This is a genomic window from Vibrio sp. KUL78 (assembly GCF_059725505.1).
Window position 1 is genome coordinate 632,735 of sequence record NZ_AP045838.1, and the last position, 57,671, is coordinate 690,405.

38 protein-coding genes, 1 tRNA gene and 10 pseudogenes (2 of these 49 running past the window's edge) are annotated in these 57,671 nt (G+C 42.9%); 21 read left to right on the top strand and 28 right to left on the bottom strand.

Annotated features, from left to right (window positions below; all coding sequences use genetic code 11):
* From AC6I8Y_RS19525 to AC6I8Y_RS19555, 7 genes are all read left to right on the top strand, one after another.
* Positions 1-645, top strand: partial view of a Bug family tripartite tricarboxylate transporter substrate binding protein gene (locus tag AC6I8Y_RS19525; protein WP_498023063.1) — the 3' portion only. The gene continues 447 nt to the left of window position 1, outside the view; the window shows 645 of its 1,092 coding nt (coding positions 448-1,092); the start codon falls outside the window, past its left edge; it ends in the stop codon at positions 643-645.
* Between the two features lie 131 nt (positions 646-776).
* Positions 777-2,762 (top strand): tripartite tricarboxylate transporter permease, encoded by a 1,986-nt coding sequence (locus AC6I8Y_RS19530; RefSeq protein WP_498022751.1) that lies wholly within the window; start codon positions 777-779, stop codon positions 2,760-2,762.
* A gap of 14 nt (positions 2,763-2,776) precedes the next feature.
* The gene (locus AC6I8Y_RS19535) at positions 2,777-3,628 is read left to right on the top strand and encodes a universal stress protein (RefSeq protein ID WP_498022752.1); all 852 of its coding nucleotides are present in this window, start codon (positions 2,777-2,779) and stop codon (positions 3,626-3,628) included.
* Between the two features lie 19 nt (positions 3,629-3,647).
* Positions 3,648-4,754, top strand: coding sequence for an alpha/beta hydrolase (locus tag AC6I8Y_RS19540; protein WP_394151272.1), 1,107 nt, complete (start codon positions 3,648-3,650; stop codon positions 4,752-4,754).
* Between the two features lie 378 nt (positions 4,755-5,132).
* A complete protein-coding gene (locus AC6I8Y_RS19545; RefSeq protein WP_498022754.1) occupies positions 5,133-5,594 on the top strand; it encodes a hypothetical protein in 462 nt (153 codons plus the stop codon).
* A complete protein-coding gene (locus AC6I8Y_RS19550; RefSeq protein ID WP_498022756.1) occupies positions 5,587-7,809 on the top strand; it encodes a hypothetical protein in 2,223 nt (740 codons plus the stop codon). Before AC6I8Y_RS19545 ends, AC6I8Y_RS19550 begins: the two co-directional genes overlap by 8 nt.
* Positions 7,802-10,777, top strand: a complete 2,976-nt coding sequence (locus AC6I8Y_RS19555; RefSeq protein ID WP_498022758.1) for a tyrosine-type recombinase/integrase — start codon at positions 7,802-7,804, stop codon at positions 10,775-10,777. The genes AC6I8Y_RS19550 and AC6I8Y_RS19555 overlap by 8 nt, the downstream gene beginning before the upstream one ends.
* Before the next feature lie 273 nt (positions 10,778-11,050).
* Here AC6I8Y_RS19555 and AC6I8Y_RS19560 read toward each other — a convergent pair whose 3' ends face one another.
* Both AC6I8Y_RS19560 and AC6I8Y_RS19565 read right to left on the bottom strand, forming a co-directional pair.
* On the bottom strand, positions 11,051-13,435 hold the full coding sequence (locus AC6I8Y_RS19560) for an arylsulfatase (protein WP_498022759.1): 2,385 nt from the start codon (positions 13,433-13,435) through the stop codon (positions 11,051-11,053).
* A gap of 9 nt (positions 13,436-13,444) precedes the next feature.
* Positions 13,445-14,716: an anaerobic sulfatase maturase gene (locus AC6I8Y_RS19565; protein ID WP_498022760.1), complete on the bottom strand. Its 1,272-nt coding sequence runs from the start codon at positions 14,714-14,716 to the stop codon at positions 13,445-13,447.
* Positions 14,717-14,799: 83 nt separating this feature from the next.
* Between AC6I8Y_RS19565 and AC6I8Y_RS19570 the strand changes: the two genes are divergently transcribed.
* From AC6I8Y_RS19570 to AC6I8Y_RS19585, 4 genes and pseudogenes are all read left to right on the top strand, one after another.
* A complete protein-coding gene (locus AC6I8Y_RS19570) occupies positions 14,800-15,690 on the top strand; it encodes a LysR family transcriptional regulator (RefSeq protein WP_498022762.1) in 891 nt (296 codons plus the stop codon).
* A gap of 249 nt (positions 15,691-15,939) precedes the next feature.
* Positions 15,940-16,203 (top strand): hypothetical protein, encoded by a 264-nt coding sequence (locus AC6I8Y_RS19575; RefSeq protein WP_498022764.1) that lies wholly within the window; start codon positions 15,940-15,942, stop codon positions 16,201-16,203.
* 572 nt (positions 16,204-16,775) lie between these two features.
* Positions 16,776-17,183 (top strand): annotated as a pseudogene (locus AC6I8Y_RS19580) (IS110 family transposase); the annotation flags it as partial.
* A 152-nt stretch (positions 17,184-17,335) separates the two neighbouring features.
* A pseudogene (locus AC6I8Y_RS19585) lies at positions 17,336-18,245 on the top strand (IS5 family transposase).
* A 785-nt stretch (positions 18,246-19,030) separates the two neighbouring features.
* Here AC6I8Y_RS19585 and AC6I8Y_RS19590 read toward each other — a convergent pair.
* The 8 genes and pseudogenes from AC6I8Y_RS19590 to AC6I8Y_RS19625 all read right to left on the bottom strand — a co-directional run bounded on the left by AC6I8Y_RS19590 (position 19,031) and on the right by AC6I8Y_RS19625 (position 28,761).
* Complete coding sequence (locus AC6I8Y_RS19590; protein ID WP_498022765.1) at positions 19,031-20,338, bottom strand: BatD family protein; 1,308 nt, start codon at positions 20,336-20,338, stop codon at positions 19,031-19,033.
* Complete coding sequence (locus tag AC6I8Y_RS19595) at positions 20,335-22,080, bottom strand: vWA domain-containing protein (RefSeq protein WP_498022767.1); 1,746 nt, start codon at positions 22,078-22,080, stop codon at positions 20,335-20,337. Before AC6I8Y_RS19595 ends, AC6I8Y_RS19590 begins: the two co-directional genes overlap by 4 nt.
* Entirely contained in the window at positions 22,073-23,164 is a 1,092-nt protein-coding gene (locus AC6I8Y_RS19600; protein WP_498022769.1) for a vWA domain-containing protein, read from the bottom strand. The genes AC6I8Y_RS19595 and AC6I8Y_RS19600 overlap by 8 nt, the downstream gene beginning before the upstream one ends.
* On the bottom strand, positions 23,157-23,708 hold the full coding sequence (locus tag AC6I8Y_RS19605) for a DUF4381 domain-containing protein (protein ID WP_498022771.1): 552 nt from the start codon (positions 23,706-23,708) through the stop codon (positions 23,157-23,159). The genes AC6I8Y_RS19600 and AC6I8Y_RS19605 overlap by 8 nt, the downstream gene beginning before the upstream one ends.
* Positions 23,709-24,671 carry a DUF58 domain-containing protein gene (locus AC6I8Y_RS19610; RefSeq protein WP_498022772.1) on the bottom strand — a complete coding sequence of 321 codons (963 nt, stop codon included), beginning with the start codon at positions 24,669-24,671 and terminating at the stop codon, positions 23,709-23,711.
* 12 nt (positions 24,672-24,683) lie between these two features.
* Positions 24,684-25,667 (bottom strand): AAA family ATPase, encoded by a 984-nt coding sequence (locus AC6I8Y_RS19615; RefSeq protein ID WP_498022774.1) that lies wholly within the window; start codon positions 25,665-25,667, stop codon positions 24,684-24,686.
* Between the two features lie 65 nt (positions 25,668-25,732).
* Positions 25,733-27,049: an anaerobic sulfatase maturase gene (locus AC6I8Y_RS19620; protein WP_498022776.1), complete on the bottom strand. Its 1,317-nt coding sequence runs from the start codon at positions 27,047-27,049 to the stop codon at positions 25,733-25,735.
* Positions 27,050-27,136: 87 nt separating this feature from the next.
* Positions 27,137-28,761, bottom strand: a pseudogene (locus AC6I8Y_RS19625) (arylsulfatase).
* 19 nt (positions 28,762-28,780) lie between these two features.
* Between AC6I8Y_RS19625 and AC6I8Y_RS19630 the strand changes: the two are divergent.
* From AC6I8Y_RS19630 to AC6I8Y_RS19645, 4 genes are all read left to right on the top strand, one after another.
* Complete coding sequence (locus tag AC6I8Y_RS19630) at positions 28,781-29,650, top strand: LysR family transcriptional regulator (RefSeq protein ID WP_498022778.1); 870 nt, start codon at positions 28,781-28,783, stop codon at positions 29,648-29,650.
* Positions 29,651-30,170: 520 nt separating this feature from the next.
* Complete coding sequence (locus AC6I8Y_RS19635) at positions 30,171-30,812, top strand: helix-turn-helix transcriptional regulator (RefSeq protein WP_498022780.1); 642 nt, start codon at positions 30,171-30,173, stop codon at positions 30,810-30,812.
* Positions 30,794-31,201: a hypothetical protein gene (locus tag AC6I8Y_RS19640; RefSeq protein WP_498022782.1), complete on the top strand. Its 408-nt coding sequence runs from the start codon at positions 30,794-30,796 to the stop codon at positions 31,199-31,201. Before AC6I8Y_RS19635 ends, AC6I8Y_RS19640 begins: the two co-directional genes overlap by 19 nt.
* Positions 31,202-31,623: 422 nt before the next feature.
* Positions 31,624-31,881 (top strand): hypothetical protein, encoded by a 258-nt coding sequence (locus AC6I8Y_RS19645; protein ID WP_498022784.1) that lies wholly within the window; start codon positions 31,624-31,626, stop codon positions 31,879-31,881.
* Between the two features lie 92 nt (positions 31,882-31,973).
* On the opposite strand, the pseudogene AC6I8Y_RS19650 reads toward AC6I8Y_RS19645, so the two are convergent.
* Both AC6I8Y_RS19650 and AC6I8Y_RS19655 read right to left on the bottom strand, forming a co-directional pair.
* Positions 31,974-33,314 (bottom strand): annotated as a pseudogene (locus tag AC6I8Y_RS19650) (IS4 family transposase).
* A gap of 154 nt (positions 33,315-33,468) precedes the next feature.
* A complete protein-coding gene (locus AC6I8Y_RS19655) occupies positions 33,469-34,434 on the bottom strand; it encodes an OmpA family protein (protein WP_498022785.1) in 966 nt (321 codons plus the stop codon).
* Positions 34,435-34,794: 360 nt separating this feature from the next.
* Between AC6I8Y_RS19655 and AC6I8Y_RS19660 the strand changes: the two genes are divergently transcribed.
* A complete protein-coding gene (locus AC6I8Y_RS19660) occupies positions 34,795-35,814 on the top strand; it encodes a helix-turn-helix domain-containing protein (RefSeq protein ID WP_498022786.1) in 1,020 nt (339 codons plus the stop codon).
* A gap of 175 nt (positions 35,815-35,989) precedes the next feature.
* Here the strand turns inward: AC6I8Y_RS19660 and AC6I8Y_RS19665 are convergent.
* Positions 35,990-36,507: pseudogene (locus AC6I8Y_RS19665) on the bottom strand (transposase); the annotation flags it as partial.
* 5 nt (positions 36,508-36,512) lie between these two features.
* On the opposite strand from AC6I8Y_RS19665, the pseudogene AC6I8Y_RS19670 reads away from it, so the two are divergent.
* Positions 36,513-37,233, top strand: a pseudogene (locus AC6I8Y_RS19670) (IS3 family transposase); the annotation flags it as partial.
* Between the two features lie 441 nt (positions 37,234-37,674).
* Here the strand turns inward: AC6I8Y_RS19670 and AC6I8Y_RS19675 are convergent.
* The 7 genes from AC6I8Y_RS19675 to AC6I8Y_RS19705 all read right to left on the bottom strand — a co-directional run bounded on the left by AC6I8Y_RS19675 (position 37,675) and on the right by AC6I8Y_RS19705 (position 47,084).
* Positions 37,675-40,251: an Ig-like domain-containing protein gene (locus tag AC6I8Y_RS19675; protein WP_498022787.1), complete on the bottom strand. Its 2,577-nt coding sequence runs from the start codon at positions 40,249-40,251 to the stop codon at positions 37,675-37,677.
* Positions 40,252-40,679: 428 nt separating this feature from the next.
* Positions 40,680-41,429, bottom strand: coding sequence for an outer membrane beta-barrel protein (locus tag AC6I8Y_RS19680; protein ID WP_498022788.1), 750 nt, complete (start codon positions 41,427-41,429; stop codon positions 40,680-40,682).
* Position 41,430: 1 nt separating this feature from the next.
* Entirely contained in the window at positions 41,431-42,474 is a 1,044-nt protein-coding gene (locus AC6I8Y_RS19685) for a hypothetical protein (RefSeq protein ID WP_498022790.1), read from the bottom strand.
* Positions 42,471-43,193 carry a hypothetical protein gene (locus AC6I8Y_RS19690; RefSeq protein WP_498022791.1) on the bottom strand — a complete coding sequence of 241 codons (723 nt, stop codon included), beginning with the start codon at positions 43,191-43,193 and terminating at the stop codon, positions 42,471-42,473. The genes AC6I8Y_RS19685 and AC6I8Y_RS19690 overlap by 4 nt, the downstream gene beginning before the upstream one ends.
* 9 nt (positions 43,194-43,202) lie before the next feature.
* Positions 43,203-45,980: a TcfC E-set like domain-containing protein gene (locus AC6I8Y_RS19695; protein ID WP_498022793.1), complete on the bottom strand. Its 2,778-nt coding sequence runs from the start codon at positions 45,978-45,980 to the stop codon at positions 43,203-43,205.
* The gene (locus AC6I8Y_RS19700) at positions 45,977-46,498 is read right to left on the bottom strand and encodes a hypothetical protein (RefSeq protein ID WP_498022794.1); all 522 of its coding nucleotides are present in this window, start codon (positions 46,496-46,498) and stop codon (positions 45,977-45,979) included. Before AC6I8Y_RS19700 ends, AC6I8Y_RS19695 begins: the two co-directional genes overlap by 4 nt.
* Positions 46,499-46,565: 67 nt before the next feature.
* Positions 46,566-47,084 (bottom strand): hypothetical protein, encoded by a 519-nt coding sequence (locus AC6I8Y_RS19705; RefSeq protein WP_498022796.1) that lies wholly within the window; start codon positions 47,082-47,084, stop codon positions 46,566-46,568.
* Positions 47,085-47,508: 424 nt separating this feature from the next.
* Here AC6I8Y_RS19705 and AC6I8Y_RS19710 point away from each other — a divergent pair, with 424 nt between their 5' ends.
* Together AC6I8Y_RS19710 and AC6I8Y_RS19715 are read left to right on the top strand one after the other, a co-directional pair.
* Positions 47,509-48,846: a hypothetical protein gene (locus tag AC6I8Y_RS19710; protein WP_498022798.1), complete on the top strand. Its 1,338-nt coding sequence runs from the start codon at positions 47,509-47,511 to the stop codon at positions 48,844-48,846.
* A 547-nt stretch (positions 48,847-49,393) separates the two neighbouring features.
* Positions 49,394-49,684 (top strand): annotated as a pseudogene (locus AC6I8Y_RS19715) (transposase); the annotation flags it as partial.
* A 59-nt stretch (positions 49,685-49,743) separates the two neighbouring features.
* Here AC6I8Y_RS19715 and AC6I8Y_RS19720 read toward each other — a convergent pair.
* The 3 genes and pseudogenes from AC6I8Y_RS19720 to AC6I8Y_RS19730 form a co-directional block, all read right to left on the bottom strand.
* Positions 49,744-50,180, bottom strand: a pseudogene (locus tag AC6I8Y_RS19720) (transposase); the annotation flags it as partial.
* Positions 50,181-50,445: 265 nt separating this feature from the next.
* Positions 50,446-50,895: a DUF2541 family protein gene (locus tag AC6I8Y_RS19725; RefSeq protein ID WP_498022800.1), complete on the bottom strand. Its 450-nt coding sequence runs from the start codon at positions 50,893-50,895 to the stop codon at positions 50,446-50,448.
* Between the two features lie 470 nt (positions 50,896-51,365).
* The gene (locus tag AC6I8Y_RS19730) at positions 51,366-51,557 is read right to left on the bottom strand and encodes a hypothetical protein (RefSeq protein WP_498022802.1); all 192 of its coding nucleotides are present in this window, start codon (positions 51,555-51,557) and stop codon (positions 51,366-51,368) included.
* 264 nt (positions 51,558-51,821) lie between these two features.
* Here AC6I8Y_RS19730 and AC6I8Y_RS19735 point away from each other — a divergent pair.
* Positions 51,822-52,743, top strand: a pseudogene (locus AC6I8Y_RS19735) (IS5 family transposase).
* 58 nt (positions 52,744-52,801) lie between these two features.
* Here AC6I8Y_RS19735 and AC6I8Y_RS19740 read toward each other — a convergent pair.
* The 3 genes and pseudogenes from AC6I8Y_RS19740 to AC6I8Y_RS19750 form a co-directional block, all read right to left on the bottom strand.
* Positions 52,802-53,475: pseudogene (locus AC6I8Y_RS19740) on the bottom strand (transposase); the annotation flags it as partial.
* A 1,705-nt stretch (positions 53,476-55,180) separates the two neighbouring features.
* Positions 55,181-56,356, bottom strand: a complete 1,176-nt coding sequence (locus AC6I8Y_RS19745) for an Arm DNA-binding domain-containing protein (protein WP_498022804.1) — start codon at positions 56,354-56,356, stop codon at positions 55,181-55,183.
* Between the two features lie 13 nt (positions 56,357-56,369).
* Positions 56,370-56,579 carry a hypothetical protein gene (locus tag AC6I8Y_RS19750; protein ID WP_391091824.1) on the bottom strand — a complete coding sequence of 70 codons (210 nt, stop codon included), beginning with the start codon at positions 56,577-56,579 and terminating at the stop codon, positions 56,370-56,372.
* A gap of 116 nt (positions 56,580-56,695) precedes the next feature.
* On the opposite strand from AC6I8Y_RS19750, the gene AC6I8Y_RS19755 reads away from it, so the two are divergent.
* Positions 56,696-56,908, top strand: coding sequence for a helix-turn-helix domain-containing protein (locus tag AC6I8Y_RS19755; protein WP_498022806.1), 213 nt, complete (start codon positions 56,696-56,698; stop codon positions 56,906-56,908).
* A gap of 225 nt (positions 56,909-57,133) precedes the next feature.
* Here the strand turns inward: AC6I8Y_RS19755 and AC6I8Y_RS19760 are convergent.
* Both AC6I8Y_RS19760 and AC6I8Y_RS19765 read right to left on the bottom strand, forming a co-directional pair.
* Positions 57,134-57,208: transfer RNA gene (locus AC6I8Y_RS19760), tRNA-Gly, on the bottom strand.
* 185 nt (positions 57,209-57,393) lie between these two features.
* On the bottom strand, positions 57,394-57,671 hold the end of the coding sequence (locus tag AC6I8Y_RS19765; RefSeq protein WP_498022808.1) for a p-hydroxyphenylacetate 3-hydroxylase oxygenase component. Its footprint extends 892 nt past the window's final position; the window shows 278 of its 1,170 coding nt (coding positions 893-1,170); its start codon lies beyond the right edge, outside the window — the gene reads right to left on this strand; it ends in the stop codon at positions 57,394-57,396.

A 57,671-nucleotide genomic window follows, 5' to 3' on the forward strand; every position in this document is an offset into this window, starting at 1 on the left:
GCCAAGCGTGATGAGATTAAGTTCAAATACGGAAGCCAAGGTGCAACCTCTCTCGATCTTGTGCCTATTCTAGCGATGGACCTTCTAGGCATGGATGTGCAGCCAACGTTTGGTATGAAAGGACGTGGCGCTGGTCGTTTAGCTTTTGAGCGTGGAGAGGTCAACATCGACTATCAAACCAGTTCTGCCTACATCAAAAAGGTCACACCGCTGGTTGAAGAAGGTAAGGCAATTCCACTATTTAGCTTCGGCGTCCTCAATGAAGAAGGCAAACTTGAACGCGATCCAAACTTCCCTGACCTTCCACACTTTAGCGAAGTATACGCAAAGCTCTACCCTGACCAAGACCCAAGTCAAGGTTACCAAGCATGGCGTTCATTCTTTGTCGCTGGCTTCGCGGCTCAGAAGATGATTTTTGTACCGAAAGACACACCAGATGAGCTTGTCCAAGCATGGCGTCAAGCCGCAACGGAGGCCATCAGCTCACCTAAGTTCTCTGAAGAGTCTGTACAAGTGCTTGGCGAATACCCACAGCTTACTGGCCTTCAAGCCGAAAAGGCACTTGAAGCCGCACTATCTCTAGAAGAGCGCAACCTCAAGTGGGTACGCAACTGGCTAACTGAAAACTATAACACCAAGTTTTAATCGCCATTTTGGAGCCTGCGGTTTCGGGCTCCCTTTTTCTTATCACAGGTTTGGTAAAAACGTGACGCCGTGAATTCGAGCGCACCTTTTACATCAGCCTAAACATCCATAATTATTAGAAGGCAATAGTGATGCTTGATGAACTCTTTGTCGCACTAGGCACCATACTCAGTGTTCAGCATATGGCATTTATGCTGGGCGGCGTTGTACTAGGTCTTGCCATTGGGATTTTCCCCGGCCTTGGTGGGATAGCCGGCTTATCACTGCTTCTCCCATTTCTTTATGGGATGGACCCCATTTCAGCTCTGGCAATGCTTATCGGCCTCGTTGCCGTCATCCCTACCTCAGATACCTTTACTTCCGTCCTGATGGGTATTCCTGGCTCTAGTGGCTCTCAGGCAACAGTACTCGACGGGTTTCCGATGGCCAAAAAAGGTCAAGCAGCTCGTGCCCTTTCCGCCGCATTTACCTCCTCTCTCTTTGGTGGCTTGTTCGGCGCGGTTATCTTAACCGGATTTGTACTAGTAGCTCGCCCTGTCATTCTCGCTTTTGGCTCAGCCGAACTGTTTATGCTGACACTGCTTGGCTTAACCATGGTCGGTGCTCTAGCCGGAAAGAGCCTAATTAAAGGTCTTACTGCCTGCGGACTCGGTGTCTTGCTCGGCAGCGTCGGCAGTGCACCGGCGACCGGTGAGTATCGAATGACGTTTGATAACTTCTATTTAATGGATGGCTTGCCTCTGGTCGTTGTTGGTTTGGGTATTTTTGCGTTGCCTGAAATCATCGATCTGCTGCGTCAAAACAAACCTATCGCGAGTGCTAGTCAGCTTGGTAGCGGCTGGTTAAGTGGCATCAAAGACTTCTTTAAGAACAAATGGTTAGCGATGCGCTGCAGTATTATTGGCTGTGTGGTTGGCGCACTTCCTGGCTTAGGCGGAAGTGTTGTTGACTGGATCGCTTACGGTCACGCTGTTCAAACCACCAAGAAAGACGCTGATTTTGGACACGGTGATGTCCGAGGCGTTATTGCTCCTGAGTCCTCAAACAACGCCAAAGAAGGCGGTGGTCTTGTGCCAACACTGCTATTTGGGATCCCAGGCTCTGGTGGTATGGCGGTATTCCTCGGCGGTATGGTATTAGTAGGCTTGGAGCCAGGCCCAGCGATGGTAAGTACCGATCTAGATGTCACCTACACCATTGTGTGGTCACTGGCGATTGCTAACCTATTTGGCGCGGCAGCGTGTATGTTTATCTCTCCTTGGGTAGCTAAACTCACCACGATTCGCTACACCCTTCTCGCTCCGTTTATGGTGATGGTGATCTGTTTTGCGGCTTACCAAGCAACTCGCGATCTAGGTGACCTAGTTTCACTCTTGGCGATCAGCGTTCTTGGTGTCCTCATGAAACGTTTCGACTGGCCACGCCCAGCATTTCTTATCGGCTTCGTATTGGCTAGCGGCATGGAAACCTATCTATACCAAGCCGTTCAGTTTGATGGTGTTGGCTTCCTGCTCCGTCCAGGTGTCATGATCATTGGTGCGATTACTCTGTTGTCTCTGTTCTTTATGATTCGTTCGAACGCTAAAAAGAAAGCGGCAGATGAGCCTAAGCCAATTGTGAGTGCGCAACCCCATGTCCGTCGTCCACAACAGCTGTTCGCCATCGCGGTTAACCTTGTTTTCGCTTACGCAATTTACGACGGTTATCAGCAAAGCTTCTTAGGCGGGATCTTTACTATCGTCATTGCGAGCTTTATGTGGCTACTCTCAGCCATCATCACCTATCGCTTGTTCACCGACTCTGAGTTCAATCCCATTTACTTCGACAACGAATACGAACAAGGGTATGCCTATGACACCGATACAACCAGCCTGTGGCACTACCTCTACTGGCTTGCCGCGCTAATTATCGGTTGCTACTTCGTAGGTTATGTCATCGCAATTACTGTGTTCTTCTGTGTGTTCTTAGTCAATAAAGCAGGCGTGTCTTTGGTACGTGCAGTGTCAATGACAGCTGCGGCATCCGGCTTCCTTCTTGGGTTAACGCACTTGATGGTGCTCGACTTACCAATCGGCCTTCTTCAAGAGAGTGTCGACTTACCGTGGCCTATTGGATAACAGGGAGAGAAACTATGTCGATAAGAACTATTTTAATGCCATTCGCCACTACTCAAAATGCTCAAGAGCGCCTCGCCGGCGCGCTTGAAGTGGCTAAGTATTTCGAAGCTCACTTAGAAGTCATGCACGCGCAAGTTGGCGCTGGGCAGTTACTGCCATCTGAGAATCGATTGATAAGCAGAAGCCTCTATCAAAAAATCGACCAAATGGTAAATGAGTACATTGAAGAGAGCATCTCTGAGTCTAAAGAAGTGTTTAACCGACTTTGTGACGATCACAGAGTCAAGGTTTCAGAGCCTATTCGAGGTGAGACGACTGCGCTTTGGCACGATATTTTTCGCTATCGTGCTGAAGTTGTCAGCGAGCATGGCAAAGTCTCCGACTTAATCGTTATTCCTAAACCCAGTAACGGCAACACAAGCGTTAGCTTTGAAGCGGCAATTAAACACAGCGCACGCCCAGTGCTGCTGATGCCACGCACACAATCTCATTTTAATCCACAAACCATCATGATTGCATGGAATGGCGATGCCGCAGCAGCGAGAGCCGTTCACGCAGCCTTGCCCATTCTCAAAAAGGCAAAAGAAGTGGTAATCGTGAGTAGTGAGCGCTCTTTAGTGGATAAGCCAGACCAATACGCCTTGACTAAATACCTAGAAGCTCACGATGTGCAAGTGTCAAACTCTGTACTCGATACGAATAAACGAGAAACACCCAAAGCCCTACTCGACTTTGCACAGACATTACCTGCTGATCTCATCATTGCAGGCGCATTCGCACACCGCAATTTAAGCAGATTAGTATTTGGTGGCGTTACCAAGAAGCTGCTTTTTAACCAGACTATCCCATTACTTGTGATGAGTTAACGAACCACTAGGAGCAATGATGACTAAAGGACTTATCAAACTGTTAGCGCTATTCTCGCTCACAGTCAGTGCAGCCAACCCGACAACAAACCAGTATCAAAGCGAGGTGTTTTTTGTTGGGGGTCAATACAAGAAGGTGAATAACTCGACCTTATTTACTGGGCAAATGTTCGTAGAAAAGTGGACACCAGAGAAAGTAACCCAGCCACTGCCTATCGTTCTAATCCACGGTGCTGGCCAATCTGCCGTCAACTGGATGACGACACCAGACGGTAGACAAGGTTGGGCACACTATTTCATTAACCAGGGGTATGTTGTCTACATGGTTGATCAACCAGCCCGATCCCGCTCGGCCTGGCACCCTGCCACAAATGGTGATTTGAGAATCTTCAGCGCAGAGGTTATCGAGAAAAAGTTTACCGCATCGGCGCAGTTTGAAGGGCAATGGCCTCAAGCAGGGTTACATACCCAATGGCCAGGCTCTGGACGACAGGGCGACCCGATTTTTGATCAGTATTATTCAAGCATTGTCGAGTCTTTGAAATCACATGTTGAAAGCAGCGAGCTTGTTAGTGCTGCAGGAGTGGCTTTGCTCGATAAGATAGGTCCCGCCATCCTACTTACACACTCACAGTCAGGCCCCTTTGGATGGCTTATTGCTGACAAGCGCCCTAACCTAGTTAAAGCCATCGTTACTATCGAGCCTAGTGGCCCACCAATCAAAAACAAAGCTGGAAAATCCAGCCTACCTTGGGGAGTTAGCGTTATCCCAGTAACCTATGAACCAGCGATAGCTATGCCCGAAGAATTAGTCGTCGCTCAACAACCAATAGCCGACAGCAACACTCTTGTTCGTTGTTGGGAACAGCAAGAACCTGCACGACAGCTTGTTAATCTCAAAGACATACCCGTCTTGTTTATGGTGAGTGAGTCTTCATATCATGCCGAATATGACCATTGTACTTCGAACTGGCTAACACAAGCTGGAGTGAACAATGACTTCCTTCGACTTGAACAACAGGGTATACACGGAAATGGTCATATGCTGATGTTAGAGAAGAACAATATGGAGATAGTGAACCTAATCAATAGCTGGTTATTGAAAAAGACCGTAGCGTTAAATTGATAAGAATATTACTAGAAGATTGGAGCATGAGAATTGGAGCGTGCAGCGGGAATCGAACCCGCATCATCAGCTTGGAAGTGTTACACCCACTCAAATTTTTACTTCTAGAAATCATCAATAATATTATTTATCAACAACTTATGGAAACAACCCCATAATTTTTAAACCCCATTTTTCAACATTTTTGATCGAGGTTTGGGATTTTGAGCCTCATATAATGTACATTTAATGTACAGTTTTTGACTTAAATGAGCGTTTGAAATGTCGCATGTTTTATCGAGTCGTTCAAAAAATAGATTAGAATTCTCTATTCATAGTGCTGCCCTACCGGCATTTTCTTTCTTTCACTCGCGACAATTCTGGGTCGACAAAACTGCTATGACACAGTCATCTTTGGATGAAATCAATGTCGGCCTCACACTTCAGGCTGTACGTGTATCAAGCAAGAAAATAGCCATAATTTCAGGGTTTGAATCATTCAGCTTTTCATTAACGACGCTAACCCTTGCCGACTGCGATGTGCTCATTCAAGACGATATGAGCGATGCGGATATCGAGAAGCACTCGTGGTTGGCCGTACTTCGCTCAGTCTTATCGTCGGTCGACAATAAATCAGCAGAAGGTTTTCGTAGAGCGTTGAATCAACATGCACCGAAAAGCATCATCAAATCTATGTTCGACAAGAATAAACTGAGTCAAACGAAACTCTCTGAGATAACTCATTCCTCAAGAAGCTCACTCGCCCAACAAAACGCAAAAACTCAAATCCAAGAAAGTACATCCGACGAAGAACCCTCGATTTTTGAGAAACTGTTGAAAGAGAGAGAACGACATGATTGAAGATGTAAAAGAGCGGTTTAAACAAAAGAACATCGAACGGTTTCTCAAACAACTATTCCCTTTCGACGACAACCAAAACGCCCTCATCGCAACCGAAGTTATCAGGTTATGTTCAATCATCAGAAATGAATATAAGGATGAGTTTCCGGAAATATCATTTCTTGTTTCAGAGGCAAAAAAAGTACAGCGTCCCCCAACTTCAGCTAATTTACACGACGTAGTCTATTCAATATCAAACAGCAAAAAGCTTGGCGTACACTATCTGCCCGCTTTCTTATCCACCAGTCTTTTGTTGACCTCTTATGACCACAGCAAGTTCGACCAATACAAAGCGTTGACATTTCTGTCAGTCGCACGGCTTTCCTTTATTGGAACACATCAACCTAAGATCGAAGCAATCTGTAATGATGTAAGGTTATTTGCCAACGGCAAAAGAGAAACGATGGCAGCTTACCTCCCAGATATTGAGCAGGTAGATTTTATACAGCTTGTAAAAGCTTTCAAAGTCCTTGTCGATGAAGAAAATGAAGACCGCCCCCCAAGACAAATTGTTGACAAGCTTAATCACTATCGCCGCCCCTATGAATCGACATTAAACTATGCAGACGGATACACCCGCAATGTTACTAGCAGCGAGTTCAAGAAAAGTGGAAGTTTGGAACAGAGTAAGCTCAAGACACTAGATGACGAAGGTGAAGAAGTACTATTCGAAATAAAGCAGTTTAATGAAGCACCGCGGTCAACAAGCAGCAGTTGGCAGAAAGAAGACCACTACAGCGAAAACAGTCGAACTACTAGCATAGTTAGTAGCTACCGCTACACTCAAAATAACTATGCTACCGGAGCTCTCCATGCCCGGGCTATCCAAGCTCGTATCGAAAAACGGGACATGTGCCTCGCTTGCGATATAGACAGTGCCACCACTTATGAAATAGGTTCACTGGTTCGCTATTGTATTGAGCAAATCAATACCAAGACAAACTCTCTTATGGCATCCAAACTACTTCTTGTTATGTTAATTAGTGGTAGTAACTACAACCAAGCGAGAGGGTTGAAAAGTAAACGTTCTTTAGACAGAAAGCTTGTTGGTTTTTGTAGAAAGTACAAACTGCCCTCTCAAAAGCAGCGCACAGAGCTCCTACCTCTTCTCACTAAAACCAAGGAGGACTTTTGGTTACCTCTGCCACAAATAATCAGCAATCAACTTACTAGCCTTAGATTCAAAGATGTAAAAGAGTCTGAATTAAAAGGGTTGATTAGCCACATCAACAAGCGACATAACACACACCTTACTCTCAGAAGGATATCGTCCTACTTTCGACAAAAGCTGTCTCATGAAAATATCGACTCGACCATTATTGCCTTAATTGCTGGTGAATCCATTAACACCATACCTGCAGTGTTTTACCTCCAACTCTCCAATGGATATCTACTTCAAACTTACCGTCGTTATCTGGATTTTCTCTCAAACCTAGCATCTGATCCGTCCGCGTTAACCCTCTTCGATGAACTTCCCAACCCATCATCACTAGGTTCGCCTCTGTATATAGAAAGAAGTGTCTTGTCTTCATTATTTTCCTACCTACAGTCAAAACTGAACTCTGAAGAACCCACGGGTGAATCCTTCCATAACGACATCACGATATACACTCAGCTTGTTCTTGCGATTGCATCAGGTTACCGACCCGTAACTGGTTGGTTTGGAAAAATCACGCACTTGTCGTTACGAACAGGAGACTATTGGATTTCGGACAAAGAATCAGGAATTGGTGACAACAGTCGCGTTATCAAGCTTCCAAAGATAGCTATCACAACCCTCAATAACTACTTGAGCTATTGCAAACGACGAGTGTTGCAGCTAGCTAACACTAACCCGAACCTTTCGTTCGAGTATCAACATTTACTCAAGGGAGAGAAGCATCTTTTTTTCTATCTAAGAGGCAATCAGTATGAGCCGTGTACACCATCGAACTACACTTTTTTCATTGACGCGATATTTCCAATTCAAGCCAATTGGGCTCGACATCATGTACGCTCTCTATTAACCGAAAAGGGAGTTGACGTCGCAGTTATTAACGCTTGGATGGGACACATGAATCAATCTAAACGCAGTTTTAATGAGTTTAGCACTCTAACCCGCCAGCATATGGAAACAGTATCAAACATCCTTCATGAGTATCTAGTAGATATTGGAGTGGAGACTTCACATGACTGAGATTGGCGTCGAGGCTCGCCGCAAAAAACGACTCAACCAGATAGAGCGAGTAAATAAAAAAGCGAACCAAGTGTTCGAGAAATATTTCCCAAACCCAACCATAGTGCCTAAACCAGAACGTTTTTATGAAAGATGGGAAAAGTTCATTGATGAAATCACTAATACGTTTGGGCAAATCAGTGACTACAGACGAGCATTTAATCTCGGTGTAAAAAACGTCCTTAGTTATCAAAAACTCTACAATTGGAAGATCAATCCTCCTAGTTACATTGTCACAAAGAAATCCTTAAAGCCCTTGCGCACACTAGATTGGATACAAAATGCTTGGAAAGGATATGAATTCTATCAACATTGGTACTACGGCGAGCTATTAAAGGCACCCGCTCAATCTAAGGAACAAGCTTTTAGAAACTTAGTCCTCTCGTTCATCTATCATAGCGGTCAAGCAAATCCTGATGTTGTATACGGCTTTCAGCGTTCGATTAGTGACTCAAATGTTAAAACGAATCATTGGAAGCAATCACCCTTTATTAGTGTAACAATCGACTCAGAAAGGTTTAACACCAATGTTGAGGTAGCAGGAAACAAAGTTACTCAATTTCATTGCTATCTTCACCCTATAACACTTGGTTTACTGCGTTTGTGGCGACGGTGGCGACGTCACACCTGGCGCGCTCCTAGGGATAGAGGTGAGTTAAGCGCTATGTTGATTAGAAATCAATGCACCCTGACTTTTAGCCAACTTTGCCAAACCTCGGTATACGTGGCTGAAAATCAGTCCGACTTGGCAATCAGTAACGCACTCACTGAATACCAGGTGGGCAGAACAAAATCCTACGGGATTCCGACAAGTAATCTTGCTCGGTTGATTCATCCTATTGTCCACCCATTAAAGAACGTGGACTTTACATCTGGTTTTTCGTCCTCAAATTCAGAGGTCTGTCCGACAGAAACGAAACCAAAATCACGACACCCAGAGCTCTTTGACAAAATAAAGACTTGTTTAAGTCCCAAGGATACACTCACACCGATCAGCAAAGTTACACTGAGGCAAAGGTTAGAAGCGTTAATATCGGAAACATCCAATGAAGGTGCATTACACCAATGCTTGCTTCTACAGTGGTATCGCCACAAGCTGGAAACTTGCAGTGTCAGCACCTTAAAAGCATATCATTCGAGTTTAACTCGCAAATGGCTTTACCTTTGCGAAAGATATCAACTGAATGAGCTAAATAGAGAAGAGCTAGAGCAAATTTACAAGCACACCATCGACAGCCATATAACAGCTAAATCTAAAAAATATTTTGCGGGTAGACTCAAAGACATACACGCTTTTGCAGTGGCAACCAATGTACTCCCTCCCATCTCTAGTGACTATTTACATACTGACCCGACACAAGCTCATACGCGTGCGGCGTTTGTTGATGAAGCACTGTTCACTGCTCTGCTAAATAGCATTGAGCACACTATAGGACTTAATGAAGCCGATAAACTGTGTCTACAATCGATGTGTATTATCTCTTACCGTTGCGGTCTAAGACTCAATGAGCTTGTGAAACTACGAATGAAGGATGTTGAACGCTCCAATATTGGCTGGCTATTCATCCGCGATAATCATCTTGGTCAAAACAAAACGGCAGCAAGTCTGAGGAAAGTCCCTCTCTATCCAATGCTGCTTGAACACGAAGCTGACATCATAAATCGCTATGACCGTATCAAACAGGAGCAACAACTTGGAGGGACACTTCCGTTCTTTTCTATTGGAGCTACCGCAAAATTTCCAGTGGATTCCTTTCGAGTTTCCATGTTTGTTGGTGAACTATTAAAGTCCCTAACCCAGTTGAATTATTTTGTGTTTCACCACCTACGCCATAGCTGTTTAAGCCGATTGCAACTTATCCTAGAAATGGATGATCTACGCTCGTCACCTCAACAGCTATCTTCGTACAATAAAAATCAGCTTAAAAAAATCAAAAGCATCATATTTGGACGATCGGCGATGAACGGCTACGATGCAATTGCAGCTATGGCAGGTCACGAATCACCGAGGATGACATTTGAACATTATTTCCATTTTTCTGACTGGATTGTTGCTCAAAAGCTTAAAGATATCGACTTTTCACTCTCGCAAGGCACGATGAATCTGGTAGGGATACTGCCCAAAAGGCTCCCTGTAGAGAAGAGACTCAATCAATATGTTCTTCCGTACTTGATGAAGAAACTCCCTATTCAAGAGCTGCCAGCAAACATAGCCAATGGGATTGTGCCCACGCTTCATATCGAAGACGACAAAGAAATTATTTCCATTCCAATTTGCAATAGCGCTCTAGAATTGTATCAGCAGGGCTTTAATCACGAAGATATTTGTTCCAGACTAAAAATCACCGAGGCTACGCTAAATAAGTGGCTCAACAATGCCAAAAGCATCAAGACACTTTCCACAGAATCTGCTGGACGGCAGTACTCTCGACATTTTTCTGATACTCGGACACAAAAACTTTTACCCTCACCACTTAAAACTTCAACCGAAATACAAACGCAGAATCAATATATTAGAGAATTGAGAAAACACTATCATCAGCACCAACAGGCCATCTCTGAAGCCATTGCTTATGCTCTTAACCATGCAAGTGTTTCTCGCTCGGGCATCTATTTCAACTCACCGGTTGAGTTGCGAAAATTTCTGGAAACAACCCAGCTATTTATTCCTAAAGCGCACTGGCGAGCGGCAACACAATATCTAGACAACAGTATTCATAAAACAGAATGGGTTGATGCCCTTAAAGGCATTAGAGCGTACAAGGAAAGGAAGTCGTCAGGCCGCAGTAAAAAAGCACAAGGCGCGGTTAGGTTGGAGTTAGTACACCCAAAAAATCGAATAAAAAGCGAACACAGAAGTAAACGGTCATCCCCGCTTCTGATTCATCTATTTCATATGATCGGCATTATGATGATGTCTCAAAGCTAGTCTACATGCGTTTCAGTGTTAACAATGAAACATGATGGAAAGATGAAAACCCTTGGTGATCATAGCGAAGATGATCACACGTTAGATATACTAATCCATTAACAGAACTTGGACAAAAGTGTTCCAGCGATTTTTCTAAATTAGAAAATTATTAATTAGTTTAAGTATCCTGTTGCTTAGTACTCGTATCTGAAACATCCATAAATCTTCTGAGTTTGCCATGACCCCAAAAATGCCAGCCAGGGCGGTTGGCATTGTTCATTTTGATAAGAATTACTTGATTATCGGTTGTGTTGGAGCCACTTCTAAATCAACTTTTTGGATTGTACCGCCAAACTTAAATGGTACTTTTTCAGCGTAATCCGGCATGACTGGTGCGCCAAGGTCCACGCCAATATCTAAAGTTTCTGTTGCAGAGAATCGAACTGGCACTGCCTGTTCAACTTTACCTGAACCGACTTTTTTATCATTGATGTATAAATCAACGCTGCCGCCATTGAAATCCAGCAAGTATTTAAACGGTTCTTGCTTATACACTGCCGACAGTTTTACGTCACCGGCAGGAATAGCAGAGTCGGACTCAATAGTATAATAGCCTTTGCCGAAGAAGTTGTAGCCATACACCAACCTGCCGTTATCCACGTAGAATGAAAGCCCAGCAGCGCTTCCTCCCATTGCCATTAGGACACCATCAGCTTTCTGACCTTTAGCAATATTTACATAAGCGTCAATTCGGTGGTCGCGCTGATACACAGGTGGCGCAGAACCTTCAGGTACACGAGTCACACTTGCTGTGTAGCTAAACTTGGTTTTACCACTGGTTAAAGACGGACGATCTGGCGTCGCTGCTCGCTCTGCAAATCGGTCATCCAGTGGATAGACTTCGTTGATTTCTGCTTGGTGGTCAAACTCTTCAATCATTTCCGCCAATTTATCTGGTATTTGCTCAGATAAGTCTTCCGCTTGAGAGAAATCCTTTTCGACGTTATACAGTTCCCACGTCGAGTTTTCAAAACCACGCGAACCACTTAACTGCCAAGGCACACCGTGGAATGCAGCCGCTACCCAGCCATCTTTATAAATTGCTCGGTGACCGCCTGTTTCAAAATATTGAACGGTACGATGTGACTTAGCGGTTGGATTATTAAACGAGTACATCATACTCGTACCCGCCATTTCCTTCTGCTCTACTCCGTTTACCATTTTCGGTGCTGGTAGGTTAGCCGCTTCAAGGATAGTTGGTGTAATATCGACCACATGGTGGAACTGGTTTTGAATCGTGCCCGTATTCTTAATTTTCGCTGGCCATGAAACAATCATACCATTACGAGTACCACCAAAGTGCGAAGGGACACGTTTCATCCATTGGAAAGGAGTCGAACCCGCCCAAGCCCAGCCTACCGGATAGTGGTTTTCGTGCAGCTTATTACCTAACTCATCCATATATTTCAGCTGAGACTCAACAGTATCTGGCACACCGTTTTGTGTCATCATGTTATTGGTGGTACCTGTAGGAGTACCTTCTGCGCTACCTCCGTTATCACCAGCAATATACATGATCACGGTGTTATCAGCATCTGGCATGCTTTCAATTTTATCGATTAAACGCCCTATTTCATAATCGGTATAAGCTAAGAATCCAGCGAACACTTCCATATGGCGGGCATACAATTTCTTCTGATCTGCGCTTAAGCTATCCCATGCTTCGATCTCTTTCGGACGAGGCGTCAGCTTAGTATTATCAGGAATGATCCCCATCTCTTTCTGACGAGCAAAGACTTCTTCCCGATATTGATCCCAGCCCGTATCGAATTTGCCTTTGAACTTATCAATCCACTCTTGAGGCGCATGTAAAGGTGCGTGAACCGCACCCGGGGCAAAGTATGTAAAATATGGCTTATCTGGATTAATCGATTTCTGTTGGTCGATCCACCCAATCGCTTTATCCACCAAATCGTTATTGAGATGATAGCCTTCTTCAGGTGTTTTCGCTGGCTCCACAGGTGTCGTGTCATTAAACAACTGTGGCTCCCACTGACTTGTCTCACCGCCCTGGAAACCATAGAAATGTTGGAAACCCAATCCAGTAGGCCACTGATGGAATGGTCCTGATGGCGATGTTTCCCAGTCAGGCGTGTTGTGCCACTTACCAAAAGCACTTGTGCTATAGCCATTCTGTGTCAGTACTTCAGCGATGCTTGCGACGGATTTTGGCCAGATAGAATTATAACCAGGGAAGCCCGTAGAAAGCTCAGAGATGGTACCAAAGCCGACCTGGTGGTGGTTACGCCCCGTCAATAATGCCGCACGCGTCGGTGAACTGATACCCGTAGTATGGAAGTTATTGTAAGTCACACCACGCGCTGCCAGCTTATCCATATTCGGGGTTGGGATTAAACCACCAAAGCGACCAGCCTGACCGAAACCTAAATCATCCAACAGGATAACTACAACGTTTGGCGCACCTTCTGGCGCTTTAATCGGTTGAGGGTAATCTGACTTCGACTGCTCATAGCTTTTACCAATTTTTCCACTAAATTCAGTAGCCTGTTGAATCGGTAAAACCGTTCTATCGACAGAATGGACAGGCGCAGCGTAACCTGCTGATGAAAGCAGTAAACTGGTTACCGCGACTATCGGCTTTATTTTCGTTTTCATTACAGTTCCTTAAGCACGTAAACGTTGTTGTAGAATCGTCTGGCTATTAACGACTTTGCTGTAGAATTTTTTTAACCCCGAACACAGATAATTGAGTCCCTCTTCGCCTGCTGCTGTTTTGGTGAACCGGTTTTTAGGGCATTCACCGTAGCAAAGCGAGAGGAAAAAGCACTGGCGGCAATCTGAAGGTAAATTTTCGGTTTTAGACTTGCCGAAAGCTTGTTGTTTGGCCGAAAAGACGAGGTCGCCCATATGCGTTTCAGCAATATTTCCGAGCTTGTATTCCGGATAAACAAAGTGATCACAAGAATACAAGTCGCCATTGTGCTCAACGGCAACCGCCTTTCCACAGAACTCAGCGGATACACACTTTTGGGCACCGAAGCCCAATATTTGCGAGATAACGTTTTCGAATTGATCCACGAAAACATGACCAAAATCGTTCTTCAACCATTCATCCCAGACGGCAGTCAAGAAGGTTCCCCATTGTGTAGCTCCTACTGACCAATGCGTCAGGTAAGTCTCGTCTTCATCCGGAAAAAGATTCTTGTTTCCAATCTGGATAAGATCTTGAGAACGCCACTTATTTGGGGCTGTCTGGGTAAAGTCTTTGGGTTCAGCACAAGGAATGAACTGAATGAACTGTGGTTGAACTTCGTCCCGAAGAAAGCGGTAAACCTCAAGCGGAAATGCGCCATTGTCCTGATTCACAACGCACAGAGCATTGAAGGTGATCTGGTATTTTTTCAGTAAAGCTATCGCCTCCATCACCTTATCAAACGATGATTTGCCTGCTCGGTTTACGCGATGTATGTCGTGAAGATGTTTTGGACCATCAATTGAAATGCCGACTAAAAACTGATGCTGTTTCAGGAACTGGCACCAGTTGTCGTTGAGCAAAATACCGTTGGTTTGTAGATCGTTCAGAATGGCTTGATCTGGTTTCTTAAATTTGTTTTGTATCGCGATGACTTTTTCAAAAAAGGGCAAGCCCATTAACGTCGGCTCACCACCTTGCCAGGTAAAGACCACCTCTTCACCCGTTTGCGCTTCAATATACTGCTTAATGTAGAGTGCAAGCATTTCATCACTCATACCCGCATGCGATGGTTGTTCTAAAAGAGACTCTTTATGTAGATAGAAGCAGTAACTGCAATCTAAATTGCAGCGCGACGCTGACGGCTTAGAAACGGCGTGAAATCGGTAAACATCATTATTGAGTTTAGGGAGCTGTAACTTTGGTGAATCAATATCATTAAAAATTTGCATTTCCAAGGTCATAGATGGAACCCAACTAAGTAAAAAAGACGAGCTTAGTGTAGACTATGACAAACTATCACGCAAAGAATGCCAGATGTGACAAAATGGAAAACAATGTAAACCTTAACCTGCTGAACGTGCTGATTTTATTGAAAACACATCGCAATATGCGCACGGTTGCGAAAATACTCGGAAAATCAGAAAGCGCCATAAGTAAAGACATCAGCAAACTGCGAAAGGAGTTTGCTGATGAGCTCTTTATCAAAACACAGTCAGGTTTTAAACCCACCTACTATTTGAGCCAAATTTTTCCAGAGCTCGAACTGGCTTATACGCAGTTAATCTCGATTATAAATAAACCAATTGAGTTCCAACCGCATCTGTATCATAAGCGTATCTGCATTGCGATTGCCGACGCCGAATATGACCGCATGGTATCGCTACTTTACCCAAAACTCGCTGAGCACTTTCCTCAGGCAAAATTTAGCTTTATTTCCTGGAGCCCGGACAGTTTAAAAGACATTAACCAAGGGAAAATAGATTGTGGCATTCACCTTCAGAATGAACACTATTCCAAAGATTTCTATCAAAAGACACTTAAAGTTGACCAGATGGTTATCGCTGTGCATAAAAAGCACGATGTTGGCAGTTGGAGTAGCGTTAAAGACATACCATTTGTATTTATAGACGTTCCTGGATGGAACGACTTGAACTATCGATTTACAGACATCCTCCCCAAGGAATACAGAGAGCATATTTCTCACACTGTCCGAGTCGACAAGCTGGCTTCAGCGCTCGATATAGCAACCAAAACGCGAGTCGCCATACAGTGCCCGACGAGATATTTATCTGAAGATTTTACTGTTATTCCTTACCCACAAGAGATCAGGTTTGATATCGCTTACTCGTTTTATTGTTTACAGACGAAACGGCATAGCCCTTTAAATCAGTTGCTAAGCGAAATAATTAGTCATTGTTATCAACAAGAGCACTAGGGATAGAGTTCATTGAATAAAATATGTCAAAAAGTACGCGTACTAGTGGGGTTGCTAGCGAATCAAGCAAAGAATGGGACGTGCGACATGAGGTCGTATACAGCGCTGTCCATGGCGTTAAGAATGGACCATCTGAAGTCCTGCCTTTTTAGAGAGCATTTTTTAGATTGTTGAACTACGTCTATTGTAGTTAGGTCTCATCGTACCAAGTTCTATAAGAGGAAGTGGTATTTACTAAAAAGGTGAAACATGAAAGCGTACATTATTAATTACGATTTAAGAAATAAGAAGGATTATCAATCTCTTTACGACGTAATAAAGTCTTATAGCAAGTGGGCGCATGTCTTGGAGTCCAGTTGGGTTATCAAAACCAGTAATTCAGCTGTAGAGATTAGAAACCATTTGCGTGATGTTATGGACGATGATGATGGTTTGTTTGTAGCTTGCTTAAGTGGTGAGGCAGCTTGGAGAAATGTGAATTGCGATTCTCAATGGCTAAAAGATAACTTATGATTTGTTATCCGTTTATTATTGTATTCAGCCGTCAGTAAAAATCCACCTGCTCTGCACGTGGATTTTTACTATTTACTTGAAAGCTTGGGACCGGGTTTAAGTGCCATATGAAACTTTCCTCTCTCGAAGATAAAGCTGAAAAAGTTATACTGTGTATCCATACAAAAATCTATCATAAACAAGTTCATTATTCAGATAACAATCAAATAGTTCTCATCATTCGTGCTGCAAATTCAAATCATCTCTTTCAAAATGTGCGTAATACCCCTTTGATTTGCGCCCAGAAGCGCACACTCTGAACTCACTTCAAATACAAAACAAAGCCCCTCAGGGATAAACAACGCACGTAGTGCAAGCGAAGCACCAAGCCGCTCGATAGATCTGATTTTTTTAACATAGTTAATCGGCGCGGTTAGTTACTGAAGATCAAAAATGATCATTCCCCTCATCCTGCTAGACCCGCGTAGCGGTATTTGTGGTCGATGTAGGGCTTTGATGTGATGGACGCACCTCCCTTCTAGCGTCGTTGTACCAAACTAATAGTACAACCATTGAGTGCAGGAGTAACAAGTATGTCTATTAAAGTTGTCGGTATTGATATAGCGAAAAGCCTCTTCCAAGTATGCGTACTGGGTACAAATGAACAGATTTTATCAAACAGAAAGGTAAAGCGAGATAAACTTCTCGATACTGTCCGCCAACTACCAGAGCGAACTGCTCTTGCCATGGATTCATGTGCTACTTCTCACCATTAGGGCAGAATATTTCAAGAACTAGGATATACAGTAGCTCTTATTCCAGCTCAACAAGTAAAGCCATTTGTTGGGCGACAAAAGAACGATGCTAATGATACAAGAGCCATTTGTGAAGCCAATTCTAGACCTGACATTCACTTCGTTACTATTAAGTCTGTTGAACACCAAGACCTCAAAGCAATACGCAGTGTCCGTATACGTTTGGTGGAGAACAGGTCTATTATCGACCTAGAAAGACGTCGGATATATGTTAGCGACCGTATCATTGAATTAGCCATTGCATCCTGAGGTGCGTCCATATATGTTGCCGAAATCGAATGAACTAAATCAGAATCTTACGATCAGATCAGGGACATTCATTCACTGACTCTGATTTCATGCCGAAGCCTCACTATAAAACCACCAACTGGCGCAAGTACAACAACTCCCTAGTCAATCGAGGTTCAGATTGACGAAGAAGCAATAACCGAATGGAAGCAATCTAAACAGCACAAGCGTAGTAGACCACGATTGTTTAGTGACTTAGCTATCACGGCCGCTCTCATGGTGAAGCATATCTTCTCCTTGCCCTTAAGGGCACTACAAGATTTTATCGACTCTGTTTTTAGACTGGCGAACATCCCATTGGTTTGTCCTCACTATGCCTGTATAAGCCGCCGAGCCAAGGATGTACAAGTGAATTTCAAAGCCTCAACACGAGGCGCCATCCAACACCTAGCCATTGATGCAACTGGGCTCAAGGTATACGGTGAGGGAGAATGGAAAGTGAAAAAGCATGGAACGGATGGCAAGCGTCGAGTCTGGCGTAAACTCCATCTTGCCGTTGATACAGATACACATGAAATTATCGCCGCAGAGCTGACACTATCAGGTGTGACCGATGCGGAAGTGCTCCCCAGCCTTTTCAAACAAACACGCCGAACCATCAAGGAAATCTCGGGAGATGGTGCATATGATACAAGAGAGTGACACAGAGCGATTGAGGTTAAGAAAGCAACACCTATAATCCCTCCACGTGAGGGTGCAGCTTTCTGGGAAAAAGGACATCCACGTAATCTGGCAGTTGGCTGCCAAAAGCTTTATGGCTCGAACAAAAAGTGGAAACAGAAATAGGGTTACCACAAGCGGTCATTGTCGGAGACCGCGATGTATCGCGTAAAACAATTACTAGGCGCTTCACTCACGCTTCGAAATTACAACGCACAAGTTGGTGAGACTTACGCCATGATCAAAGCACTCAACAAGTTAACTGGGATAGGTATGCCCGAAACTCAGTATATTGTTTAAAATGCGAACGATTTAGCTAGCGTTCGCCTTTTCGCTTAATTCGGCAACAACGCCCCTCACTAGTTCAAAATGATCCTCGCAAGGCTAACTGTGAACAAACTTATACATAAACATCAGTAGTTGCAATTAGCACATCCAAATAATCTAGAATTCTTATGCTAACACTTCCATCGCTTTTTCACAGTACACTAAAGACGTGATTGATAAATCACCCAGTTTGCATCAGTGATATGAAGGTTTAGTATGGTACTTGAAAGAATTTGTCCTGAGTGTAATAAACTATGCTTGGTAGCTCGTATAACTAGAACTTTCTTTGAGAGACATATAACATACAGAAAAGATTGGAAGTTTCAATGCCAGTGCTGTTATGGAGTTTTTTTTGCATGTCTAACTATCACATCAGAATGTCAAAAAAGATAAGCCTATATTAATCAATAAGAGTCAACAAACCAAAGCCTCACTATAAAACTACTAACTAGCGTAAGTATGATAACTCATTGTCCAACAGAGGTTCGCTCATTAGTCAGCAGCCCCATGAACGTCGTTTGATATTGCTTGGCTTTTCGAGAATAACCCTTCCGATTTATAGAAATCGATAAGCTCTAATCCTAACTCAACCAAATTGGCCATAATGCACCCTCTAAAATAGCAACATGAGTATATGATACATAGAGAAAAGACCAGAAAATACTAGGTTTTATAGCCTTTATGAGTTGTCTAAGAGAGAAGTCAATCACAGCACCACAAAAGCGTAATGGCTTGTGAATCAGCGTCCTTTTTCGTTTTTATTTCTGATTACTTGTCTGTTTATCGAGTTGCGGCAAAGCCTTAGGTATCGCCCACTTAAGGCGTTTTGGCTTCAGTGCTTGTATCCCTTTCCAAAGCGCATTCATCAAGGTTGCGTCCTCCTGCCCCTCTTGTAGGCGCTGTGAACGCTTCTGCCAAACGTCAGTGTCACTGGCTTTACTCATTTCAAGACCACCTGTGTTGCTTCTCAGCTGCTTATACAAGCTTGCTCGAGCAGCGCCCCATCGATTCGCTTTCACCATTCGTCTGAACACTAACCATGGCGGCGTAGGACGAGAACGATAATAACGGTGAATGCTCAAGGCGGCGATAACGAGAACAAATAGCGTCATTGCGCTGCCAATCAACCAGCCAGAATAAGCTCTAACAAAGGATTTAAATGTATGCTTGGCTTTGAAGGTCTTACCCTCAATCACTACCGTTTCTAGCTTTTTACTCTTGCTATTCCACCATTGGAACTTGTGTTCCGGCAACGTAAACTCACCGCCCTGTTGGATCACATACACGCTTTCTTCTATTCGACTCGATTGGTAATCGCCACGTGTTTGCTTATCGTCTAAGCGGTTTGGTTGAGGATACGCTTGATAGCTGGCAGTAGAATCATTGGATAACAAGTCTGGAAGTAACACTGACAAACTGTCTTGTGCATTGATCGTTATGGTGCGAGTGATTGCATCACCGACTTTCAGCTCATCATTAGACGTTGTCCATTTCTGATCCACACTCACCTTAGTCGCGGTAAACCATGCTGAGTCATCACTTAGCAAACCAGAGGGCATAGACGCTTCGAACTTAATTGGCTGCGTATAAAGTGTACCAGCCACTTTCGAACCATCAGGCGCAGAAACTTGCACACCCACGGCGACAGGTGGAATCACAAACTGCCCTGAGGCTTGCGGATACAAAGTTATTTCCCAACGTTGACGAGACCACGTTTGTCCCCCTTTACGCTCGGTATAGTTGGTTGCTAATTGGTTACGCTGCTTTGCAATCACGTTAGGGATCTCTACGCTGCCAATGCGTGTACCACCAGTGAACCAACGAGGCGTTGCGACTTCGATGTACAAGATCACCTGCTCATTCACACTGAACTTAGGGGCTTCCTTCGTATCGGCCCCTGCTCCCTGCTTACCAACCCATGCTAATAGTTCGACATCATTGCTGCGCTGCAAGTCTTGAATATCTTGTGCGTTCGCCAAACCAGTAAAAAGCAAAGTAAACATCATCAAGATAGTGCTTAAACGCCCAACCACGGAGTCAGCGCCAAGTTTGAATGCATTCATCATTGTACTTGCTCCTCTTCTTGTTGTAGTTGTGCCTGCAGCTCCGTTTTCACGGGCTCACGCAGTTGAATTTGGAATTTAGCGCGCAAGAAGTACTTAGGATCGGCCTCTACGCGTTTTAACCACTTATCCGCCAGTTCTTGGCTACCAAGGATTTCGTTCGCATTGAGTTTCTCTTTCAGCATTAATTCAGCAGCGGTTTTTTCGTCTGCCCCATCTGCCGTTTGCGGGTTGTCACCCAGCTCAAACGACTCTTCGGGTCCATCTGTTGTCCCCGCTTGGCTTTCACTGGTGCGGTTTATCTCTTCGACAATGCCACCAATGACTTTTAGGTTGTGCTCGACGTCTGGTCGCAATTGCTCACTCAAGGTGTCTTTGTCTGTCAGTGTTTGCAACAAATTACGCGCGGCCAAGTACTCACGTTGACGCGCCAACGCACTCGCAGCGTTGTACAAGCCATAGTCTTTTACCGCATCTGAAGGATCGTTTTGCATCTCCAAGAAAGCGGTATGAGCCAGTTTGTATTCGCCTGCGTAGTAATAAGCTGTCCCTTTACGCAACGGATCCGTAAAGTGCTTTGCTGCCTCAAGGTATTCGTTTTTGTTGAACAAACGCTGTCCTTGCTGATTTGAGGTGAGCCATAAATCCCACCACCATTGAGACGCTTTATCCCAGACGGTTACCTCTTGCACCACTTCAGGCTTATCCGCTTTGAGCGAGACGGTTTCCGCCATTGCTTTTGGCGTCATAAACAAAGACGTTGATACCATCGCCACCACACACCATTGCACTAGCCAGCCTTTGCGGAACCAAAGCATCATGATGAGCGCAATTGGGAACAGCAGTTGATAGCCCATATCTTTCCAAGGCATGGATGATTCGCCATTGAGTTGCATGTTTCGCTCAACAAAGCGATTCAGCTTCTCTATGTCGCTGTTATCTACCGTCACTTCAACAAGGCGTCCACCCGTCGCGCTGGCAAGATTGTTTAACGAGTCCAAGTCGACTGGGTTGTTAGAAACAATGTCCGAGTTACCCGCAGCCAAGATAAGCAATTGATAAGGCTTGTCTGCAAAGTAGTTTTTGTAAGCGGTAATGGTTGCAGGATTGACGCCATCCGTAACCAACAGAACCGTAGAACCCGGTTGGCCTTGTAATTGTTGGTCAATCAAAGGCAACGCCGTTTCAGCAAGTTTACCTTCCACTGGCATGATTTCTGGTGTTATCGCCGCTAGAAACGGTTCGAATACTTTGCTGTCCTGCGTCACAGGCATTGCGACATGAGCAGAACCCGCATACACAACCAACCCAGTGCTGCCACCTTTTCGTGCGGCCAAGAGGTCACGGATCTTTTGCTTAGAACGTTCCAAACGACTTGGCGGAAGATCTTTTTGCAACATCGAATCGTTGTTATCTAACACCACCAGCATGGAGGCTTTGTCTTCGCCAAACAGTGAAGCTTGGCGCTCCCAAGAAGGTCCGGCACAGATGATGATGGCAATCGCCACTATCACCATAAGTAGCTTGAGCGGCAGTTGTTTTCGCCAACCATAGTCGCCAATCGTTAATGCTTTACGTAAATGCTCAGGAAGAATGTCTTTCCAGCTTGGTTTGGATTCTTCTCGCCATCTTAACCAAAGCAAAAGAAACATCGGGATGAACGCCAATAGCCACATTGGACGAATGAAATGGAACTGTGTGACAAACTGTTCTAGCCCCATGCTAGAGAAAGGAGAATCAAACATGGTGCTCTCCTTTTACGTTGTCTGATTGTGCAGAAGCTTCACTGTTCACTGATAGTCGACGACGCTTAAATGTAGCCAACGAGAACGCGGTTAAATACATCGCAACCACCAAAGCCATTAAGTAATGATGCAAACTTTGCTTAGGACGGTAAGTGGTACTTTCATAAAGCTGTGGCTCTAACTTACCAATCTCATCATAGGCTTTAGCAAGTTCGTCACGGTTGAGCGCTTCAAACGCCTCACCACCGGACTCTTTCGCAATACGTTTGATCGTATTCATATCTAGTGCAGTTTCACCCACGGTTTGTGGATCACCCATTGCAATCACGTGGATGCGTACATCTTTGGCTTTCGCGACTTTCGCCGCATCAATCGGCTCAACGAAGCTTCCGGTATCATTACCATCCGTTAGAACAATGGCGACTTTTTCTTTACTCTCTTCTACGTCGGTACGCGACTTTTCGCTTTGCTCAAACACCTTAATCGCCAAACCCATTGCATCACCTAAGTGGGTGCTCTGTCCTGACATCGCCACATCCGTTTGGTTAAGCAGCTCTAACCATACTTTTTGGTCTGGTGTGAATGGGGTTTGCACAAATGCCGCATCGCCGAACAAGATCAAACCTAAGCGGTCGCCTTTGCGCGTTTTGGCAAAGTCACTCAAAACTTCTTTGGCTGCATCGAGACGAGAGATCTTTTCACCAGTTTTGGACGTGAAGTCTTGCTCTGCCATTGAGCCAGACAAATCGACAACGACCATAACATCTCGGCCTAAGCTTTCACGTACCTGTGGCTCGCCAAGCACTGTTGGCTTTGCCATTGCGGTCACGACCAAAAGCCAAGAGATGATGAGCGTTGCACGCTGCCACCAACTAGGAGTGAGTTGGCTTGCGCCTTCTGATGGGGTTTCACCAATGGCGTCCACAAGCTGACTAAAGAACGGCACTTTGATGGCCATTTGTTTGGTGCGGTACGCTGGGACGAGGAAATACACTACTAAAGGCAGCGGCAAGATGATGAACCAAAGCGGATGCTCAAATTCAAAACTGCTCATGCCAAGCCATGAAGCAAGAAGATCACCCATGGCGACCTCCTTTTAATGCACGCGCTTTGTAGGCAAGTGTGCATTTTTCAATGTTCTGAGCGTACTCATCGTGCTCTTTCACCCACTCAGTTGCGCGTTCAAGAAGTTGTAAACGCTCTGTTTTCTCCAGTTCAACACGTGGGTCAACGATACTTTGCAGCCATCGTTTGGAGACTTCGTCATCAAACATTTTATGCTTGGGGTTAAGCTCATCTAACTTGCGTAGAAACGCGGTATCAAACAAGCGAGCATGACGGCTATCAAGATGGATCAAGACGATTTTCAGAATCGAGAACAGCGCTTTCGGCATGCTGACGTCACCCGGGGTCAAACGAGAAATCGCTTCAATGGCTTCTTTGCGGTAACGGTTATCCCACCAATGATGTGCAAATCGGTAGCCGACATACATGAGTACAATCGCACCGACAATTGCAAGGATCTTCCAACCTATGGTTTGTGGCATCCAGATGACGCTTTCTGGCACCGCGACGTCATGCAGCTCACGCAAAATAAACGTGCTTGGAGGCGTGTGTAAGTCTGTCATTTATCGACCTCCAATGAGTTTTTGGAATTGAGTAATGTGGTCACCTGTTGTATCGATTTCGATATGAGACAGCTTTTTGATTGCCATGAGTTGCGCAAGTGATTGACGTTGTAGCTGGGCTTTCTCAACCAAACTGGCGCTAGCAGCATCGACTTTGGCTTTACTGTCTAGGTTGAGCTGGTAACGACCATCACCAATCACCCATTTCACTTTCGCCAAATCTTGAGGTAGTGACTGCTCTAAAGGCTCGCTTACCATCACTGCGAGAACATCGTTGTGCTGTTGAAGCTGCTTAAGGTGATCAAGATGGTGCTCTTCGCAATCGCGCCAATCACTGATGAAAATCAGCGTGGATTGTTTTAGCTTCATCCGTTTGATGAGCTCAATCCATTTACTGAACGTCACTTTGTCTGAATCTAACGAGTCCACATTTAAGCGCTGGTTGGCTTGAGACAGTCGTTTCAATTGAGCGAGCAAATCGTTTTGTGAACGCTGGGCTTTGCTGTGATATAGAGCAGAGTCAGAGGCGATAACAAACCCGACTCGGTCACCGTCTTTCAATACTCGCCAACCACACATAGCAGCGACTTCAGCAGCGACCACAGATTTCATGACCTCGGTTGAGGCAAAAAACATCGCACTGCGCTGGTCTACGCAGACAATAACATTGCGATCTTTTTCTTCAGTGTAACTACGCACATGAGGCTTGCCTGTGCGCATGGTGACTTTCCAATCTAGGTTTCGGATGTCGTCCCCTAGCTGGTAGTGACGCAGTTCTTCAAAGTTCAAACCACGTCCGCGAAATGATGAGTTATGACGACCAGAAAGAACACTGCCCGCTTTTAAATGAGGCAGCAGGCCGAAGGATTCGGCTTGCGCTTGTAAACGTACTAAGCGCGAGTAATCGCAATACAGACGAGGGTCGAGTCCTTGGGATTGAGGAGCAAGCGTTGGGTTTGCCATAGTCCCTCCTGCTTATCCGATTTCTACACAATCAAGCAACTCTTGCACCACACGTTGATGATCAACACCATCGGCAAGTGCATCGTAAGAAAGTGAGAAGCGATGTCCCAGCGCCGAAGGCACCATTGCACGCACATCATCAGGCGTTACATGGTCACGCCCTTGCAGCCACGCATAAGCGCGCGCACATTTGTCTAAAGCAATAGAGGCACGAGGACTTGAGCCGATTTCGATCCATTTTTGTAGTTGGGAATCAGCGTAACGCTCTGGTTTACGTGTCGCCATCACAAGCGCCACGATGTAGTTCTCGACTAAATCGGAAACAGCAATGTTTGGTAACTGGCGTCGAGCCTCAATGACAAGCTCTGGCTCAATGTGTTGTGGCGCCAATAATTCGCTACTGGTTTCTGAACCCAACTCTTCGCTGCGCACCAAGCGAATAATGTCACGCTCTGCTTCATCTTCTGGGTAGTCGACGGTCACTTTCATGATGAAGCGGTCCATCTGCGCTTCTGGCAAGGGGTAAGTACCCTCTTGTTCAATTGGGTTTTGCGTCGCAAGCACCATAAACAACTCAGGCAAGACGTGCGTCTTATCACCCACAGTAATCGTGCCTTCTGCCATAGCTTCTAGCAGTGCTGCCTGTACTTTTGCTGGCGCACGGTTCACCTCATCCGCCAACACAATGCTGTTGAAGATTGGACCCGGTTGGAAGTGGAGTTGAGGCTTACCATTCAACTCTTGGTACACTTCGGTACCCGTCACGTCTGAAGGTAATAAGTCGGGAGTAAACTGAATACGACCAAAACTGGTGTTAAGTAGGTTCGCAAGCGACTTCACCGAGCGCGTTTTTGCCGTTCCCGGTAAGCCCTCTAAAAGTACGTGACCATTGGTCAGCAACCCTATCACCAAAGCCTGAACCACATGGCTTTGTCCAATGACGCTTTTTTCAGTTTGTTCGATTAATTCATTAATGGCTTGTTGTGCGTGGTTCATAGTCTACCTATTGAGTTTACGGGAGCCTGAGCGTTAAAAGTTGAGTATCAGACTGAAAGTAATAACTAAAGGTTATATTCGATATATTCACCTGAGTTGTAAGACTTTATTAACCTTGATATGCCAACCAGAATTGGCAACGAATGGTCAAAGAACATTTTTATTCCCGGACACAAGTAGTTTAAACCAGCCTCACCATTAGGCGCGGTAAGTAGCCGATTTTTTGGGCATTCTCCCCAGCAATACTTCAAATACGGGCAATCAAGGCAGTATTGCGGCAAAGAAGACTTCTTCGCCATGCCAAAGCTGTATTGACGAGTCGAGATAGCAATTTCATTCAGAGATCGATCATGAATGTTTGCCAGTTGGTATTCCGGATAAACGTAGTGATCACAACTAAACACTTCTCCATTGTGTTCAATCGCTAGACCTTTGCCGCAGAACTCTGCGCTAACACACAACTGTGAAGGCATCTCCATCACTTGCGCAACAGCAGTTTCGAACAGGTTTACCAAGACTCTGCCAAGGTCGTTGTTCACCCACTCTTCAAATACAGCAATCAGAAACTCGCCCCACTCTTCTGCATCGACCGACCAGTCCGTAACAACCGACATCAAATGCCCCGGCTTTGCTAATTCGCTGCCAAGTTTTGGCGACATGTTTTCTTTCCAGAAATGGGGAGCGGTTTGAGTGAAAGTGCGAGGTTCAACACAAGGTGTGAATTGGATATAAGTGACGCCGAGTTCTTGAGTGAGGAAGCGATACACTTCGAGCGGATATTTGGCGTTGAAGCGGTTTACTGTCACCAAAGCATTGAATGACACATTATGACGCTTCATCAGTTCAACGGCTTCCATGACGCGTTGAAAGGTCGGTTTGCCACTTCGGGTTTTACGGTATTTATCGTGGATAAATTCAGGGCCATCTATCGATAGACCAACCAGAAAACGATGGTCATGCAGAAACTGACACCAAGCCTCGTTCAATAACAAACCATTGGTTTGAAGGTCGTTTTCGATTCGAGCGCCTTGTTTAGCGTATTTGTTCTGCAGTTCGACAATCTTTTTGAAGTAATCCAATCCCAACAGTGTTGGCTCACCACCCTGCCAAGAAAACACAATCTCCTCACCGTCCTGGCTTTCGATATAGCTCTTTATGAATGCCTCAAGTGTTGCAACATCCATTTTTGGCTGAGTACCTTGATTGAGTAGCTCATCTTTGTGCAGATAAAAACAGTACTGACAATCGATATTGCATTTTGCCCCGCCCGGTTTCGCCATCACGTGAAAACGTCGTTCGACTTTTTCACTGTTAGATGCAAACGCCGTTTTGAGGGGAGTTAATGCCATTTGAGTGGTATGAATGTGAGTTTGTTTTTTCATAAAGAACGATCTCGAAAGCAGAAGAAAGTTAGCGCCCAAGTTGGGCGCTGTATTTAAGGACAATAACTAGGCCCTGTCGACAAATAGTTACTTCGGAACAAACGAGCCCGGTGCCATACGTGGCGGGTACTCTTTGAAGGTTTCCATGACCTCTTTTACTTTTTCGACCGCAGGCATCATCAAGAATGAACGTTCGTACATCCAACGGTCGTAACCCATACCAGTATCGCCACGCTCAAATGGGTCGATACTCAAATCATAGATTTGTGGTACACGGAGTTTGGTAAATGGTTTCTTCCAAATATCCAAACCGGTTTCGTTCTCTTGGATCATGAAGTGGTATTTGTATTTACCGTAACGCAAAGCCAGTAAATCGCCGTCATCACTCCAGTAAACAAACTCGTTACGAGCAGACTTGTCCGTTTTACCTGTTAGGTATGGCAGTTGGTTGTAACCGTCTAAGTGAACGTTGTAGTTCGTATCGCCCACTTTCTTGCCTTTGAGTAGCTCTTCTTTGACGTTGCTGTTGCCCGCCGCAGCCACCAATGTTGGTAAGAAATCTTCCAGAGACACAATGCCGTTAAATGTCGTACCTGCTTGGATATGACCCGGCCACTTGATCACTGCTGGAACGCGGAAGCCACCTTCCCAGCCGGTGTTTTTCTCACTTCGGAATGGCGTCATACCCGCATCTGGCCACAAGTTGATCATTGGGCCGTTGTCTGTGGTGTAAACAATGATAGTGTTGTCATCGACGCCCAGCTCTTTAATCTTATTTAGCAAGTGACCAATTTGGTCATCGTGTTGCTTCACACCATCGGCGTAGAAACCTGCGCCTGTTTTGCCTTGTAGTCGTCTGGAACGTGCGTGAAGTTATGCATGCGCGTGGTATTAAACCACGTAAAGAACGGCTTGTCGGCTTTGACTTGTTTCTCGATAAACTTCTCAGCTTCATCTAGGAACTCGTCATCAACCGTCTCCATGCGTTTGCGCGTCAATGGGCCGGTGTCTTCAATCTTGCCATCCGCATAAGAGTGGATCACACCACGAGGACCGAACTTCTTCATAAATTCAGGATCTTGTGGGTAGTCTACGTTCTCCGGCTCCTCTTCCGCATTTAAGTGGTAAAGGTTGCCGAAGAACTCGTCGAAACCGTGGTTAGTCGGCAAGTGTTCATCGCGATCGCCAAGGTGGTTTTTACCAAATTGACCCGTTGCGTAACCAAGATCACGTAGCAGTGTCGCAATAGTTGGATCTTTCTCAGAAATCCCTTCTTTCGCTCCTGGCAAACCTACTTTAGACAAGCCAGTACGTTTTGGCATTTGTCCCGTGATGAACGCAGAGCGACCTGCCGTTGAGCTTTGCTGAGCGTAGAAGTTCGTAAACTTAGCACCGTCTCTTGCAATGCTGTCAATATTTGGTGTGCTATAAGCTAGCATGCCACCGTTATATGCACTCAAGTTCCAGTAACCGACATCGTCACCAAAGATAACGAGAATGTTAGGCTGTTCTGCCGAATAAGCGGTCGCTGATGCCGCTCCGATCGCAAGCGTACAAGCGTTTAATACCAGCTTCTTGCCGCGTTTTTTATCGTGGTTTGCCATAATAGGGCTCCATAAATCCGTTGCTGCTAATCTTGGTAGAAAATCAGATACCAAGATATGATTATGGTAAAACTTATTATTTGACGGATAAATAGAGTTCAGATACATTGATACCTAAATTTTGTTTATGAGTAACAAGATGGACTTAAACTTGATTCAAACATTTTTGGTGGTGGCTGAGTATCAGTCCTACACCAAAGCGGCCGTCCATTTAGGCCTTACGCAACCTGCGGTGAGCGCTTCGATTAAACGGCTCGAACAAGTGGTAGGAAAGCAGCTTTTCGCCAAGCAAGGACGAGGGATCGCCCCCACTTCAACCGCGTATCAACTCATGCCGCAGTTTCGTCAGGCAGTGAGCATCGTAGACAACGCCATTTCGGAAAGAACCACTTTTCAAGTCTGCTGCTCAGAAACCTTACTCCACAGTTTAAATCCGATTGAAAACGTGGTTTTCCATGAGTCTCCACCGGAAAAGTACTTGTTATTTGAACAAATTCGTCAGCAAAAAATGGACTTAGTGATTGATACCATCATTACCAAAGACTCCTCTTTCGTGATTGAAAACGCCTACCATGAACCTGCAATGATCATCTGTCGTCAAAGCCACCCAAGAATCCAACGGACGTTGAGCCGAGAAGATTTTTATCGCGAAAATCACTGTATGTTTTCAGGTAGATGGAATAACACTTCTGGCTTTGAACAGCTCGCAAAAGAGTCGATTCAGGAGCGAAATGTAGAGATCGTAACGTCATCGTTAGCAGGTATGGCAATGTACGTTGCGCAGCGAGATTGCTTAGGTGTTGTCTCTCGTTCGTTTGCGATGAAATGGAGTAAGGCACTCAAGTTACAGGTCCTTGAGTGCCCAATAGAGATCGAACAGATTCCTTATAAATTTATGTATCACAAGCGCGATGAACTCAATCCTTCCCATCAAAGTTTAAGAGAACAGGTCAAGCAACAACTTGAATCGTCTCATGCCGTCCCTATTGATTTATAGAAGTTATTAAACGTTGAATCACACCAGATGCTGCTGTTGTTAACTCACCTAATTGCATCAAACAATTCTTCATAAACTAACGAAACAGAACTGTCTTTATAGTTTCTGGCTATGACTCCGCATTCAGTAAATAAATGCTGTGTTTCTCCCACTTTGCAACCAGTGAACGGCACTCTACGGGCCGCAAACACATCTGATTTCTCCTGAGCGAGTCCTTAAACATACCAATCCATAACTATACCAATATTGTGGGTTTCGCTATGCGGTTTCCACCCCGCAAGTACCAAAGAAACCAAATCATAAGTCATCAAATGGACAGCGGATAGGCCTGGGTCGACCGCTTTTTTGATGTTCGCCGTATAGATATTATTTCTAAGCATAACACCAACGTCTACTTTTACATGCTGTAAGTCTTATTCATATCGCGATTTCCATAACTCCAAAGCCAAAAGTACATTCGATTTTTACAACAAAGTTATTTATAATAAGACTATTGTCGTTATGCAGTGTTAGGTAGCTTATGGAGTTTAAAGAATATTTAAAGCAGTTGAGAACCGCAAACTCAATGACTCAGAAGGATTTATCGACTCACATCAATTTGCTTGGCGAAGAGTTTTTAGGTATTGATGGTGTTTCCATCAGCCGTTGGGAAAGAGGTACCACGAAACCACATCTCACACGCTCGATTAAGATTTTACGAAGCCTCACAAATAATTTACTACCCTATTTACTTTCGCATCCTATTGAACAACAAAAGAACGAATTAGAGGAAATTAACACTAAACGCTTTAAGTATCCCCATAGCGCCCTCCTTTCAGCTTCATATAGTAAAAAATCGATTGGTTCTTCGATGGATATATTACCACTATTCGAGGAAAAAAATTATGCTGAAACTATTGAACAACTCTCCAATTTTATCGATAACATTGGCGACAAGAGTCTTCAAAGCCATAACATTAATTTACTTGACTATCAAAATGACAACAAAATATTTAGCAAGAAACTAATCGCCAGTGATACAGGTGACATACATGGGCATTTGTTGTCGCTTTTTTTTGATGATGAAAAAGTTAAAGAATATTATACATCCCCTTTTCTTCCAGTTCCGAAGAAAGAAATCACTCCTTACAAAAAAATAAACCAATGGCTCTTTTCACCATGACTCGTTACGCGAAAACAGAGAGTGCCTACTGGCTGGTTAATACCTTAATAGCTTATCTGGCAGCCATTCACGCTAATATCCATACGCTTTATTTTTATGTATTCGATCAACTGGCGGTAGATTACTTAGAAAAAATCGGTGCAAAGAAAGTAGCGTACAATACTCCGGACAACCATGGGCTAATAAAAGTTGGCAGTCAAAATTACCGATTTTGCCTGTACGGCATAGACTCAGCAAAATTTTTAGCACAATCAGAAATCCTTCAATTATTGCATGAAACCGAACGCCATACTCCTCGTTTTGTGCTCAATAATCCCAAAAACAGAAGCCTGAACGAACATTTATGCGATTGTGTCACCATGAAAACACCAAAGATTAGCGCAAGATAACACCCAAAACTCGATCATTAAAAAGTCAACGTTAAAATCCGCCTTCTTAGAAGATGGCCATGGCTTTCAGTCATTTCAAATGAGGCAACTCTGAGCCGTTAGATCATCTTCAACTAAGGCTCATACTTTTGGTTTTTCTGTCTTAATGTCCTACCTAACGCCGAATTATTTCCTCGTTCACGTCCGCCTTGTCAACAAAGTAATCACTAGCTGAGATTTCCCTTCAATATCATCCCCTTGGTTACCTTTTCTGACCGGCGTTAATTCAAAAAACGCGCCCTGCGCTAGAATCCAAATGCTTCCACAACGTCAACGATTTTTGATTTTAGGCATTACTAACTTTTTGAATCATCACATTGCTAATTTTTATTTCAGTCGCTCAAGTAACATTCAAAAATCACCTTTGACCTACTGGAGTTATTATGCACAATCGTTCATTAACCGCATTGCTTTTCGAAGTACTTAGAGAAAAAGGGCTAGCTCAAAGTGATGCTGAGCATTTTTTGAAACTTGAGTTATCACACTTAAATTTAAATGATCGCATGGCAATAAGGCGGTATGTGGATAATTTCCTACTATGTGAGGAGGAGGCAACTCATAAAGTAATAGGAATAAAGCACCGCCGCTTGTACTACGAACTAATCTCTGGACAATATGACCGAAGATTAAGTTTTTACTAATGTCGTATCTAATCTAAAGAGTGCAATCTAACTTTGCACGGTCGCAGGCTGCGCTATCACAGAAAAACCCCGTTAAAAAAATGCAATGTAGTTCACTTAAGAGGAGCTGCATTGCGATTAACCGAGTATCGGGTTTTTGATATTTTTACCGCCCTAGGCCGATTTGGCTTAGGGCGTTTGTCTATAAAGACAATAGACAAATCGCCTCGAAGGCTCTTTAAACGTTTCGGTGTGTTACCTAAAAATACCGCTTTACTCATCACTTTGAGCTGATTGGCTATAAATTGGCAAGCATACTTAAAGCTTATTTCATTAAGTAAGTAAGCGTGTTCAACGACAGCTTGGCTAGCTTCTCGTCTCACCAAGTTATAACCAAGTAGCAGCCCCCATAGCTTTTGATAGACGAGCTCGACTGTTTTGCTTCTCAACACTAAAGCGTTATGTTGCATCGAACTCTTGATGTCACGATAACCTATTTAGATCTCCCACCTTTCGTGATAAAGCTCTGCCACGGATTGAGCGTCGTACTTGTCTCTAGGAAGAGAGGTAAACACCGTCTTGGATTTACATTGGACCTCGTCAGTGGACTCCCTGACTGTCCATTTTTAAAGAAGATTAGGGTTCTTCTTACGAGCCTGCGGTGAGGTCTTCATCTCCACAAGCATGTCACTGCTTTCTTTGTCGTCCAGTAGGGTGTATTTGACTCCTTTCTTTGTAGGGAGAAGCCAGTATCTACTTATTCCACTGTTTTGAAGAGAAAGTAGTAAATCAGCTCCATAAAACCCTTTATCCAGTAACGTCACAGAGTTGTCTGATAAAGCGTTGATGAAGGGCATCGCTAGAGGAATTTCACCTCGGCGATACGGGCTTATTGCAGCATCAATGATGACATGAGAGCGAACATTCATCATAGTCACAACCGTCAACACTGGATGGGGTGTTTGTCTATTGCTAGACGTAGTACCGGAGCCAAAATGTTCTCTTAATTCGAGCGTGTCAACTGTTCTAAAAAAAGAGCACCATCTACAGCAAAAACTTGTAGGCCTTGCCAGGTATCATCAGGGTATCGCTCAAGCCCCCAATGTTTTCCCACATTGCTTAAAGTGCCATTTTTATGCTGCTTTTTCCAAGCGCTGCCTTTCTTGGGTTAAAGCACTCTTTATCAACAGTTCTTCATCAGCAAGACCATCAGCACAGACGTTCATTCTCCGTGCGACTTCGGCAATGGGTTCATTACGGAAAAAAGCCATACCAACAATTAACCACAAAACCATATCACTCGGTAATCGGCGTCGACGGATTGTTGCTTTATCAGACTGAGAGGCTGCTTTAGCGACCCACTCATAAGGAATGTGTTCAGAGAATGTGGTGAGTTGAGCTACATCAACAGGGTTTTCTTCGAGGAAGTTGGCAAAGAAGTTTTGAATAGACATAAAAAATCGGAAACCTATAAACAGGTTTCCGATTGTCTCTCATCAGAAAGATCGGTCAACCGGTCCTTATCTGATCAACATTGCGTTAAAAAAACGGGGTTTTTCTGTAATATAAAACAGAAGAAATAATCTTTCTGTTACAATTTTCTGAACGCTACATTTCCGGTTGCTGTAAAATCACCTGAACTGATCGCTCAAGTTGACCATCTGCGTTTTCGCTAAGCGGTTGTTGGTTTGCTACACCTGATACAGCAATACGCTCACTGGCAATACCATTATCCAATAGATATTGAGCAACATTTTTTGCGCGTTCATCTGAAACACGTAGATTGGTCTTTATTGACCCAGTAGAATCGGTGCGCCCGACTATATGCGCCGTTAGTTCTGGATTGTCCTGCATTGAAGTAATAACTTCTTCTAGGTTATAACGGCCATAGTCGTTGATGCCAACTTTACCAACTTGATAAGGGATAACGTAAGTGGAACGTGATACCTCGACTCTTTCTTTCACGACTTCAACTGGCACTTTCACCTCCTCTATTACCACTGTCGGGGTTGCCGGCTGGCCAAACTTGTATGTCATGCCCCAATACACTTGGTTAAAGTCGATCGCTCCTCCATTCTTCATATCAAGTTTATTGTAATAGTCATAACCCAGCTTGGTGCTAACAGCATTAGTTAGTTGATATTCAAGACCAACACCAACAGTACCGCTATAACTATCATCCATCATTTTACTATCATTAGCATAGATGTATGTTGCACCGATCTTACCAAACAGTGACAAGTTATCAGTGAAATAAACATTACCTTTCAAACCCAATGTCCCAAGATGGAGGTTCGCGTCTCCAAAGTTATGCATATAATCATAACTTCCGAACACACCAAAGTTTTGGCCGAAGTCGTAACCTATTTCTAATCGTGGACTCAGCACCTCGATGCTACGTTGGTTCCCCGCAATTTCCGAGTCCGTACTATATGCCATCCCTCCGGCAGCACCCACCCAAAAGCCAGATTGCTCAACCTTCGTTTCTGCCGCATTAACATTAACTGTGGCTGCGCAACTCATAACTAACATTGCTATCGTTTTTAGTTTCATTAAAACCTCTGCCTTTTCCATATACATTTTTAACTTAATTTAAAATCGCGCAAGTCGTTACTTTACGCTGTTCTTAAACTTTGGATCGATTAAATAATTCAATTTAAAATCACGATGTTAACTATCTCATAAACAAACGACAATTGATTAGCACCCAACAACGAAATGAAGTTTTACATGCTAAATTTTAGCATGCGATACATAGTTACAGACCCTTTTCAATTAACTTCAACCGTCAGAACTTATACTAACTAACAGCAAATCAATTAGGATTGAGTAGGCATATGTCTAATTGCAGCAATTTTATATGCCTACTCCCTCTTAACGTGCCCATGTTAAAGTTACATTAATTAACACATTATTTTATTGGTATATCACTTTATGTTTGTAACAGAATTACCTACTGATAATTTTTTTGGCGGCTACTTGAGGTTTCTGAGAAAAAAAATGGGGCTTTCACAACAAGAGACTGCAGTTAAGTTAAATCTATTCAACACAGAACTTGTACACGTCGATGTGGTCGCGATTAGCCGCTGGGAAAGAGGGATTGTATTACCTAGCAATCGCAGACAAATTAAAATATTAAGGACATTAACGACCGACATCTTTCCATATGTCAACCTATTGGCAAAGGCTCAAGAAAAAAACATTCAAGACGTTGATGTGGAAAAATATTTAAATCGTCGTTACAACAGTCCAATTGCTCTAATTAACAACATTAAGTATGGAGATAAATTTTCAGAATGTTATATCGAACATAAAATTAAAGAAAACGATATTGATTTCATAAAACAAATTATTGACTTCCATAGAAAGCTTAGTCCAATTAAGAAAAACAATTCAGATCCATTCAATTCAATAAATGTCATTGATTACATAGTCAACAACCGAGCGGTTGGGATTAAGTATACGTTAAATGACATATTATGTGGGCATAAAATTGGTTTTTTCTTTCGAGAAGGAGTTTTAGAGGCCGAAGTAAACCGAATTCTAAATAACAGCTTATCATTAAACGATATAAATTTGAGGTTATCTAAACCTCTCAATATAAACGAATCATCTTCATACTTCGCCGTCAGCCAACACGCAACGAATGAAAATGTCATGCGAAGGCAAATTTATAAGGACTTTTCTATATTAGTAAAAAATACGAACATTCACCATTATTATATTACCGTGATATTTGAACACGCAATGGAGTTCATGATTAAAGCAGGATTTAATTTAATCAAAGTCGAAGAAGAAAACCCGAATGGTGCAATCTCTTTTAAGGGAAAGAACTACAGTCGTGCTCTGTTACATATATCAACATGTAACCTACTGTTAAATAATAGCTTTATACATATGTTTACAAAGTGTGGCACGTGTTTTGATCGACAGTGTAGCTCGTGTTCTTTATAGAAACTATTAAACAAGGAAGAGAAAAGTAAGAACTCACATCAAAACTTCTTGTCCGAATTAGACTTTGAAGTCCTGCAAACCCTAATATCAAGCAGCCATTGCTATTTTTTTGAAAGTTGAGACCAGCTGCTTGATCTAGCCTTGTTACCGAATCAGGCGCAAGAACAAAAGCTGCCTAAATCGGTAGCATCTCTAGCAAAATACACTCAGTTTCGCGGATACCTAGTTGAGTGAGCGTGTTGAGTCCTTTAATCATGACGTAAGTCTCCTCACTTATGCATTGTAATTACAAAGTGTGAGTGAAGTGCTTAGTGATTTACACGATACATAGTGGTTTCCGGCAATGAGCGTCTATGGTAACCATACTTCTATTTCCATTTTTTGTTCAAACCGTGGAGTTTTTGACAGCCCGCAGTACGAGCTTTCTTAACGTTAATCGCGCTCTGACATTCCCTTGTATCGTATGTACCATCTGCTGAAATTTCTTTGATGGTTCAGCGTGTTTGATTAAGTCAATTAGCGAGCACTTCCGAATCTATCACACCTTAATGCGTCAGTTCTGCTGCGATAACTTCATGGTTATCAGTATCCGCAGCGAGATAAGACTCAACGCTTACCATCGGTTCCTTGTTTTTTCACTTTCCATTCAACCTTGATCCCAGTTGCATCAATGGCTAGATGTTGGATAGCGCCTCATGATAAGGCCGGTTAAGCAAATGATTCTAGATGTTCGACGTTACATGCCTCAACTCGGCACTCGAAAACTCTATTATCTGCTAGAAAACTAGGCATTAAACTAGGTCGAGATGCTCTGTTCGATTACTTACGTGACGACCAATTATTAGTTCGCCCCAAACGTAGCTTCATAAAGGCCACGAACAGCACCCACTGGATGAAGAAGCATCCTAACTTGCTTACAATCCAGAGGAGGTGTTAGTGAGCGATATCACTTACCTTCAATCTGAGGAGGGGGTTCACTATCTATCGTTGGTGACTGATGCGTTCAGCCGAAAAATTATGGGATATGAGTCAAGTAACGAGATGATGAAAACAACAGATGTTGTGAAGGCACTCGATATGGCCATAAAGAACCGGCAATATCATCGCTCGAGTATTCATCACTCTGACCGTGGCCTTCAGTATTGCTCAAATGTTTACCAAGAAAAGCTGAAATCGAGTGACATTAGACCTTCGAAGACAGATAGGTACGATTGCTATCAAAATGCTTTAGCAAAAAGAGTGAATGGCATACTAAAGCAAGAGTTCTTGCTTAATCGATGTAAGGGGCTTGATGAGCTTAAACATTCACTAAAAGAGTCAATCAGTATCTATAACAGTATGAGGCCGCATCTAAGCCTCGGCATGAAAATGCCAAATGAGGTGCATGAAAAAAGCCAACAGCTAACGCTGTTGGCTTAATGAAATACTGTCAACGTATTTTAGGACGAGACAGATACTAACAACAAGGCACACTGACTTCTTTTAAGACGAAGGTTGCGCTCTAAAAGAAGAGTAAATTTGATAACCCAGCGATTTATGGTGACATTGTCAACGGTGACACGACGTTCATTCCGTATCTCTTGAATTTCACGATAACTTAGCTTATAAGCTAAGTAGTACCGAATGGTTTCGAGGATAACTTCTGATGGAAAAGGCTCCTTTAAACATTCAAATTCATAGCGTTTAATCAACATTGCACTAGATCTTAACCTAAGGCTTCAAATTTGCGACAGAATGACAAAATCTCATTATTAGCTCAATATACCTTTAGAGGGCTCCCACCTCTCTTTACTTCGTTGACTACCTCAATGATTAGGATTGAAACTCCTAATCATCAAGATAGGTGATTTTATAAATAAATCACATCGGTTTTACACAAACGGTCTTAGATCGTATGACACTACTATAAGTGGCCGAAAGATCATCTAAGAATGGGAAAGAATTCATTTTGGTTATTCGTCCTATATTATAATAGTGTGCATATCTAGAATTACCCATGGAAAAATCTCCAATTTTTTCAAAATATTCAGCATCTAAGCTAAATTCGACTTCCCATCTGCTTTGGTCAACTACTAATGGCCTTAAGCCTAGATAGAATACAAATGTATCCGAGTCTAACGTAGCATTAGAAGTTTCAGAGGTATCACTACAACTACGACAAGAAATAGGCAAATTCATGTTATAAGATGCATTTACAACTGCATTTGCTATTGGATCATTTTGATATTCAAAAGAATCCAATGGTGGTGTTTGTTCCTTGAGTGCATATTGATATTCGGAGATCTCATCTGTTGTCAACAGCCTATAATCTTCACCAAATTCTGAACTGCAAAGATAATCAGTTACATCTTGAAAATCATCTCTCATGATAGTTTTTGCGGATATACGAACTTCCAAAGGCTCAGCCCATTGCCACGCCCCCCACGCGGTTTCAAGAACGTAGCTTGAATAGTCGTCGTTAGAATTGGTATGTCCTACCAAAATTCTACTAAAGTCACTACCAATAGATGTCGTTTCCGAGTTAGTTACATTTACCGACGCAATGCCATTCTCATTAGTCAATGCACTATTAGTTAACAACTGAACTGATTCTGAGTCATTTAAGTCTTCGGTAACACTAAAAGTGACAAGCGCTCCTTTAACTGGATTATTGTTAGCGTCTTCTACAGTAGCGTAAATCGGATAAGAATCACTACTTCCATTAGACCAGTTTGATACATCCAAAGTTGCTTTCGTGATTTCTGCGGTCGCAGGATCACCCACAAATCTCACCATTGTACATGTTTTTTGTAGTCCAATTTCTCCACATATTGTCAGATCCTTGGCAACATTACTCGTGATATTGGCCGTTGCTTTCCCTTCAATGTCGGTCACAACCGAGGTTGTCTCGACGTCGTCAACACTGACTGTGATCACTGAGCCGCCAATAGGATCCTCATCTTCACCAGAAAGGGTAAAGATTACAGGGGCAACATCAACACCATTTGCAATGATGTCTTCATTTACAGCTTGTACCTTTAACCCCCCCTCAATACAAGTGGCCAGATACGCCCCGCCCATATAGTCAGAAATGGCTCCATTATTTAAATCGACAAGTTTCGCTCCTCCGCCATTACTCGAGGCAATATATTGCTTTGAATCAGGCCAGTTGAACTGACTATGAACGCCTCCGTCACTCACATAAGTCTCACCTAAGTCTTTTAGTTCTTCTACGTCCGGTAAACGCCCTTTAGTACCACAGTAACGTTGCGCGAGGTTATTATCAAACAAAGCGAGACTAACTGCCGGAGTATAAGAATCATCGAGCAAAGATTCTTTGTACTCCACTCCTTGACCAACAGCCTCCTGTGACGTTAATGGCCCACTGAAGTACAGCGACTGGTGGCTGATTCCTTTCCATAGTGCAGTTGCATTCGAGTCGTATACTAAGACTTTCATTAATCCCATTGCGTAAGCACCATTATGGTCGGTGACCGCAAAAGACACATAATGCTCACCGAATTTTGATGTTTCAATGGTAAATTCGGTATTATACATGTCGATAGGGTTGGTTGGTACCGTCGAGGCGTTAAATGAATCGACATATATTAACTGGAATTTATCGCCATCAGGAGAGTCAACGTATTCTGCAACATCAATCGTTGCTGGTACATTGGTTTCAATAATATCAGGCCATTCAATATCGCTTTGTACCGTTAGACCTTCGTTAACTCGGCCTGCTACGGCTACATCCAATGTGCCAAGCAACACTTCACCAGAAGTGGAGTTAACGTAACTGAATAAAATACGCTCGATACCCTCAAATCCAGCTGGGGGTGTATAGGTAATAGTACCGTTTGCCGAATCAACACTGGCAGTATTTTCGCTATAAGGCAACGAGACAACATCACTAAGTGTAAAGCCGTCTCCAACGGTATAACCGCCTTGAAGTAAAAGTTGAGTTCGTACATTTACGTCAACTTGTTCTTCCACTAGTGTTGTTGCACTGATTATTGGCAGCTCGACTTCAGATATATCTCCAGTGGTCGTAACTGCTATTCGAGTAATAGCATCGTCGGTATACTTAGATGTAGTATTACTTCCTGCGACTGCCACCTGATAGCGGTAACTACAAGATTTACTGCTATCAGCCGTAATAGTGAAGCTTTGTTTCGATTGTTCCAGCGGCTGACATTCAGGTGCTGCCGACAAAGATGTAACATCAATTAAAGTGAAGCTATCATTGTTACTGACTGACACCTTATCAGAAAGGTCGACCTGATATCTGTCGACAAAATCAGTTACAAAGGTGGCATTTTGCGCGGAGATGCTGGTCGGAACTAGTGGTTCCGTAGAGCCACTATTTGAACCTTCACCGTCGCGGTTACAACCCGCAAGCACGAGTGCTATGCACAGCGTTGCAACAGGTAGTTTCCTTCTAAAAAGGTTATGGTGCATAGAAATGATTCCTATCGGTTTTTAAATTAGCACCCAAAGAATTTGACCTTCAATGAGTTAAAATTATCAAAAGAACAATATCTGAACTTAGAGGTTAGAAATTTACCTTTTTCAGCTGGAAATAATAAGGCATAGCACCCTCTAAAATAAAATGGCATGCCTACATTTCTCAACCTTTAATGACAAGAACCGTAGATGACAATAAAATCACAAAATGAGTACTTATCTGTTTTTTATTTTATAAAGCACCACAGATAATGAGTTAGCTACTTTTATTGAATCTTTAAAGACAAAGTAACATGCGTTAACACTCACTTACAGCTAAGTGAGTCAGTTCCCAGCCAATTAGCATACTGTTAGTGTATAAATATCATCTCGGTATTGGGCTACGTCCTAATCGTGATAGCCTTGTTTAACGAGCCCTGGTGCTATTTACATACCTCCCTTGAAGAAACCTTTACGCTTTCACCGGGATATACCAAATTTATGTCTCTGCCATTCAGTTGAGGGTTTAAATACATCAGTTGCGCCAAAGACATCTCATAAGTATCCGCAACTTTAATCAGAAAATCCCCCTTAACCAAAATGTAGGAGCGCTTTTCCATCTTGCAAATTGTTGGCGATGTAACTGTCACCGGCGGTTCGGCAGGCGCGACGATAGTGGGCGTTTCGTCCACAACCACTGGCTGAGAGCTTGGGAACCGGTACACCAACGATAAGTTGAGTGAATACAAGTTGTCATCAACTTGTTCGATATCGAAGATGCTCTGATAACTAACATCCGCCACCCAGTTCCGCGATAGCTGATATTGGATACCTAATTGGGCACTGGGGTTGAAGTCACTATCAATCAGGGATGCGCCTCCACCTACATAGACGGCAGCATAATCACTGACGGGATACTTCCAGTTGAGCCGTGCTGAAAACGCGTCCAGTTTAATGTCATCGTCACGTAGTAGATCGAAACTCTGATATCCGCCTTCAATAAATATCCCGTTCTCAAACTGAACACCAAGCATGGTCTCATAGCCCATCGCTTCGCTGTCTTTTTTGTTTTCACCAAGCACCGAACCATTAATACCGCCTTTTAGATAATACGTCGAAGGCTCGAAGAGTTGCTCAGCATTGACCAGCGAAGAGAATGCGGCGACCAGTGCGAATAGATAAGTCGATTTCATATTAAATCCCTGCTTCTAGTATAATAGTGACCGAATCCTGATAGGTGCCGGAAACCAACAATTCACCATCTACGTCATAGTCAAACTCAAGGTTAAACCTGATTGATGTGCCACCACTGCCTTCTGATATGGTGGTTTCCTGCTCCAGTAACGTCCCTTCCCGAACCAACGTCGTTTTACTACACTCCATACAGTTAATGCTGTACGGAATGGTGCTATCGGGCGACTGCATGTTGCTCATCTGGTAGTTTTGTGTTGGCATAGTCAGTACTAATCCATTCATAAAGTAACCATTGGCGGTAATTTCAAAGTTCGTAGTCGACGAGATCATTCGGGTCGAGGTGTCATAATTAGGTTCCATAACGCCATCTCCAACCACGGTAATGCTCTCTAGCTGAATTGGATCATAATTAAAGGTAAAAATCATTACATCGCTGATATTACGATAGGTTGGAATCCCTGCCGTATTCTCGTAATAATAGCGCGCTGTTATAGGAACCGATGCTGAATAGATCCCCTGTGATTTACCGCTAAGCCCCGCGATAATATCGTCTTCATTAATGCTGAATATTGGCCGAAAAAGAACAAAGGGTGCTGAGGGTGTTTCCGCCGACAACGTGGTTTGTGAGATACAGCCGACACTGCCATCCACACTCACCACTGAACCGGTAACAACGTCAGCGATGCCACACCCACCAAAGCTATTGCTACTTTGAGTGAAGCTGATCCCCATAGTGTTATATTGCATACCAGTGATTTGAATTGGAATCTCACCTGATTCTTCATTGCCATTGCCTCCTTTCAAGATAAAACTTGATGGTGGCGACGCGGCCAAAGTCCCTGCTGACCATGCGTTAACCGTACGAAGCGCTGGTGGTACCCCCCACTGACTGGGTACCATTTTTCCGCTGTTGGCGATGACATTGTCCCACCTGAGGTTACTTCCCTTCACATCACCTTTCACATAAAAGGCGCCATACGAATAGCTCGAGGTTAATAAAACACTGGCTACTAGTATGTAATGATACACTTTGTGCATAATCATTGACCTCGTTTAATCATGTCTGCTTTTGTATAGCCGCCATCATGTGAATTTACTATAATATTGAGTTCATCACGCTGAATCGTATCTAACAGGTTAAATGTTTTATCGCGCCCGGCAAGTACCGTAAATTTCTGTCGGCATTGCTTCGTCACCTGTGTATCACAACTGTCAACGAAAATATTGATCATAGTATTACTGCGATTTTTAACTTCCATGGTTTCACCATGATTGATTATATCATAATCAAATTTTGGCTGATTAGTCGGGATAATATATACAGGTGCAAACCCGTAATTGATCTCCACACCAGACTTTCCTCTTTCGCCTTCCTGATACTTACTTGGAATAAATGACAGCATAAACATAATGTCTTGTGAGTTATCACAGGAGGTATTGTGACACAGACTACGAATACCAATATCCTTTGCTTCTCCCGGTTTTAGCACCAACTTTTGATACGTTAGAGAAATTTTCCAATCAGCGATATTTTCTCTTGAATATCGCGTTTTATTGATATCGATTCCATTCTCAATGGTAACTTCATCGACTTCCGTATTAATAAAGATGGGAACATTCTGATCATTAGTCAGTGTAATAATTCCATTGCCCTTTTGGTCACCCACCACTATCATTTTGTCAACTTTAAAGGCATGCGACGGTATCGAATAACAGGCCACCATTAAACTCAGTAATGTTAATATAAATGTTCTAAACTGCATAATTATACCTTAATTGATGTTGGCTACCGGGTAGCTAATTGAGTCTGCTTTATACAAGCGTTTCGCCAATAATTTTATGCTTTCAATTTCCTTTTTATGGCGTGCGAGCATATCGACCATATCTGCGGTCTTGTGAGCAATATAAACCGCTTTGTAGTTCCCGATTTCTTTTTGAATCACCCTATAGCCCAGCGATTCGAGCGTTTCAACTGAACTGTTGAGTTTACCCGACTCTACAAATGCCCCTAAGAAAATAGCATTCAAGCTTTCATTATCCACTTCAATCTGCTGAACTTGGTTGCTATCTGCAATTGGTAAACAGTAATTTTGACCAAAGTTCAATTGACTCGTTGACGTGAACTCATAAGGAAGCAAGCACTGGCCTTTGTCTGAATAAAGTTCAAAGTTCAGCCCTTCAAGTACTGTGACACGATAAACGCTGTCAGCCATTTCGTTAACTTCGATACAACCATCACCCATGCAGGTCACTTTATCAATGGGCTGATCCGAAATATCGTTAAACGCGCTGACAAACGACACCACACGACTCACTTTTGGTTGTAAATTAAATACCGTGCCGGGGTGCGTATAGTCGGTTATTTTACTTTCACCGGAGTTATATAAATCAACGCTTTGTGAATCAAAGTTAACATCGTACTGGTTGTAGCTTCTTAACGGCACAATGCGCTCACTGTCATACATAATGGACTTACTGTTGGTTTTACCGTTTCTTGCCAGTGTCAAATAGCCTTTTTCTTCATTCTGGTTGCCGTTTTCTTCACTCATTTGGATGTCTTCAACATCGATCACAGCAAAGGCTTCTGCTTTATCTTTGGTCAAATGCAACCCGTCAGAAGTAACAATCTGACTGCTTGACAGGCCAACATTAATCCCATTCGAATGATCTTGTGTCGAAGTGTAAACCAACGCATTACCACTTGCATAAGCGTTCGAGCCATTGGCCGACAGAGTGGCCTCCTGATATAGATCATTCATATCGCGACTGTATGTGTTAGCCACTTCCAGCGATGTTCGAATGTCATCAGAGTCTATAAGGTCGTTCTTTCTCAACGATGTTCTGATCTGGTTTGGTCGAGCCGAATTAGTTGTCACGCTAGTTATCGCCTCAACCGAATCAGACAGCGGGATGCTCCAAAGCAGATTGATACTGGCATCGTCCGTATCTGAGTAGTCGACGTTGATATTCAGACGCGATTTCAGAATCGCCGGCGTACTGTAACCGACGGAAACCAGGTTACTACTTCGATCGTAATTTCCGTAACCCCACCCCCATTTATTGACTAACACCCTTTCATCATTACGAGTATAAATCGCGTACAGTGATCGGCCTCCACCAAAGTTATAACTCGAGTTAACCGACCAGCGTGAGTAGTCGGAAAAGCCATACATATGACTAGCAAGCGAATCACCTTTGTTATTATCTAACTCTTCATAGCTGACTCTGAACCAGGGCAACGCGAGGTTAAAGTTGCTGTGTGAGGCATTATCAAACCGATTATGGACCCCTTCGAGCATCAGGCCAGTATTGAGCAGGTTGTAAGTACCACCCACGGTAAGCATTGTCCCGACTTTAGACGCTAGCCCTCCCACTCCTAGTTGTAAACCAGAAGTGACTTGATAGTTCAATAACCCTTTCACATAAGCATCGTTATCAATCTCTTCAACATCGGTATCCTTGTAATCATAATAACTTTCATCAAACAAACCACCGCTGAAAGCGTAATCGAAACTGCCTGATGTCAGTGTATCATTGGTACTGTTATAAACCTGAAAGACCTGCAAGTTAACCACTTCTCCACCGCTGGACACCTCTACCGTAGCTTCATAGCGTCCTGAGGGTAAATCGTTGTATGATATCGACTGTTGCCCCTCAGCTACGTTGGCCTGATAAATAATGCGCTCATCACGCAGCACCTTGACAGTTCCACTGCTAGGCACGTAAAAACTCAACACTTTATTACTGTTTTTGCCGCCGACTAACAGCTTTTCTGAAGAGGCAAAGGTGATCGAATTTTGCGACATACGCGCAGTATTGTTGAGATAATCTGTAGAGTTAATCTCGGGATCATACTCAAAATGACCAACTTTCCAGGTGGATGCACCGACATCCAAGTTATATGACCCTTCGTATAAGACTGAGCTACTCTCTCCGTTCGTCAAATTAAAATCTGTTTTAAAGTAACCATACGGCAAACCAAGTACCGCTTTATCATTGAGGGAAATTACGGAGTCGCGGTTATCGTAGGCACTTAAATATAGGTCGAAAGAGTTGATCAAACCGTTTTCATTACTCTTTGCAGCATGATAGCGTTTGTCGTCGCTATTATTGGCATATTCGAGCACACTGGGCGAAACAAAAACATACACCTGTTGGTCATTATAATTTTGTACAATATCAAAGGTTTCCGGGTACAAGACACAGGCATCAAGTTTACCGGAACACAGTGATTGATCTTCCACACCTGCCACCAAGCGGTTAATAAATTCCTGGTGATAAGCCTTATCAATATTGTTATTGGTCAAGTACAGTTTGATCTGGTCAATTAATTTTTTATTATTCGGATCAACTTTCAAAGTATTATACGAACTTAAGACCAACATTGGGTCGAAAAACGTTCCATCCAAATTACGAAAGCGCACTGATGTTTCTTTCAATTTAAAGCTGTCCTCAAAGCCGCTTGGAATAGAGGCGGAAATACTTTCAATAGAATATAGCTGGCACATAATTGCTAGAGGAAGAATAGCGTATTTCAACTCTGTTTTCATATATCGACTCCGATTCGGAATTCTATTTCACCAGCACATTCAACAGGAATACCGATAGACACAATGTCAGTGAATGGGCTGAACGCTAATTCCACACTGTGTTCGCTGTATTTATTAATACCATCATCTGAGCTAAAATCGGTTAACTCAACGACATCATTCTGTTTCAGTGTTTGCCCATCAAAAGTGACGGAGACAAAATCGGTTTGCGGATTAATATTTCCCAAATAATCCAAGCAACTGGCACTGTTATTGACCAATGTTGAGGTATAAGCGACACTAGAAACTTCTTTGGGAATATCTGTACTGATTTTTAGAGTAGTGATTTGGTCACTAAATGCCGTTTTTTCATCGTTAACGTCAAGATTCAATTGCGCGGGCTCGAAAACCACACCGACAATGGAATCAACGTATAAGTTATTAATATCTATAGTTGTCGTCACCTGAAGCATTTCTTGTAGGGCACTACAGTTTGTGCTAATGGCCATTGCTCCAAGTAACATTACTGTTTTATTCATATCGATCACTAAGTTAAAGTGAAAAAAAGGCCTGCAATATGCAAGCCCTCATAAACAGACTAGCTAATTAAACTTTGGTAGCCATCAGCGTAACTGCTGCTTGAACGTCTTTACCGCCAACATCAGCTGCTAAACTTGCTGATTGAGATACTGTTAGACTAATTGATGATTTGCCTGGTACCGCATCGCCATTAAGTTCTACATCTGCACCATCGATCTGCACTTTCACTACCTGATCAGTTTGAGCAGAACCACCATAAGCGACATCTGCAGCCACCACCGTCCAAGAAGCATCAGTCAGGTCCCCCACCACTGGCGTAGTTGCATCACCAGTGTTTTCACGAGCTTCTAGAATGATCGCTGGCGAAACAAAAGTACCATCATTGTTTGGTGCTAGAGCACCAGACAGGCTATTTAGATTGCCGCCTAAGCCCGTAATAAGTAAAGAATCACCATTAGTCACTGTCGGCACTTTACCTGTCCATACAACAACTGCTGTCGGATCAACAGCCGCTTGTGCATTTACACCAACTGCCATGCCTGCAAGAGTCAGAGAAGTCAACATTGCCTTTTTGAAATTGTTCATTAATCGGTTTCCTAATTGAAATTATACATTTAATGATTTATGTAGTTACACTTCATTGTCGAAGTGAGATTATTATAAGTAAGAAAAACGCAAATAAATTAGCAACCATAAAAGATTCACGCCTCAACATGCCTAATTACTGCTATAAATAAAAATAATTATGGCGACAACTTGTCAAAAGAATAAATAGTTCACCTGACAATTACCTGATTTAGAAGGCGAATTTGGTTTTCAGTCCGCTCAAAGAGGGCGTCGCCTAAGAAGTTTTGCACTTCTAGCGGATGTTGTGAAAGATGTTCGCTCTATCAAAGAAATGGTCACTCATCAATAGGTTGCTACATGATTTTCATACACCATTGACAATAGCTAATTAATGAGTAAGGTCTGTATAGTAAATGGTTTTTAAATTATTTGGATTCTATAGATGAGAAATGTATCTCCGTTACTTGTGATGTTGGCTTGTTTTTTAATGGGTTCAGTGGATGCTTATTCATCTGAAGTGAACTTTACATCCGATATTAAGTTGATGAACGCGAAAGAAGAGCAAACACTGACAGGCATCAATAATAAGTATAATTATGACACTCGTTATGAAGAGTTGAATAATGAAATGTCGATGCATTCAGCTAGGGTTTGGCAGTATGTGAACAAACGTAATGATTACAATGAGATAGTTGACTACCTGACCAATAAGGTAGTCGCGATTGAGATAACGGAAAAAAACTCAGCATCGATTGATGATTTGGTAACGGCTATCAATGAAAAAAGCCGGCTAGAAAAAGAACTATCGACGTATCAAGATCTGAGTTCATCGTATGAGATAATAAAAGGTAAATATTCCGATCTTGAGAATGAAAAGAAAAAGATCAACAGCGAAAAGCTTAAGCTGTTAGACCGAATTATTGAAAGAATTAAAGGTGACATTCAACGTAGTGATATCAAAGGTACGTACTCGGGTGATACGAATTGCAGTAAAAACGCCACGATTGGACTCTGTTTATCTCAAAAGAGAGAAGTAATCGAAAACTTGATCAAGGACAGTCATTTGTTTTTAGGAAAAAGCAGTAATTTTAGGCGTTACGAAGTGGTAAACGCGAGTTTAGATATGAAAGGTCGTTTAACGTTTGAGGTAAGTTTTAGCGCAGTACCGACGTTTTCAAATAGCATTTATCATCAGTTGAATGATGTATTAAATTTTAAGTCGATTCGGATAGTGTTGAAATCCGATGTGGCTGCCAAATGGTTCGTGGATGGTCGACACGTGGGACAAGGTGAACAAATAGAAGTTGATTTGTCGTCGGGCTCTCATGGCATTTTAGCCACGTATCAAGGTAGTACGCAATCTTCGATTGAAGATATCTCGAAACCTGTGACTTTGAGTTATGCTTTAAACAAGGAGAGAGATAGTCAGTCAGTTGAGACACCTTCGCCAGTTGCGCAAAGTGACGGAGGCAACACAATGAAGACGTTTTTTACACAATCAATCTATACAAAAGAGAATGACGTTTATGTATTGATTGTCGATGAGCAAGGGAAACCGCTACTGAGTGATTGGTCGAGTTCAGTGTCGATATGCTCAAGTAACCAATTGGGTCGTATTGCAAAATATGAAGAATACATCAATATCATTGAAGGCGATGAAAAATATACCCGCCTCATTAAGTACAGCTTTAATACGTTGGATTTACGGACGGTATTGGTTCAAAGTGAAGGTTATATGAAACGGGAGCAATCGAAAGGAATTACGATATGTAAGCAATGAAGCCTAAGGTACGCTAACAAGAACAAACGTCTCAAGCCTCGGACAGAAAAACAAATAAAGGCCAGGGCTAGGTGATATGAACCGACCCAAGGACGAACGACCTATACTTATAGTCCGCCATTATCTGAATTTTCAGTTGCCTGTAGGATTTATTGAGCTGCTTAATGCTCTTTCGCAGCCAATGAAGCCTGACAAAATGCTTGAACTACGCATAGAGACTTCCTCGCTTTGCTTTGAGCAAAGGGAGGAAGTCAATACTGGACAGGGCATGTCGGGTCGGCGACACCTGTTCCCAAGTGCCGCCCTCCTAAGCACCGTACGTGCAACTTTCACTGCATACGGTTCAAGCCTCCGCTACGGCGTACTACGTTACCCAGCAACCTAAATAGCCGTTAAAGCAAGATCAAACCAAAAGTAATGACTTTCCTTTTCGGCTTCCTCTTTGCCGGGTAATCTTGGTACTGAGGAGGCCTTGTTGCCGAAATCGAATGAACTAAATCAATTTTTAGGAGCAGATAAAGGACATTAATTCACTGACTTTGATTTCATGCCGAAGGTTTGCTTTGAGACCACCAACTGGCGCAAGTACAACAACCCGCTAGTCAATCGAGGTTCACTCACATTTTGGATTGACTACGAAGCAATAACAGAGTGGAAACAATCTAAATAGCATAGACGTGGTAGAAGGAGATTGTTTAGTGACTTAGCTATCACGACTGCTCCCATGATGAAGCGCATCTTTTCCTTACCCTCAAGGGTGCTACAAGGTTTCATAGACTCCGTATTTAAATTAACAAATGTCCCATTGGTTTGTCCTCATTATACCTGTATCAGCCGTTAAGCAAGGGACGTAGAACTTAATTTCAAAGCCACAACACGAGGCGCCATCTGCTTAACTCGGCTGGCTAACCGAATGCGACTTGCATCCGGCTTTCGTTGTTTAAACTCGTAGTAGCAGGAAGACGCGACATCGAACAGCTCACAAAGAACTTTGGCCGGCTCATGCTTCCTCAACTGGTCAATTAGCGAGAACGCTCGAGTTCGTCCGACATTAAGAGAGCTGTAGCTTTTTTTAGTATGGATTTTTCTCTTTCTAAGCGATTAATCCTAGCTTCTAACTCTTGGATCTTATGTTGTTCAGGCGTCAGAGCTTTAACCGTTGGCGTTTCTCCGCCACGCTCAATCTTGAGTTGATCGACCCAGCGTCGTAAAGCCGTATCACCGATGTCTAGAGAGCGTGCCGCTTCAGATATTGGGTAACCTTGATCAAGAACCAAGCTTGCGGCATCTACTTTGAACTCAGAAGAAAATGTACGTCGTTGTCGTTTTGTCATTGAACACCTCATTTACGGTGGAGACTTTACCATCTAATTTGGTGTCCGGGATCATTAAACCACTACAAAACCCTAAATCCGCTTTGTTCGTTACGAGAGTATACGCATCAGTGGAATCGATTTAATGGACGCAAGAGAGAGAGTCCATTAAATCAGATGATTTTGCCTTACCAAGCTCAACTTCAATACATCAATTATTTCATAAAACTTTGTAACGGCGTAAAAAACAAATAGAGGCAACCTTTCAAATAGTCTCAAAATGCTATCATTTTTTAGAAATGTCATTCTTAATTTTCTTACCCCAAATTTCAACCTTCGCTTTTTCTGTTACTCCGAAAACTTTTAAAGCGGAGCTACCAAGCGACTCATAGTTGAGTTTAATCTTATCTAACTCCGCATTCTCTTTTGATGGTAAATTTAAATTTCTTGACGACATACCTTTAGTTAGAACACCGAGGTTATCAAATGTTTTTTCTTTCCCATCACTCATTATGACTGTGATGCTCTTTAGGTTTACTGTTCCTTGTGTACACTTGACTTTTATATGGTTGAAATGACTATTTGCAAATGGTTTAAGTAGATTGACTACATCAGTTTCGGACTTAAAACTGACGGTTTTATCTGCGATTTTGCTCCAATCATTATCTTCTGAAAATGATTGAAAAGAAGCTACGAAGGCTAAAAGAGAGATAACAATAACATTGAAGGATTTCATACTTTATAAACTTTTAAATTTCGATTTTTTTGTTAAGTCCGCTAAATAAAATAGTAGACAAATTTAGAAAACTCGGTTTAGTTTTCGTTTAGATAAGGTTTTTGCTTGAGCCATGTTGTGTGTCCCTCGCGAACAATCACTAATACTAAAAAGCAAAACTTGCCATCACCGTAAAAAGCTGAGCACTATCATCGTTGCTTGGAGAGCTGACAAATAAGCAAGAACCACTGTTGAACACTTAAAAATACTGGTACTCAGCACTGATGGACAGGCCACTTAACAAATCAAACCTCACACCAACGATGGCAATTGTATTGGAACGTTCATTATCTTAATACAATTGTCCTTAAGCGGTGTATGGCGTGAACAGAGCGAGACGATATGTTAAAATCAACTTCGCTTTGAAAGAGTCTATCCTTTCATGTTGGCGACGTTGGCGTTTTTTATATTGCTGCGGTTTGGGAGAAGGTTTAGGTGATGTCATCCTCAAGACTCCATAATTTATTGAATTCTCTTTCTTCTAGAATATCTTCAATTCTTCGCTTAACTCTTGCTAGCTGCTTTTGATTTTTGCTAGGCTTTTTAGGTGATTCTTTACGAGCCCGAGTTCGCAGAGTCCAAGGCTGTTTCTCGAAGAGGTCGTTATTGTTTCTTTCCGTCATTTAGTGATTCCGTTAGTCGGGGTTGTGTTGAATATCGTGATCGTCTTGACTGACTTTTTTCAGTTTCGATAAACAACCAATTTTAAAACTTTTCTTTCCTACAGCCCTTATCATTAGGTAGCAAAATCAGAAATGATGTGCTAATAAAGTTTAAAGCCAAGTCAAACTCACTACCTTCTAAAGGGGCTTTGCCGCCAAAATTAAAATAACCAAATCAGCACGTTATGATCATATCAGGGACATTAATTCACTGACTTTGACTTCATGCCGAAGCCTCACTAAAAAACCAGCAACTAGCGCAAATAAAACCAACACCTCTCTAATCAATAAACGTTCTCTCTCGTTTTGGATTGACTACGAAACAATAACAGAGTGGATACAATCTAAACACCATAGACGTGGTGGACGCGATTGTTTAGTGACTTAGCTATCACGACTGCTCTCATGGTAAAGCGCATCTTCTCCCTGCCCTTAAGGGCACTGCAAGGCTTTATAGGCTCAGTATTCAAATTAGCGAATGACCTATTGGTTTGTCCCCACTATACGTGTATACGCCGCTGATCCAAGGATGTAGAAATTAATTTCGAAGCATCAACGCGAGGTGCCATCCAAAACCTAGTCATTGATGCGACTGTGCTGAAGGTACACGGTGAGGGAGAATCAAAAGTGAAAAAACATGGAACTGATGGCAAGCATCGAGTCTGGCGCAAACGCCATCTTACGGATGATACAGATACACATGAAACTATCGCCGCAGAGATGACACTATCAGATGTGACCGATGCGGAAGCACACACCAACCGACTCAAACAAACACGCCGAACCATCATGGAAATATCGGGAGATGGTGCATACGATACTAAAGAGTGTCGCAGAGCGATTAAGGTTAAGAAAGCGACACCTTTCATCCCTTCGCATGAAGGCACAACTTTTTTGGTAAAAGGGCATCCACGTAATCTAGCAGTTGGCTGCTAAAAGCTCTATGGCGCCAATAAAAGCGGAAACAGAAGTATGGTTACCATAAGCGATCTTTGACGGAGACCGCTATGTATCACCTAGACAACTACTGGGTGCTTCACTCACGCTTCGAAATTACAACGCACAAGTGGGTGAGACCTACACAGTGATCAAAGCACCCAACAAGCTAACAGGGATAGGTATGCCCCAAACTCAGTATGTTGTTTAAAATGCGAACGATCTAACTAGTGTTCGCTCTTTCGCTGAATTAGGCAACATCAAAGCCCCGATAGACAACAAGCAGCAGTTATTGGTCCTATGCCAGTGATCGATTGCAGCATAGTAAACAGCTCATTGCCGTTTTTAATAATCTCATTTTTCTTATCTTGTTCTTTAATCTTCTCATTAAGATGATTGTAATGATCAAGTTGTTCTCGTAACTCAAGAACTAGTAATGGGGGAACGGATTACCCAGTGACAGCAAGCCACTGAGAAAGCCGTTTTATATTTGCATGACCACGAGTAAAACTGAAACCAAACTCAACAAGAGTTGAAGTAATACTGTTAATAACAGCCGTTCGCTACCTGATATAGCCAGTTCGATTTCTACGAATCACACTTCCAATCTTTGCCCGTTCAAATTTCGGTCTTTTAGCAGCTACAGCGTCGGCGTCAATGAAGTCATTTTTGTGGCTTTTAACATAGATTTTAACATAGATTTTAACATACTGAGATGGAAGAGCTTAACCTGATATCCAATCTCTTGGCAACGTCTAGCTAGCAAGTGAGCTCCACAACAAGCCTCCACTGCGATAGTTAAAGGCCCCTGTGCAGAGATATATTCAATTAGTTTAACTCTAGAGAACTTATGTCGACACAGTTCACGGCCAGAATAATCATGACCAACCAACTTAATGGTCAATTTACCAAGATCGATACCGATTGTTTTGATAGCTGACATGATGGCACCTAATGAAGTTAAGCGACTATGCTGAGTGTAATGTAGATGTGAGGCTTACCATCTAACTTAGTAAATGAACCTTGTTTGTCAAAGAAGTCATTGAACTTACATCAGTCAATCGGCTTTTAGCGAGGCTTCAAACCAGTTAATGAATTTTCCTATTTGATCCTGAGATTTTGAGATTTTGAGATTTTGAGATTTTGAGATTTTGAGATTTTGAGATTTTGAGATTTTGAGATTTTGATTTAATTAGTTCGATTTTTGAAACAAAACCAACTAAAGTAAGCATACTAATCACACAAAACGACAAGGATGCCTATTAATGCGATTAATTTCATTCACTACGCTTACACTCATGCCTTTGCTGGCTTTTTCTTCTACGGCGGCCACGGTTTCTGTAAAATGGAAGGGAGTTGTACCTAGCTTTGATTGTGCCTCTCGTGCTATTAGTAACCAGACTGATGCTAATGCGCTCATGCTGAAATGTTCGAGTGAGTTTAAAATTGAGCCAAAATCAGACTCGAAGCGAAAAAACATGGTGATGTTTAATATCTGAGTCTAAGTTGCGAACGGTATGCTACATTCAGCTTGGACTCTTCAGATGTAGCATATTGCAGAGTCATAACACTAACATAGTTTGACAAACTAGAGTGTTAGCACCTCACGCTTAGCTTGAAAGATATCAAAAGGCTTACGTATGGATCTGGTATAAAACTCATTCATATTCACAAGACTGATAATCTATGGTTCGTGCTTCCTCCCTATTAACGCTGAAAATGTAACTACGCGTACTCGAGCCACCTTAGCTATTAGGTGATTGTTTCTAGTTCATCCAATTGCGGCAACAAAGCCCTCTTCGCGTTCGGAAGCCATGTTAAAAACAATCGGTAGAGAGTTGCCATTGCTTGGGTATTGTTTAAGTCGCTTGTGACTTAGGTAAAATTTGTTCTCGGCAACAAAACCGTCTATAGGTTCAGCCACACTGTAAAGGGAACAAGCACAATTACACCCACATAGGCGATGATAACTAGATTTTTTTCTATCCACTCAACAAAACTCTTCATAACTTAGCTCCAATTATATCATTCAGATTATACGTCTAAAAACCGTTTCCGTATAATTGTTCTAGACAATATGTCCTACCAATCGGTGAGACCTAGAGCGTCTCTTTTTCACAAAGCCAGATTGCGTTCGATATTTCCCGATAAAGTGATCTGGTATAGTTCTGTCAACTTTGTAGCTATCCAGTAAACTAAATCTGATACTCATATTTGTTGAGTCACACTAAGTCTTAATCGACAAGGCATGCTTAAGGCTCGTTGCCAACCACTGCTTGGCGTAAGTGCGACTCGTTTCTGGTTACTGTGACTCACTCACACGAGGGCAGACGAAGTTAGTGTGTTGTCTTGTCTATGGCCAAGCTAATCTGTCGCTCCACAAAGCTCAAAACCCAATCTACATTTCGTTTTGGACGGTGATAACGACACTGATACAAAACTTCCACAATGCTATTCGCTACCATGTCCAAAAAAAACATCTTCCCGCCAATATTGATGCGGTAACATATAGGTTCTGCCTTTGAGCAAGAGATATATCTCTTGTTTAGATCGTTTAATGTCTTCAACAGTCATCTCGTCAAAGTAGTGACTTTGAATGACATCAAAGCAAAGACTAGTGCAATGTACAGCTAATGGCGAATAGCGCATCATTTACCTCCTGAATTTAAGAAAGCGGCAAATGCACTGCCATCTCGGCGTGTTAAGTTAGGCACGTAACGGGAGTACACTCTAAACAGCATCGTAGTCGTAGTGTGACCCATTTGATTCGCGATCCACTCTGGTGATTCACCTGCCGCCAAAAGTAACGTCGCGAAGGTATGGCGGGTTTGATACGGATTACGTCGTTTTAACCCTGCTCTTTCAATAGCTGGATACCAAACGGAACGAGCAACTACGGCGTAATTAAGGTGGCGATTTTGGGCATTAGTAAACACATATTTCAGTTTTTTATCGGCGTTAAGACAATGCTTTTCAAGGGCTTCCACAACCCTATCTGTGAGCTGAATCACACGATATGAACCATCGGTTTTGAGCCCTTTCAATCGACCACGCACAATACTTTGACTAACCGTAATGGTTTTGTTCTCTAGATCCACGGCTTCCCACATCAACCCATCAACTTCACCGGTTCTCATACCAGTAAAAAAGCGAGTTACGTAATAAGCGTGGTACTCCTCATCAACATATTTGAGGAAGCGCTCCACTTCCTCTAATGAGAATGGGTCAACTTCCGTGCGACCTACTTTTAAGGCTTTGATATTCTTCCAGGCTGGGGTAAAGTCATAACGATCAGCGGCTTCATTAAGAATCATCCTAAGCGGTGTCATTATGTGATTTATCCGTGATGGACTTAAGAACTGCGCATTTCGTCCCGGTACTTTGGCGAGGAAGGAGCGAAATTGCATGATTTGAGCCTTATTGATGGCGCTGATCCTTTTACTGCCGAACGTCGGTAGTAGGTATTTATTCAAGACGCCTTCAACGTCCACTAGGTGACCGTGACTCCATTCGACTTTCATCTCGGCTAGCCATGTCTTGGCAAACTCTTTAAATAATGGTGAATCAGGAGCATCAAAGTACTTCTCCGATTGTCTTTGCCTTTCCTTCACGGCTTCAAACTTAGCTGCGTTTTTACTACTCGGAAAATACTTCGAATAATCAAAGTGATCAGTCACTATTTCTGCCTCGATTACCTTCAGCAACTTCGCCGCACGGCGCCTGTTTACAGCATTATCAGCTAATTTCGTATACTCTCTACAACGTTGTCCTTTGTATCGAAAATCAAAGAACAAAAGACCTTGTCTCACGTTAACGCTCCCCATATCAAGCCCCTCTTTACTTCAGTAACATCGTCTCTACGCACACACCGTTAAGCATTTCTTCTTCGATGCGTTCCCATATGAACAAAATTTTCCGTCCACCAAATGGTCGAATATAATGAACCCCCTCAAATAACACGTTATCTTTGAGTTGTTCACGAATTACACGTGCGTCATACTTGATGACAGAAGAAAGCTCTTCCGTCGTTAGATAGGTATATGCCATAATCATTTCCTGTCTTATTCGCTACATTTCGTAGCTCTAGAGAAACACTAAGACACAAAAGATTACCTGTCAACACCATTTTGTGTCTTTAGGGAAACATATTAGGTCTTAATAGAATGATAAAGTGCCATCTTTCCACTCTACTGGGTGCTCGAAAACTCAAAATTTCTGACGTTGTTAGGGACACAGGTATCAACCGCAGTACTGTTAACCGCCTATTTCATGAAACAAACAATCGTGTAGATTTCGATACACTGGAAAAGTTGTGTATCTACTTGGAGTGCAGTGTGGGTGAGTTGTTAGAATTGATTCCAGATGATAACGACTAGTTTCGAATTAACTGGGGTAATAGTGGGCTGACAACTAGACCATTTAGGATCAGTTAACACCATATATACTTGAAAAGTACGATGGTCTAGATTTGGTCTCAAAGTGGTCTCAGTGCACGGAGATTGGTTTGGAAATCTTTAGTGATAGCTTTAAGCTGAAGATCTATAGATATGATAATGCTTTGATATTGTTTGTTTTTTGGGAGTTACTGTAGATAAGAAACTTGGAGCGTGCAGCGGGAATCGAACCCGCATCATCAGCTTGGAAGGCTGAGGTAATAGCCATTATACGATGCACGCATCATCGTGGGACGAGAGTTAATATGCCACATCTGATAGAAAAGAAAAGCCTCTTTTTGCTCATTTTGGGTTAACTGCGCATCTTTGCTTCGATTTGCTTCTTAATTGCACTATCACACTGATGTAAAAAGAAAAAGTGAGACATGAATCTCACTTTTTCTTCACTAGTAGTTAGGTCAGTTCATCTATACCATAGTTGGGTCTGGTTCAAGTCCCATCAACGAGCGACCCAAGATCTGGGCACAGACATCGTAGTCCGTGTAGGCGTGTGCGCCAGTCATATGAGAGTCACGGAACAAACGTTGTGCTTCATTGTCGCTAAACCATGCCATACCACCAGAAGCCTCGAACAGACGGTCGACACTTTCGATACAGATCTTAACCGCGAAAGCCTGATTTGTTCGCCAGAATGATAATGTCTCAGCAGATGGGTATTCCTTACGCTCACCGTGCTCTTTATGGT

Coding starts and splice junctions, on each gene's coding strand:
- AC6I8Y_RS19530 (WP_498022751.1), top strand. CDS start 777: ATGCTTGATGAACTCTTTGTCGCACTAGGCACCATACTCAGTGTTCAG.
- AC6I8Y_RS19535 (WP_498022752.1), top strand. CDS start 2,777: ATGTCGATAAGAACTATTTTAATGCCATTCGCCACTACTCAAAATGCT.
- AC6I8Y_RS19540 (WP_394151272.1), top strand. CDS start 3,648: ATGACTAAAGGACTTATCAAACTGTTAGCGCTATTCTCGCTCACAGTC.
- AC6I8Y_RS19545 (WP_498022754.1), top strand. CDS start 5,133: ATGACACAGTCATCTTTGGATGAAATCAATGTCGGCCTCACACTTCAG.
- AC6I8Y_RS19550 (WP_498022756.1), top strand. CDS start 5,587: ATGATTGAAGATGTAAAAGAGCGGTTTAAACAAAAGAACATCGAACGG.
- AC6I8Y_RS19555 (WP_498022758.1), top strand. CDS start 7,802: ATGACTGAGATTGGCGTCGAGGCTCGCCGCAAAAAACGACTCAACCAG.
- AC6I8Y_RS19560 (WP_498022759.1), bottom strand. CDS start 13,435: ATGAAAACGAAAATAAAGCCGATAGTCGCGGTAACCAGTTTACTGCTT.
- AC6I8Y_RS19565 (WP_498022760.1), bottom strand. CDS start 14,716: ATGACCTTGGAAATGCAAATTTTTAATGATATTGATTCACCAAAGTTA.
- AC6I8Y_RS19570 (WP_498022762.1), top strand. CDS start 14,800: ATGGAAAACAATGTAAACCTTAACCTGCTGAACGTGCTGATTTTATTG.
- AC6I8Y_RS19575 (WP_498022764.1), top strand. CDS start 15,940: ATGAAAGCGTACATTATTAATTACGATTTAAGAAATAAGAAGGATTAT.
- AC6I8Y_RS19590 (WP_498022765.1), bottom strand. CDS start 20,338: ATGATGAATGCATTCAAACTTGGCGCTGACTCCGTGGTTGGGCGTTTA.
- AC6I8Y_RS19595 (WP_498022767.1), bottom strand. CDS start 22,080: ATGTTTGATTCTCCTTTCTCTAGCATGGGGCTAGAACAGTTTGTCACA.
- AC6I8Y_RS19600 (WP_498022769.1), bottom strand. CDS start 23,164: ATGGGTGATCTTCTTGCTTCATGGCTTGGCATGAGCAGTTTTGAATTT.
- AC6I8Y_RS19605 (WP_498022771.1), bottom strand. CDS start 23,708: ATGACAGACTTACACACGCCTCCAAGCACGTTTATTTTGCGTGAGCTG.
- AC6I8Y_RS19610 (WP_498022772.1), bottom strand. CDS start 24,671: ATGGCAAACCCAACGCTTGCTCCTCAATCCCAAGGACTCGACCCTCGT.
- AC6I8Y_RS19615 (WP_498022774.1), bottom strand. CDS start 25,667: ATGAACCACGCACAACAAGCCATTAATGAATTAATCGAACAAACTGAA.
- AC6I8Y_RS19620 (WP_498022776.1), bottom strand. CDS start 27,049: ATGAAAAAACAAACTCACATTCATACCACTCAAATGGCATTAACTCCC.
- AC6I8Y_RS19630 (WP_498022778.1), top strand. CDS start 28,781: ATGAGTAACAAGATGGACTTAAACTTGATTCAAACATTTTTGGTGGTG.
- AC6I8Y_RS19635 (WP_498022780.1), top strand. CDS start 30,171: ATGGAGTTTAAAGAATATTTAAAGCAGTTGAGAACCGCAAACTCAATG.
- AC6I8Y_RS19640 (WP_498022782.1), top strand. CDS start 30,794: ATGGCTCTTTTCACCATGACTCGTTACGCGAAAACAGAGAGTGCCTAC.
- AC6I8Y_RS19645 (WP_498022784.1), top strand. CDS start 31,624: ATGCACAATCGTTCATTAACCGCATTGCTTTTCGAAGTACTTAGAGAA.
- AC6I8Y_RS19655 (WP_498022785.1), bottom strand. CDS start 34,434: ATGGAAAAGGCAGAGGTTTTAATGAAACTAAAAACGATAGCAATGTTA.
- AC6I8Y_RS19660 (WP_498022786.1), top strand. CDS start 34,795: ATGTTTGTAACAGAATTACCTACTGATAATTTTTTTGGCGGCTACTTG.
- AC6I8Y_RS19675 (WP_498022787.1), bottom strand. CDS start 40,251: ATGCACCATAACCTTTTTAGAAGGAAACTACCTGTTGCAACGCTGTGC.
- AC6I8Y_RS19680 (WP_498022788.1), bottom strand. CDS start 41,429: ATGAAATCGACTTATCTATTCGCACTGGTCGCCGCATTCTCTTCGCTG.
- AC6I8Y_RS19685 (WP_498022790.1), bottom strand. CDS start 42,474: ATGATTATGCACAAAGTGTATCATTACATACTAGTAGCCAGTGTTTTA.
- AC6I8Y_RS19690 (WP_498022791.1), bottom strand. CDS start 43,193: ATGCAGTTTAGAACATTTATATTAACATTACTGAGTTTAATGGTGGCC.
- AC6I8Y_RS19695 (WP_498022793.1), bottom strand. CDS start 45,980: ATGAAAACAGAGTTGAAATACGCTATTCTTCCTCTAGCAATTATGTGC.
- AC6I8Y_RS19700 (WP_498022794.1), bottom strand. CDS start 46,498: ATGAATAAAACAGTAATGTTACTTGGAGCAATGGCCATTAGCACAAAC.
- AC6I8Y_RS19705 (WP_498022796.1), bottom strand. CDS start 47,084: ATGAACAATTTCAAAAAGGCAATGTTGACTTCTCTGACTCTTGCAGGC.
- AC6I8Y_RS19710 (WP_498022798.1), top strand. CDS start 47,509: ATGAGAAATGTATCTCCGTTACTTGTGATGTTGGCTTGTTTTTTAATG.
- AC6I8Y_RS19725 (WP_498022800.1), bottom strand. CDS start 50,895: ATGAAATCCTTCAATGTTATTGTTATCTCTCTTTTAGCCTTCGTAGCT.
- AC6I8Y_RS19730 (WP_498022802.1), bottom strand. CDS start 51,557: ATGACGGAAAGAAACAATAACGACCTCTTCGAGAAACAGCCTTGGACT.
- AC6I8Y_RS19745 (WP_498022804.1), bottom strand. CDS start 56,356: ATGGGGAGCGTTAACGTGAGACAAGGTCTTTTGTTCTTTGATTTTCGA.
- AC6I8Y_RS19750 (WP_391091824.1), bottom strand. CDS start 56,579: ATGGCATATACCTATCTAACGACGGAAGAGCTTTCTTCTGTCATCAAG.
- AC6I8Y_RS19755 (WP_498022806.1), top strand. CDS start 56,696: ATGATAAAGTGCCATCTTTCCACTCTACTGGGTGCTCGAAAACTCAAA.